Source organism: Streptomyces lacaronensis (genome assembly GCF_047337785.1).
Lineage (GTDB): Bacteria > Actinomycetota > Actinomycetes > Streptomycetales > Streptomycetaceae > Streptomyces > Streptomyces lycopersici.
The window spans coordinates 3,929,075-3,985,713 of record NZ_JBLHDK010000003.1; the positions used below are offsets into that span (position 1 = coordinate 3,929,075).

Below are 56,639 nucleotides of genomic sequence, written 5' to 3' on the forward strand. Positions count from 1 at the left end.
GCGCCGGGCGACCGGGCGCGGCCCGCCCGGCTGGGCCTCGGCGGCCCGGAGAGCCCCTGCGTGCGGGAGGCGGCCGCAGACGCGGACTTCACGGTGGTGACCGCCTTCGAGCCGCTGTGCGCTCTGAGCGCGGGAAGCCCCGGTGCGACGGTGTCCGCCGCCGCGTCCACGCTCGCGGCCGCCGCGGCCGGCACCGAGCGCGGCGGGGCCGTGGTGCTCGCCGGATGGGGCCCGCCGGAGCGCTGCGCCACCTCCGGGGTGCTGTGGGTGGGCGCCCGGCTCGCCGACCCCATGGGTGCCCCCGGCCACCGCCGCGAGGTGCCCCCTCCCGAGCGCTGGCAGCTGTGCGGCCGGGACGACCTGGAGGAGATGGCCGCGCGGGCGGGCCTGCGGCCCGACGGCTCGGGCCGGGTGGCCTGCCCGTTCGGGTACGCCGACATGGACAGCGCGGTGCGCGGACTGCTGTCGACCGGGCTGTTCGACGCGGCGGAACGGGCCACGGATCCGACGCAGGTCCGTAAGGAGATCACCGAGGCGCTGCATCCGCATCAGCGGGCGGACGGCACGGTGTGGATGCCGAACGTCTTCCGCTATCTGATCTGCCGCGTCTGAACGGGCCATCACGTAAGGCCCCTGACGGTGTGCGCAGGGGCCTTACGGTGCGTTCGTTCGTACGGGGCTCGGGAGCCGGGGCGGCTCAGCCCATGAACTTCTTGAACTCGTCGGGGAGTTCGAAGTCCTGACCGCCCTGGTCGCCGTTGGGCAGCCCGAACGCGCCGCCCTGCTCGCGGCGCGCCGCGGCGGCCTGCTCCTCGGCCTTGCGCTTCATGGGGTTGCCCGAGCGCTGCTTGCCCTTGGCCTTCTTCTGCTGCTTGCCCTTGCGCTTGTTGCCGCCACCCATGCCCGGCATGCCCGGCATCCCGGGCATCCCCGGCATGCCTCCCCCCTGGGCCATCTTCGACATCATCTTGCGCGCGTCGAAGAACCGCTCCACCAGGTTCTTGACCGCGCTCACCTCGACGCCGGAACCGCGGGCGATACGGGCGCGGCGCGAGCCGTTGATGATCGTGGGGTCCTGGCGCTCGCCAGGGGTCATCGACTTGATGATGGCGGCGGTGCGGTCCACATCCCGCTCGTCCAGGTTGTTGATCTGGTCCTTCATCTGGCCCATGCCCGGCAGCATGCCGAGCAGCTTGGAGATGGAGCCCATCTTGCGGACCTGCTCCATCTGCGCCAGGAAGTCGTCGAGCGTGAACTCCTTGGGGCCCTTCGCCAGCTTGGCCGCCATCTTCTCGGCCTCTTGCTGGCTGAAGGTCTGCTCGGCCTTCTCGATCAGGCTGAGCATGTCGCCCATGCCGAGGATGCGGGACGCCATGCGGTCCGGGTGGAACGCGTCGAAGTCGTCCAGCTTCTCGCCGTTGGAGGCGAACATGATCTGGCGGCCGGTGACATGCGCGATGGACAGCGCGGCACCGCCGCGCGCGTCGCCGTCCAGCTTGGAGAGCACCACACCGTCGAAGCCGACGCCGTCGCGGAACGCCTCCGCGGTGTTCACCGCGTCCTGGCCGATCATCGCGTCGACGACGAAGAGAACCTCGTCCGGGCGGACCGCGTCGCGGATGTCGGCGGCCTGCCGCATCAGCTCCTCGTCGATACCGAGGCGGCCCGCGGTGTCGACGATCACGACGTCATGCTGCTTGGTGCGGGCGAACTCGATCGAATCCTGTGCCACCTTGACCGGGTCGCCGACGCCGTTGCCCGGTTCGGGGGCGAAGACGGCCACTCCGGCCCGCTCCGCGACCACCGAGAGCTGGTTGACCGCGTTGGGGCGCTGGAGGTCACAGGCGACGAGCAGCGGGGTGTGGCCCTGGGCGTTCAGCCAGCGGCCGAGCTTTCCGGCGAGCGTGGTCTTACCAGCGCCCTGCAGACCCGCAAGCATGATCACGGTCGGCGGCTGCTTGGCGAAGCGGAGGCGCCGGGCGTCGCCACCGAGGATGCCGATGAGCTCCTCGTTGACGATCTTGATGACCTGCTGGGCGGGGTTGAGCGCCTGGGAGACCTCCGCGCCGAGGCTGCGCTCCTTGACCTGCTTGATGAACGCCCGGACGACGGGCAGCGCCACGTCGGCTTCGAGCAGGGCGATCCGGATCTCGCGTGCCGTGGCGTCGATGTCCGCCTCGCTGAGGCGTCCCTTGCCCCGGAGGTTCTTGAAAGTCGCTGCGAGGCGATCGGAGAGGGTATCGAACACGGTGGTCGCGAATCCTTCGGTCGGATGTCGGGTCGGTGGTCGGCCTCCAAGGGTATCCGCCCGCCGCGTGAACGGTCTGCCCCCGGGTTTGCGACGCGGCTGTTGTTCCGGGGCCTCCGCCCCCGTGCCCCCGCCGGGGCTCCGCCCCGGACCCCGCTCCTCAAGCGCCGGAGGGGCTGGGAAGTGGGGCGATCCGCCCCCTCCGGCGCCGGTGGCCTGAGCGAGGCTCAGCCCCTCCCGGCCCGCTCCTCAAGCGCCGGAGGGGCTGAACACGGGCCCCGCTCCCCAAGCTCCGGTCGAGCTGAATCGTGCTCTCAAGCATCAGGTGGGCTGGTCAGCGCCCGCTCGACTTCCTGGGCCACCTCGGCCGCGTGCATGGGCTTCAGCGGGGCACCGGAGTCGTCTGTGACATAGAACGCGTCCACCGCGTTGGCGCCGAGGGTGGAGACGTGGGCGCTGCGGACCGCGACGCCGGCGTGTTCCAGGGCGCGGCCGATGCGGTGCAGCAGGCCGGGGGCGTCCTGGGCGCGGACCTCGATCACGGTGGCGAGCTGGGAGCTGCCGGGGGCGACCGTGACCCGGGGTGGTGGGGCGTGCACCCCGCGGCGGCGGGGGTACTTGCGGTAGGCGGCCTCGCGCTCGGCGAGGCGGGCGACGATGTCGAGCGAGCCGTCCAAGGCGCGGAGCAGGTCGTTCCGGAGCCGGGCGGCCTGGGGCAGCGAGCCGTACTCGGCCGCCACCCGCCAGCTCAGCAGCAGCACCCCGCCCGCTGCGCCCGTCGCGTCCAGCTCCGACGGCAGCTCGACGGTGCGCAGGTCCGCCGCGCGCACCGTAAGGCGGTGCAGGGCCAGGACGCCGGCCGCCGTGGCGAGGACGCCGGACTGGTCGGGGACGGCGATGAGGAGTTCCACGCCGATCGGCTCGGGGCCGGTGGGCCCCTCCTCCGGCGGCCCTTCGGTGACCTCCGTGGTGACCTCCGTAAGGAGGCCCGTTTCGCCCGGCGGCAGCGCCTCGGAGCGTGCGTGCAGGGCCAGCACCGGGCCGCCGGTGCGCCATGCCTCGACCGCGAGGCGTTCCTGCTCGGCCGTGGTGTGCTGCGGGGTGGACCAGTCGTCCGCGGGTTCGCCGGCGAGCACCGCCGAGACCCGTTTGACCAAGTCGGCCACGAGGGAGCCGCGCCAGGCGCTCCAGGCCGCGGGGCCGGTGGCGAGGGCGTCGGCCTCCGTGAGGGCGTGCAGCAGTTCCAGGGTGGTGGCGCTGCCGACGGCCTCGGCGACCGAGCGCACCGTGGCCGGGTCGTCCAGGTCGCGGCGGGTGGCGGTCTCGACGAGCAGCAGATGGTGGCGTACGAGGGTGGCGAGGACCGCGACGTCCGTGCGGTCGAAGCCGATACGGGCGGCGACGTCGCGGGCGATGGTCTCCCCGGCCACCGAGTGGTCGCCGGGCCAGCCCTTGCCGATGTCGTGCAGCAGCGCGGCGATCAGCAGCAGATCGGGGCGGCCGACCCGGCGGCTGAGGGCGCTGGCCCGGACCGCGGTCTCGACCAGGTGCCGGTCCACGGTCCAGCGGTGGACGGGGTTGCGCTGCGGACGGCAGCGCACCCGCTCCCAGTCCGGCAGCAGCCGGGTGATCAGTCCCTCGGCTTCCAGGGCCTCCCACACTCCGACAGTGGACTCGCCCGCGCCCAGCAGCGTGATCAGCTGCTCCCTGGCCTCGGGCGGCCACGGCACGGGCAGCGGCCGGGCGGCGGCGGTCAGCCGCCGTACGGCGTGCGGGGACAGCGGTAGTCCGGCCTGGGCGGCGGCCGCGGCGGCCCGCAGGGGGAGCACGGGGTCGCGGTCGGGGCGCGCGGCGCGGGCCAGCACCACCTCGCCGTCCTGCTCCACCACGCCCTCGGCGAGCGGGCTGCGCTCCCCCGCGTCCGCGCCGCTTCCGGCGCCCCCGCGCCCGCCGCGGGCGCCGAGGAGGGCGCGCAGCCGGGGCCGGGCGGCCGAGCGGGCACGCAGCACCCGTTCGACCTCGCGCCAGGTGACATCGGAGGCGTAGGAGATGATCCGGGCGGATTCGTAGATCTGACGCAGCAGGGCGTCGGCGTCCAGCAGCCCGAGGGCGCCCGCGACCTGGTCCTGCTCCTGGAGCGCGAGGCGGTCGGTGGCGCGGCCGGTGGACAGATGGAGCGCGTCGCGGGCGTCCAGCAGCCGCCGCCGCGCGTCGTCGAGGCCTTCGCGCGGGGCGTCGGCGAGCCAGGAGGCGGCGATGGCGCGCAGCGCGGTGGCGTCGCGGAGCCCGCCGCGGGCCTCCTTCAGATCGGGTTCGAGCAGGAACTGCAGCTCTCCGTGGCGCTCGGCGCGCTCCTGGCACAGCGCGTGGAGCTCGGGCAGCCGCCGCGGGGCCTGGGCGCGCCAGTCGGAGAGGACGGTGGTGCGCAGATCGGCGGTGAGCGCGGCGTCGCCCGCGATGTGGCGGGCGTCGAGCAGGCCGAGCTGGACCTTCAGATCCTCAGCCGCGGTTCCGCGGGCCTCGTCGGGGGTGCGCACGGAGTGGTCGAGGGCGAGGCCCATGTCCCAGACGGGGTACCAGATGTGGTCGGCGAGCGCGGCGAGGGCCGAACGGTCGGCGGAGCCGTCGTGCAGCAGCAGCACATCGAGGTCGCTGCGCGGGGAGAGTTCGCCGCGTCCGTAGCCGCCGACGGCCACCAGGGCGACGCCCCGGTCGATCCCGGCGGTCTCCGCGCCGCCGGTGAGCAGGGCGGCCAGCCACTGGTCGGTGAGGTCGGCCAGGGCGGTGCGGCGCGGTGGCCCGGACCGCGCCCCCTCCTGGAGGAGTCGCAGCCGCGCCGCCGCGTAGCCGCCGGGCCCCGAGTCGGTGGTGTGGGTCGTGGTCTCGAGGCTGTCCGTCAACTCGGCTCCCTGTCCGCGTGCCACTGGTGGTCCGGAGGGGTCAGAGGGCGTCCGGGCCGCGCTCCCCGGTGCGGACGCGGACCGCGGTCTCCACGGGGACGCTCCAGACCTTGCCGTCCCCGATCTTTCCGGTGCGGGCGGCCTTGACCACGATGTCGACGAGGTCATCGGCGTCCTCGTCCTCGACCAGGACCTCTATGCGCACCTTGGGCACCAGGTCGACGGTGTACTCCGCGCCCCGGTAGACCTCGGTGTGGCCGCGCTGGCGGCCGTAGCCGCTGGCCTCGGTGACGGTCAGACCCTGGACGCCGAACGCCTGCAGCGCTTCCTTGATCTCGTCGAGCCGGTGCGGCTTCACTACTGCGGTGATGAGCTTCACGCGTCCACCTTCTTGTTGTGCGTCTTCTGCGGCGCGGACGCGCCGGCCTGGCCCGCGTCGGGCACCGTACTACGCGGGGATCCGCCGACCGCGCTGAAGTCGTAGGCGGTCTCTGCGTGGAACGCCTGGTCGACGCCGCCGAGTTCGTCGTCCTCATTGGCCCGGAAGCCGATGGTGACGTGGATGATCTTGGCCAGGATCCAGGAGACGGCGAAGGAGTAGAGCAGCACCGTGAAGGCGCCGAGTGCCTGCTTGCCCAGCTGGGTCACGCCGCCGACGCCGTCGGTGGCCAGGACGCCGACCAGGAGGGTGCCGATGAGACCGCCGACCAGGTGCACTCCGACCACGTCGAGCGAGTCGTCGTAGCCCAGCTTGTACTTGAGGCTGACGGCCCAGGAGCAGACGACTCCGGCCACCAGGCCGATGACGATGGCGCCCCAGGCGTTGACCGCCGCGCCGGAGGGGGTGATGGCGACCAGGCCCGCGACCGCGCCGGAGGCGGCGCCCAGAGTGGTGAACGCGCCGTGCCGGATCCGCTCGTAGGCGAGCCAGCCGAGCATGGCGACGCCGGTGGCGATCTGGGTGTTGAAGGCCATGTTGGCGGCGGTTCCGTTGGCGGCGAGGGCGGAACCGGCGTTGAAGCCGAACCAGCCGAACCACAGCAGACCGGAGCCGAGCATCACCAGCGGCAGGTTGTGCGGGCGCATCGGGTCCTTCTTGAAGCCGATGCGCTTGCCGAGCACCAGGGCCACGGCGAGGCCCGCGGCGCCCGCGTTGATGTGGACCGCCGTGCCGCCCGCGAAGTCGATGACCTCCTTCTTGAACAGCCAGCCGTCGGCCTGCCAGACCCAGTGCGCGACCGGGAAGTAGACGACCGTGGACCACACGGTGATGAAGAGCGTCCAGGCGCCGAACTTGACGCGGTCGGCGACGGCTCCGCTGATCAGCGCGGGGGTGATCACCGCGAACATCAGCTGGAAGAGCGCGAAGGCCAGGACCGGGACCGCGTCCGGCTTCTCGCCCCACAGCGAGGTCGGGTCGATGCCCTTGAACCCGATGTGGTCGAGATTGCCCAGCAGCCCGCCGCCGACGTCATCGCCGAAGGTGAGCGAGTAGCCGAACAGCACCCACAGCAGCGAGACGACGCCGAGCGAGATGAAGGACATCATCAGCATGTTCAGGGCGCTCTTCACCCGCACCATGCCGCCGTAGAAGAAGGCCAGGCCGGGGGTCATCAGCATCACTAGCGCGGCGCTGATCAAGACGAACGCTGTATTTGCGCCATTCAATGTGGACGTCTCCTCGAAGCGACGGCCCGTGCGGGCAGGACATCGGTGGGCCGGTATTCGCCTTGAGGTTGGCGCAGCGCCGTTTCAGCCAATGCCGCCCGATGTTTCACCGCAGTGACGAAGGACGCGCGAGTGTTACGTGGCGGTGAACCGCGGTGGGCGTGCCGGAGCCCTCCGTTACGGTGTCGCGATCACCGCCGGGGCCGCTCAGACGGCCTGGCCGGGACCCGTCGTCTCGGGGGTGTCGGGCATCAGGGTGGCCAGTCGCTCACTGAGATCGGTGATCTCCGGCACGTCGCCGAACTGGCGCACCGCCGTGTCCACGGTCTTGCGCAGCCGGTTGTTGACCCGCTCCGAGCGCACCCGCTTGGCGAGCGGCAGCGCCTCCCGGGCGACGGCCGCGGCCTGCTCGGGTTGCTTCTGCAGGAGGTGGACGGTGGCCATGCCGATCAGGTTGAGCGCATACGAACGCTGGGGGCCGGACTCCTTCTCGGTCTCCTGGCCGAAGAGCTGCACGGCCTTGCGCATCACCGGGTCGGCCATCTTGGCGTAGGTGGGGCTGCGGCCGGCCACATAGGCGAGATCGCGGTAGGAGTGGGCGTTCTCCGCGTTGAGCTCGGCCTCGGAGAAGAAGCGGATCCAGTCCGGGTCGCCGTCGCCCCCGGCGCAATCGGCGAAGGTGTCCTCGGCCATCTTCACCGCGCGGTGGCACTTGCTGGGCTGGCCCATATTGGCGTAGGCGCGGGCCTCCATCGCATACAGCATGGCCTGGGTGCGCGGCGTGGCGTTCTCCCGGCTGCCGTACTGCGCGAGGTGGATCAGCTCCAGCGCGTCGTCGGGCCGCCCGACGTGGATCATCTGGCGGCTCATGCTGGAGAGGACGTACGAGCCGAGGGGGCGGTCGCCGGACTCCTTGGCGGCGTGGAGGGCGAGCACGAAGTACTTCTGCGCGGTGGGCTGGAGTCCGATGTCATAGCTCATCCACCCGGCCAGCTGGGCGAGCTCGCCCGCGACCTTGAACAGCCGCCGGGAGACGGCGTCCGGATGCGGCTCCTGGAGCAGGTCGGTGACCTCGTGCAGCTGGCCGACCACCGCCTTGCGGCGCAGCCCGCCCCCGCACTGGGCGTCCCAGGCGCGGAACATCACGATGGTGGACTCCAGCAGCTCCAGCTCGGGCTCGGAGAGCCGCGAGATCCGTCGCGCGCGCCCGCCGTCGGCCGCCCTGGCGCCGCCGGACTGTCCGCTCGTCGAGGGCACCAGCCAGCGCTGCATGGGCTCGATGAGGGCGGGGCCCGCGGACAGCGAGAGCGAGGTGCCGAGGAAGCCGCGGCGGGCCAGCATCAGATCGCTGCGGGAGAACTCGCCGATCAGCGCGACGGTTTCGGGCCCGGCCCAGGGCAGGTCCACTCCGGACACGGACGGTGACCGGTGGACGGCGCGCAGCCCGAGGTCCTCGATGCCGACCACACAGCCGAAGCGCTCGGAGAACAGCTCGGAGAGGATCTGCGGAATCGGCTCGCGGGGCTGCTCGCCGTCCAGCCAGCGGCGCACCCGCGAGGTGTCCGTGCTGATGTGATGGGCACCTAACTGCCGCGCTCTGCGGTTGACTTGGCGCGCCAGCTCCCCCTTCGACCAGCCGCTGCGCACGAACCACGACCCCAATTGCGCATTGGGGCGCTTCCCAGCACCGCCGCCGCCGTCGTCCACCCGGAACGCCCCCATCCCACGAATTTTCCCGGACCGCCACCAGAATGCCTTCTGTCACGGTCAGTTGTCCCCGGGATGCGGCGCATCAACCGTCCGGAGAGGGAACCGCCTCATGCCAGTGGCATGTACCGATCCGTACTCCGCCCGTCGTCAGCTCGCATTCGAGCGAGCGCCACTTCCAGGGACTGTGCACTGAAAGTAATCCTACGATCACGCCTCCGGCGAGGCGGTTCCCGAAAACGCCACCATTCGCCACCCCTTCGAATGAACCCGGTTGCCGTTTCCCACGATTCACTTGACACCGAGGCGACGGGAAGAGGTGAAGGGGTGCACGTGGGGGCGCGCGGGTCGCGTCTCACCACCTCCGTCACATCGGAGCGCACGGCGCCGCACCTCATCGGCGACGGAGCGTCATCGCGGCGCTCCGACTCGTAACCATCGAGAGCGGGACCCGTTGGAGGGGGCATGGGCTTCACGATCGGCGGCATCCGGGACATGCGGTCCGGCTCGCGGCGCCGCGGCCGTACGTCCGAGTCCACGACGGTGGCGGAGTACACCGGACTGTGGGGCTGGGACGTGGTGCCGGGCGCACGGGCGGCACGGGGCTCGGGGGGCGGCAGAAACGAATGTTCATGCGGTGACCGGGACTGTCACTCCCCCGGTGCGCATCCGCTCGCCTTCGCCCCCGGCGTCCCGGCGGGCGCCACCCTGGACGCCGCCGCGGCCGCGTGGGAGCGGGTCCCCGGGGCGGCCGTATTGCTGCCCGTGGGCCGCTCGTTCGACGTCCTGGAGGTCTCGGAGTACGCGGGCGGACACGCGCTGGTCCGGCTGGAGCGGATGGGGCTGCCCCTCGGCCCGGTGGCCGCCACCCCGCACGGGCGCGCCCAGTTCTTCGTCGCCCCCGGCGCCGCCGCCGAACTTCCCGAGCTGCTGTACCGCATGGGGTGGGACGACGCCGACCTCGATCTGCACTGCCTGGGCGCGGGCGACCACATCACCGCCCCGCCCTCGGACCTCGGCGGGCTCGGACCGGTCCGCTGGCTGCGCCCGCCGACCCTCGACACCGCGGGCCGCCCGCCGCACGCCCGGCTGGTGCTGGGGACTCTGGCCTATGTGAGCCATCGGGCCGGAGGCTGAAGGCGGCTCGCTCCTCGCGTGCGAACGCCGGACGGGCCGGGAGTTCCTCCCCGGCCCGTCCGGCGCGATACGGGTGATCCCCCACCACCGGCCTCAGCCGCCGATCAGCGCGTCGACGAACGCCTCCGGCTCGAACGGCGCGAGATCGTCCGCGCCCTCGCCCAGGCCCACCAGCTTGACCGGGACGTTCAGCTCACGCTGGACCGCCACCACGATGCCGCCCTTGGCGGTGCCGTCCAGCTTCGTCAGCACGATGCCGGTGATGTCCACCACCTCGGCGAACACCCGCGCCTGCACCAGGCCGTTCTGCCCGGTCGTGGCGTCCAGGACCAGCAGCACCTCGTCCACCGCGCCGTGCTTCTCCACGACCCGTTTGACCTTGCCCAGCTCGTCCATCAGACCGGTCTTGGTGTGCAGCCGCCCGGCGGTGTCGATCAGGACGACATCCGCGCTCTCGGCGATGCCCTCCTTCACCGCGTCGAAGGCCACCGACGCCGGATCGCCGGCCTCCGGTCCCCGGACCGTACGGGCACCGACCCGCTCGCCCCAGGTCTGCAGCTGATCGGCGGCCGCGGCGCGGAAGGTGTCGGCCGCGCCGAGCACGACCGACTTGCCGTCGGCCACGAGCACCCGGGCCAGCTTGCCGGTCGTGGTCGTCTTACCGGTGCCATTGACGCCGACGACCATGACGACACCGGGCTTCTCCTCACCGTTCGCGCCCACACCGCTCTCGGTGTGCACCGAACGGTCGGCCTCGGTGCCGATGAGGTGCAGCAGCTCCTCGCGCAGCAGACCGCGCAGCTCGTCGGGCGTACGGGTGCCGAGCACCTTCACGCGCTCCCGCAGCCGCTCGACCAGCTCCTGGGTCGGCGCCACACCGACGTCCGCGGTCAGCAGCGTGTCCTCGACCTCCTCCCAGGTCTCGTCGTCGAGGTGCTCCCGGGACAGCAGCGTCAGCAGCCCCTTGCCCAGAGTGTTCTGGGAGCGGGACAGCCGGGCGCGCAGCCGGACCAGCCGACCTGCGGTCGGCTCCGGGACCTCGATCGGCGGGGCCTCGGGCGCGGGTGCCTCCGCGGTCGCGGCCGGGGACTCGGCTCCCGGAAGATCCACCTCCTCGATGGTTCTGCGTGGTTCCTCACGCGGGGTTTCGGCCTCCTCACCGACGTGCGGTTCGGCGGGCGGCGCGGTGACGGTGGGGCTGCTCGGCGGGGGCGGGGGCAGCCGCTTCTTCTTGCGGCCGCTGATCACGAGCCCGCTGATCGCGGCGACCGCGACCACAGCGATGACTACGGCAAGGATGAGGTATTCCATAACGCCCCCCAGTATCAGCCACGAGGGGGAGCGAGTCATTCGCCTCCCAGTCCGGCCTGCCGGGCGCGCACAATCGCCTGGGCGCGGTCGCGCACCTGGAGCTTGGCGAAGATCGATCCGACGTGATTGCGCACCGTCTTGTCCGTCACCACCAGCCGCTGGGCGATCTGGCGATAGCCGAGCCCGGCCGCGAGCAGATCCAGCACCTCCAGCTCCCGGGCGGTCAGCGTCGGGAAGGCCTCCTTCGCGGACGCCGAACCCGACGCGCCGACCAGCGCCCCGAGCCGCTCGGCCATCCGCGGGCTGAAGACCGCGCCGCCGCGCGCCACGGTGTGCAGCGCCCGCAGGATCTCGTCCCGGCCCGCGCCCTTGAGCAGATAGCCGCGGGCCCCGGCGCGCAGGGCGGCCAGCAGACTGTCGTCGTCCTCCGACATCGTCATGACCAGCACCCGGACCTCGGGGTGATCACACAGGATCCGCCGGGTCGCCTCCAGCCCGGACCGGCCCGGCAGCGCGAGATCCATCATCACCAGATCCGGGCCGGTGCGCACGGCCTCGGCCATCGCCCCGTCCGCGCAGGCCGCCTGGCCGACGACGGTGAACGCGTCATCGAGATTGACGGCGGCGGCCAGACCCTCCCGAAAGAGGGGATGATCGTCCACCAGCAGCACTCTCCATTGCGACACGCTTCGCTCGCACCTTTCTCTTCGAGGCTCGGTTCTCCCCCAGCTACCGCTGGGAGGTGGCCCCGCCGGGGCGCAAAAGCCTTACGGCGCCCGGCTCATCGGTCTGTTCGTCTTGAGGAGGGCCCGGCAGGCCTCGTGCCCAGTCGGCTTCCGGTGCTCCTCCGGGTTGCCGTGTTCGCCCGGTCCGGCGAGGGGCAGCACCGCGTGGACCACCGTGCCGGTCGCCGCTCCGGTCACCGAACAGGAGCCGCCGATCTCCTCGGCCCGTTCGGTGACCGAGGCGAGGCCGACGCCGGGCACCGCGGTCTCGCGCAGGCCGCTGCCGTCGTCGGTGACCTTGACCTCGAGGGTGTCCGGGCCCGCGGTCAGCTCGACGCTCACCTGGCGCGCCCGGGCGTGCCGTACGGCGTTGGTCAGCGACTCAGCGGCGATCCGGTACGCGGCCGTCTCCACGCCCGGCGACAGCGGGGGCAGTGCGGCGGGGCGGCTGGCCACGCCGACCCGCAGGCCGCCGACGCCCAGCCGGTGCGCGAGGTCGCGGACCGCACCGGCCAGTCCACGCTCGGCCAGCGCGGCCGGGGCGAGGCCCGCGGTGATCCGGCGCACCTCGACCAGGGCCTCGGCGAGCGTCTCGGCGGCCTCGCACAGCTGCGGGGTGGCGGGGTGGCCGGGCGGGCAGGAGGTCTGGGCGATGTCCAGGCGCAGCCTTACGGCGGCCAGTTGGGGGCCGAGTCCGTCGTGGATCTCCCGGCGCAGCCGGCGGCGCTCCTGTTCGCGGGCGAGCACCAGGCACTCGCGGGCGGCCTGGGCCTCCTCGGCCAGGCGCAGCGCGGCAAGCGCGGGGGCGGCCTGGTCGGCGAGGACGGAGAGCAGTCCGCTGTCGCGTTCAGCGGGGGTGCCGGAGCCGTCGCGAGAGACCTCCAACCGGCCGACGGTACGGCCGTGGTGGCGCAGCAGGAACGTCTGGACCGGGCCGGTCAGCGGGGCCCCCGCGGAGGCCAGCCGCCGGGGCCCGGCGCGGGTGTCGACGCTGACGGCGGCACCCGAGACGCCGAGGTCCTCCACCGCGCTGCGGCAGATCTGCTGGGGCACCTCACCGGGGTGCGGGGCCTGTTGGAGCCGTGCGGCGAGGGCGCTCACGGCTTCGTGCGGGCGGGCCCGGGGCCCGTAGAAGACGCGCTCGACGCAGAGAGTGAGCTTGCGGGCGCTGGGCCGCAACCCCCAGCCCAGCACCAGGGCGCATCCGGCGGTGATGGTCGTGGCCCCGCTGCGTACGGAGGGGAGCCCGGCCTGGACGGCGACGACCGCGCAGACCACCACGGCGGCCAGGGAGGTGAGCACGAAGGCGCGGGCGAGGCGGTGGCTGGTGGAGCGGTCCAGCCGCCATATGCCGGTGCGGGCGACGCCGAGGCAGATCGCGGCGGCCCATACGGCGCTGCCGACCGTACGGGCCACGATGGTGGCCACGCCCTCGCCCCACTGGGACAACAGGAGCGAGACGCAGGCGGGGTAGGCGGCGGCCAGCAGCGCCCAGTCGCGCCGCTCGGCGCCGCGCGAGCCGGCGGCGCGGCAGCACAGGGCGGCGGTCACGGCCGCGGCGACGCTGCGCAGCACCCAGGGTTCGGCCTCGGCGTAGGCGTCGAGGTGGTCGAAGGCCCACTGGCCGCTCTCGGTGGAGAACGCCGGGTTGGCCACGGAGCCCACCCGGGGCTCACTGATCAGCCACAGCCCCGCGTACCCCAGCCAGTAGCCGGACGCGCCCAGGCTGATCACCCACCACTGCCACCGTCGGCGCCTGCCCCGGGGGAACAGCCACAGCGGCAGCAGCAGTACGGTCAGCGGGCGGCAGGCCATCTTGGCGGCGGCGAGCAGCAGGGACAGCACGGCGCCCGTGGTGCCCAGGTCGGCCAGGCCCAGCAGCCCGGCGGCGGCGGAGGGCAGCAGCCACAGACCGCCGGCCACCAGCAGGACGCCGCCGTAGCGCCGGGCCGAGCGCTCGGCGAGCAGCAGCACGCCGACGCCCAGCACCGGGACGCCCACGGCGACCCTGGTCAGCACGGTGGCGCCCCGGGGGTGGGGGTAGGCGAGCGCGAGCCACTCGTCGTTGACCCGCAGCAGCCCGGCCACCCATCCGGCCAGGACCACCACGATCAGTGCCGATACCCCGCCCGCGGCGCGCACGGCGCGGTCCTTCGGCAGTGCGGCCTGTCGCATCTCAACCGGCGGTCGGCCCGGCGGTCAGGGCGCGCGCCGCGCCGGAGCCGCCGCCTCTGGCCCACAGCGTGACGTAGTTGTCGTTGCGGCCGGGGCGGCATTTGTACTCCGCCCACTTGTGCCGTTCGACACCGGCCTTGCCCGCGCGCTTGCAGGCCGCGGTGGTGTCGTAGTGCCCCGCCTCCCGCCAGTCGGTGTCGGCGGTCGTGACGGCGTCGGAGGAGGCGGTGGCGGGGGAGGCGGCCGCGGTCCACATGACGGCCCCGGCGCTCAGGCCGAGGGCGATCGCCGTGCGGATTCGGGTAGGGCGCATGGTCGTTCTCCTTGTGTCTCGCCCCGAGCACTACCCGCCACCGCCGCCGTGAAGTGCGCGGATGCCCCGGCCCACCCGAACCGGTGACCTCCTAGCACCCCCGTTTCCATAGCCGGCGCCGGTCTCCGGTGCTCACCCCACGAGCAGCAGTACTGCCACCGCGATCGTCTCCGCCTCTCCGTAAGGCAGTCCGAAGCGCATCAGGGCGAGCATGATGGGCTGCGCGGCCCAGACCTCCAGCGTGTCGAGGAAGTTCGCGAGCCGGTGGGCGTAGCGGCGCACCATGGCGGTCTCGCGGGGGCTGAGCCGGCTGAGCAGCTTGGCCAGCAGAGCGCCCCCGTGGCGGAGGGCGGTCACCAGCAGCCGCTGCCGGATGATCCGCGCCGCTTCGGGGTCGGGACCGGTACCGGCGCCGTCGCCGTCGCCGTCGCCGGAGAACAGCGTGGCCTTGGCGGATTCCAGGGGCCCGGGGTCGCCGGCGGTCTGCCGGACCCGGGTGATGAGGTCGTCGATGTCGGCCGCGGTGATGAGCGATTCCCCCGTGCTGATCGTCACGCGCCCCTCCTCAGTTGGTGTGTGCGGGCTGTGGCCCATGGGGCGGGCCGACCCTCACCTTCGGCCGCCCCGCGTCCCAGGCACATGAGTCATCCGCCCCGGCCGTGCCCGTGCGGTGGGCCGAACGAGCCATGACGGTGGCAATTTGACGGTCCGTCAGATACGGTCCCGGCTGCCGCGCCCCATGACGAAGGAGGACATCCGCATGCCCGTCACGGTCGTACGCCTCAACCTCGTCGATCCCGACGCGACCCCGAGCGGCCTGTCCGAGCGGTACCGCGCCGCGCTGGAGATGGCGGCCTTCGCCGATGAGCGGGGCGTCTCCACCCTCCAGACCGAGGAACACCACGGGTCCCCCGACAACTGGCTGCCCGCCCCGCTGGCCTTCGCGGGCACGCTGCTGGGCGCCACCCGCCGGATCACCGTCACCGTCTCGGCGCTGATCGCGCCGCTGTACGACCCGCTGCGGCTCGCCGAGGACCTCGCCGTGCTGGATCTGGCCAGTGGCGGGCGGCTGATCACGGTGGCGGGGATCGGTTACCGGCCGGAGGAGTACGCGGCCCTGGGCACGGACTGGAAGCGGCGCGGCGCGCTCCAGGACGAGGCGCTGGAGACGCTGCTCGCGGCCTGGACGGGCGAGCCCTTCGAGCACCGGGGCCGCACCGTCCGGATCACCCCGCGCCCGTACACCCGGCCGCATCCGCCGCTGCTGATCGGCGGCAGTTCCCAGGCGGCGGCCCGCCGCGCGGCGCGCCTGGGCCTGCCGTTCTTCCCCAGCGCGCATCTGCCGGAGCTGGAGGCGTACTACCACGCGCGGCGGGAGGAGTACGGCACCGAGGGCTGGTGTCTCATGCCCCCGGCGGCCACCCCGCTACTGCATCTGTCCGAGGACCCGGACCGGGCCTGGGAGGAGTACGGCACCCATCTGCTGTACGAGGCGCGCAGGTACGCGTCCTGGCAGCAGGGCACGGTGCGCTCGGCGGTGCGTTCACGGGCCGAGGACGTGGCGGCGCTGCGCCAGGAGGGCGTCTACCGCATCGTCACCCCGGAGGAGTGCGTGGCGCTGGCGGAGGAGGGCGGCGAGATGGCGAGTCTGGTGCTCCATCCGCTGTGCGGCGGGATGCCGGTCGAGGAGGGCTGGCGGTCCCTGCGGCTGTTCGCGGAACGAGTGCTGCCCCGCCTCAAGAGCTGAGGCGGGGCAGTTCTCCTGTTGCGAGGAGTGGGCGGCGGGGGGGTTAGCCCATCTCCTCCAACGCCTTGCCCTTGGTCTCCGGCACCCACTTGAGGATGAACGGAATCGAGAGCAGGGCGAAGGCCGTGTACATGATGTACGTACCCGACAGGTTCCAGTCCGACAGGCTCGGGAAACTGGCGGTGATGGCCCAGTTGGCGATCCACTGGGCGGAGGCGGCGACGCCGAGGGCGGCGGCGCGGATCTTGTTCGGGAACATCTCGCCGAGCAGGACCCAGACCACCACACCCCACGAGAGGGCGAAGAAGAGCACGAAGGCGTGGGCCGCGATCAGCGCCAGGACACCCTCCGCGTGCGGCAGCTTGCCGTCCACCAGGTGCGCCGAGAAGGCCCAGGCCACCAGGCCGAGCGAGACGGCCATGCCCACGGAACCGATGAGCGCGAGCGGCTTGCGGCCGACCCGGTCGACGAAGATCATCGCAATCACGGTGCCGAGGATGTTGATGATCGACGTGGTGAAGGAGTAGAAGAACGAGCTGCTCGGGTCGACGCCGACGGACTGCCACAGCGTCGAGGAGTAGTAGAACGCCACGTTGATGCCGACGAGCTGCTGGAAGACCGAGAGCCCGATGCCGATCCAGACGATGGGCAGCAGCCCGAACCGGCCGCCGAGGAGGTCCTTGAAGGTCGACTTCTCCTCGCTGCGCATGGCGTGGTCGATCTCGGCGACCCGCACATCGAGGTCCACGGTCTTGCCCTCGACCTCCTCCAGGACCTGCTTGGCCTGGGCGGTCCGGCCGACGGAGATCAGGAAGCGGGGCGACTCGGGGATGGCGAAGGACAGCAGCCCGTAGAGGACGGCCGGGATGATCATGACGCCGAGCATCCACTGCCATGCCTCCAGGCCGGCGATCTGCCCGCGCTGGTCGCCGTCGGCGAGGTTGAGGATGCCCCAGTTGACGAGCTGGGAGATGGCGATGCCGACGACGATCGCGGCCTGCTGGAACGAGGCCAGCCGGCCGCGGTAGGCGGGCGGGGCGACCTCGGCGATGTAGGCCGGGCCGATCACCGAGGCCATGCCGATGCCGACGCCGCCGAGCACCCGCCAGAAGGCCAGGTCCCACAGCGAGAAGGGCAGCGCCGAGCCGACCGCGCTGATCGTGAAGAGGGCGGCGGCGATCTGCATGACGCGGATCCGGCCGATCCGGTCGGCTATCCGGCCCGCGGTGGCGGCGCCGATGGCCGAGCCGATCAGGGCGATGGCCACGACCTGGGCGAGGGCCGCGGAGCCGATGTCGTACTTGCCGCGGATGGCTTCGACCGCTCCGTTGATCACCGAGCTGTCGTAGCCGAAGAGAAAGCCGCCCATCGCGGCGGCTGCGGTGATGAAGATGACATGGCCGAGGTGCTCCGGCTGGGCCTTGCGGCCCTCGGCTCCCTGTGCCTGCACGGTGGTGGACAACGTGAACTCCTGACGCCCGCCCGGCAACGGCGCCGGACGTGGGGGGACGGCTGACCCTTCCAGCGGTCGCTGCTGAGGCGTCGACCACCACTTGAAGGTAAAAGCAACGTTGCAGAGACTATTCCTTCAAGTTTCGAAGTCAATAGGGTGTGACGAAGAAATCGCCCCAGCATGCCGACACGCAGGAGCAAGTCTTGACTTCAAGTATTGAAACGGTCACCGCAGGCGCTGGCTGATGACCTTCGAGACACCGTCGCCTTGCATGGAGACGCCGTACAGCGCGTCGGCGACCTCCATCGTCCGCTTCTGGTGGGTGATCACGATCAGCTGGGAAGCCTCCTGGAGCTCCTGCATGATCCGGATCAGCCGCTGCAGATTGGTGTCGTCGAGCGCCGCCTCGACCTCGTCCATCACATAGAACGGGCTCGGCCGCGCCTTGAAGATCGACACCAGCAGGGCCACGGCGGTCAGCGAGCGCTCACCGCCCGAGAGCAGCGACAGCCGCTTGACCTTCTTGCCCGGCGGCCGGGCCTCCACATCCACGCCCGTGGTCAGCATGTTCTCGGGGTCGGTCAGCACCAGCCGCCCCTCCCCGCCCGGGAACAGCCGCGAGAAGACGCCCTCGAACTCGCGCGCGGTGTCCCGGTAAGCCTCCGTGAAGACCTGCTCGACCCGCTCGTCGACCTCCTTGACCACCTGGAGGAGATCGGCCCGGGTCTTCTTGAGATCCTCCAGCTGCTCGCTCAGGAACTGATGCCGCTCCTCCAGCGCCGCGAACTCCTCGAGCGCCAGCGGATTGACCTTGCCGAGCTGCTGATACGCGCGCTCCGCGGCCTTCAGCCGCTTCTCCTGCTGCGCCCTTACGTACCGCCCCGGCTGGTTGCGCGGATGGTCCGGAGCCTCCGGCAGCACCTCGCCCTCGGCGGGCGGGGACGGCGGGACGAGCTGGTCGGGGCCGTATTCGGCGATCAGCCCGGCCGGTTCGACACCCAGCTCCTCCAGCGCCTTGGTCTCCAGTTGCTCGATCCGCATCCGCTTCTCGGCGCCCAGCACCTCGCCCCGGTGCACCGAGTCGGTCAGCTTGTCCAGCTCGCCCTTGAGATCACGCCCCTGGCCGCGGGCGGCGTCCAGCTCCCGCTCCCGCTCGGCCTTGGCGCGCTCCGCGGCGTCCCGCTCCTGCTCGGCCCGTACCAGCGACACCTCGACATGCGCCAGCAGCTGGCGGGCGCCGGAGGCCACGGCCGACGCCACCTCGGCCTCATGGCGCAGCCGGGCGCGCCGCTGCTCGGCGCGTGCCCGGACCTCGCGCTCGGCGCGCGCGCCCCGGTCGAGCGCGTCGGCCCGCCCCGCGAGCCCCTTGACGCGCTCCTCATGCGTACGAACCTGGAGCCGCGCCTCCATCTCGGTCTGCCGGGCGTTGGCGCCGTCGGCCGCCAGCCGGTCCCGTACGGAGGTGTCGGGCTCCTCCTCGCCCGGCTCCTCCTCCGCCACGGCCAGCCGTTCGGCGAGCTCCTCGGCCTCCTCGGTGGCCCGCTCCAGCGCCTCCTCGGCCCTGGCGACCGCCGCGGTGCTCCGCTCGGCCTCCCCGGCGGCCCCGCGCGCCTGCCCGGCCAGCCGGCCCAGCGACTGCGCGACCCGCGACTTCTCCCGGTCCGCCGCGCTCCGGCGGCCCGCGAGCTCCTCGACGAGCGCCAGGCACTCGGCCCGCCGCTCCTGCGCCGCGCGCTGCGCCCCGGCCAGCTCCTCGCACCGTACGGCGAGCCGCTCGAGCTCGGCCGCGGCCTCGTCGACGGACGCCTGCACCTCCAGCAGCGTGGGCGCCCCGGCGGACCCGCCCTGCGCGAAATGCGCCCCGAGCAGATCGCCCTCGGCGGTCACGGCCGTCAACTCCGGCCGCCGCGCGAGGAGTTCCTCGGCCTCCTCCAGGCTCCCGACCACCACCATGCCGTCGAGCAACCGCCTTACGGCGGGCAGCAGCCCCGCGGGCCCAGCCACCAAGTCCGCCACCCGCGGCAACGCTTCGACGGCCGCGGCCCTCCCGCCCGGCTCGCCCCCGGGTCCGGCACCCGGTACGGTCGCCTCTCCCCCGGCGGGCTGCGGCACCCGGGCGGAAACGACCGCCGCGGACGCCCCACCGGCGGCTGCGACCGCGGCACCGGACTCCGAAGCGGCTGGGGCGCCGTCAGACGCCGTATGGGGATCGCGGCCCTCGTCCCCGGACGCCCCCGGCACCATGGGCCGGTCCGCGCCGGGCCCCGCGGACGCGCTCGCGGCACCCGTGTCACCCCTGCTCGCGTCGTCGGCGCCCGGCGCGTGTGTGCCCGGGACGGCACCGCCCCGCGCGTCGGGGGACGCTCCCGCGGCATCGGTGACGACCTGCGCGGACCTCGGCGCGGTACCCCAGGAGTCCGCCCCGCCGGGCCGAGAGCCGTCATCGGAGCCGGAGGACCCGGCTACCGGACCGTCCGGGGACCGCGTGCCCGGTACGGCGGCGGCACCGTCACCCACGTCCGGGGATCGACCAGCCCAGCCGTCCGGCGGGGGCGCGGCAGCCGGGGAACCCGCCCCGGCCGTGGGCGCTTCGGCATGCGCACCCGGCGCCCCGTCCGCTTCCGAACCGCCGGGCTCCGGCGCGAAGGGGGGAGCGGGGGAACCGGCCGCTGCCGGGGCCGCTGCCGATCGCGACGGGTTCAGCTGACCCGGCCCGCCCGGCGCCGTCCCTTCGGCGCGCGTCCCCGGCACCAGGGCGGCGCCGCCTGGGCCGGGCTCACCGGAGGCGGTTCGCGGTGCGCCGGAACCGCCCGGCTCCGAGGCGGCGGCCGGGGGCTCCGCGCCGTCGGGGGCGGTCGTGGTCAGCAGCAGGGCGGCGCGGCCGGCGTCGTCGGCGCGCAGGAGGCGGATCGCCTCGGCGGCCGCGTGGGGGCCGCTGACGGCGATCGCGTCGGCGGCGGCGCCCAGGGCCGTGGCGACCGGGACCTCGAAGCCCGGGGTCACGGTGAGGAGTTCGGCGGCGGGGCCCAGGAGTCCGCCGAGGCGGTCGGCGGCTGCCATAAGGGCGCCCGTGCCGTCCTTACGGCGCAAGCCGAGGGCGAGGGCGTCATGCCGGGCGGAGGTGGCCGCGCGCTCGCGTTCGGCGGCCGTCGCCGCCTCGCGGGCCGCGCTCAGCGCGGCCTCCGCCTCGGCGAGCTCCCGCTTCGCGGCCTCGTGGCGCTCCGCCAATTCCACGTCGTCCGCGTCGAGTCCGTCGACCTCCGCCTTGAGCTGCTCGTACTCCTCCTGTGCGGCGACCGCCCGGGTCTGTGCCTCGTCGCGGGAGGCGGCCAGCCGCTCGATCTCGGCGCGGGCCGAACCGGCCCGGCCGCGCGCGGCGTTCACCTGGCCCTGGAGGCGGGCGAGCCCTTCGCGGCGGTCGGCGATGGCGCGGGCCACGTCCTTGAGGCGGCGTTCCTCCTCGGCCAGGCTCCGCTCGAGCTCGGCCCGGTGCTCCACGGTGTCGTCCAGCGCCCGGCTCGCCGCCTCCAGGGCGGCCTCCAGCTCGGCCTCCTGCTCCCGGATGCGGGCCGCCTCGCGCTCCATGTCCTCGGGGTCGCGGCCGCGCCGCTCCTCCCCGGGGGCGGAGGTGGCGCTCTTGACCCGGGCGTCCGCCAGGCTGATCGTGCCGCGCACCCGCTCGGCGAGCTGCGAGAGCTCGTACCAGGTCTGCTGGGCGTCCCGGAGCCGGGGCGCGAGCCGCCGCACCTGTTCCTCCAGCGCCGCCTCGCGCTGCTGCGCGGCGCGCAGATCGGTCTCGGCCGCCTCCTTGCGCCGCTTGAGCTCGGCCTCGTCGGCGACCTCGGCGCGCAGCGCCTCGCGCAGGGTCACCAGGTCGTCGGCGAGCAACCGCAGCCGGGCGTCGCGCAGGTCGGCCTGGATGACGGCGGCCCGCCGGGCCACCGCGGCCTGCCGGCCGAGCGGTTTGAGCTGGCGGCGCAGCTCGTCGGTGAGGTCCTGGACGCGGGCGAGGTTGGCCTGCATCGCGTCCAGCTTCCGCAGCGCCTTCTCCTTGCGCTTGCGGTGTTTGAGGACGCCCGCGGCCTCCTCGATGAAGGCGCGGCGGCCGGTCGGGTCGGCGTGCAGCACCCCGTCGAGCTGGCCCTGCCCGACGATGACGTGCATCTCACGGCCGATGCCGGAGTCGGAGAGCAGTTCCTGGATGTCCAGCAGCCGGCAGGTGTCCCCGTTGAGCTGGTACTCGCTGCCGCCGTTGCGGAACATGATCCGCGTGATGGTGACTTCGGCGTAGTCGATGGGCAGCGCGCCATCGGCGTTGTCGATGGTGAGCGAGACCTCGGCGCGGCCGAGCGGGGGACGGCCGGTGGTCCCGGCGAAGATGACGTCCTCCATCTTGCCGCCGCGCAGGGACTTGGCACCCTGTTCGCCCATGACCCAGGAAAGTGCGTCCACGACATTGGACTTGCCCGAGCCATTGGGGCCGACGACGCAGGTGATGCCCGGCTCGAACCGGAGCGTCGTGGCGGAAGCGAAGGATTTGAACCCTCGCAGGGTCAGGCTCTTGAGATGCACGCCTTTGGACTCTACCCGCCGCGCTTCCTCCCGTACCGTCCCATGACGGTGGCGCGGCGCACCCGCCCCGGCTTTTTCTCCGTTTCAGCAATGATCGGTTTCACCGCTGGGAGAGAGGGGCACATCAGTCGGTAAGGGTGGCTCGGAGGCACACTGGGGATACGACGAAGGGACGCCGAAGCGTCCCTTGAAGATTCTCAAGCGGCTGACGATGCAGCCCGACCGGCCCTGGGGCTGGGTCAGGCGAGCGCAGGCTCCGCCTGGGATACGTCGATGCTTTCGAGCAGCGAGTCGCCGTGACGAGCGGCGGCGGACAGCGCGTCGTTCTCGGCCTGAATCCGGACGATCTCGGATTCAAGGTCCTGAACGCGCTGCTGAAGCCGTCGCATCTCGGCGAGGACTCGGGGGTCGGAACCGCCGACGTAACCGAGAAGCGCCTTTGCCATGATGGATGGTCCTCCACACTGAGTGACCGACCGAAGCGGTGTGGGTCGTGAGGGATTTGCACCCGCGATGCCTGCCAAATTACTACCGTGCTGCGCGGCAAACAGTTAAGGTGCGCGGGGCTTCCAGCGTCTCACCAATTGGTTTGAGGGTCAACACGATCACACGCCGACGGGCCCGCAGGGGCCGAGAGCACACTGACGGCGGACGGTCCCGCCCCTCTCCAGATGACCCATCGCGGTCGGGGATCTTTCGTGACTCCGCAGCCTTCCATGGCGCGGCCCCGTTGGCAACCATCAGCCGATTTCTGCTCACCGTGCGCAGGGAAGGCGTGGTCAGAGGGGGGCGCGAAGGGCGTCTCCGGTGAGTTGATCAACGGATCTCGAAGGCGTCGTAGCCGCCGCGAGGTGTGTCCCAGATCTCGGTGATTCCCTCGACTTTCCCGGGCGTGTCGCCATCCCGGAGCCATTCGAGCAGCTGTTCGCATTCCGCACGCGGGCCCTCCGCGACCACCTGCACCCGCCCATCGGCGAGGTTGGACGCAAAGCCGACGAGGCCCCCGATGCGCAGCGCGTTGGCCCGGGTGTACCAGCGGAAGCCGACGCCCTGGACGCGGCCGCGGACCCACACGGTGAGGCGGACTCTTTCGTTCATATGCGCACGCTAACCCCCCGTCCGAGCAGCCGCTAAACCATCGAATTGCCCAGTAGGCAGGCGCGTTGGGGCCCGAATGGCGTACAGTCCCGGCTCAACAGGACTCACCCACACGAGTGATACATGGCTCGCGCACACGAGTGACACATTTCGAGCGACATTTGACGCCGAGCACACAAGGAAGGCAGGAGATGGGCCGCCATCGACGATCTGCCCCCGGTACCCCGGCGCAGGTGGCCGCCGCAGGCCGCCACCGGGGACCGCACCGGAGCCCCCTCGCTCCGGTCCGGACCGGACTGTTGGGCGTGTCCGCCGCTGTCGCGGTCGGCGCCGTGGCGATGGCCTCCGGACTCGGTCCGAACGGCTACGAACTCGGCGGGGGCAACGACTCCGCCGGACAGGTCCAGGCGGGCGGTCCCCCGGACTCCGGCCTGGAGACACAGGGCTCGCAGTCCGCGGCCCCCACCGATCGCGGCACGGTGCCGCCCAGCCGTGGTGACGATCGCCCTCACGCACCCTCCACAACTCCCTCCAAGACCCCCGCCAAGCCCTCCGAGACGCCCTCCACCACCCCGCCGGAGCAGCCGGGGCCCTCCCAGCCCTCCGGGAACGACCGGCCCGGCGGAAACGGCAAGGGCAAGGGAAGCGACAACAGCAACGGCAAGGGCGGCGCGAACGGCGGCGGGCACGGCAAGCCGTCGCAGACGCCCTCGACGGAGCCGACCGCACCCGAACCCCCGGCGGAGTCGGCCGGACCCGAGACCGCCTCGGAGGCCGAAGTCCTCACCCTCGTCAACAAAGAGCGCAAGAAGGTCGGCTGCGACCCCGTGACGGCCGACTCCAAACTCGCCCAGCTGGCCGAGGACTTCAGCGAGGACATGTCCCTGCGACAGTTCTTCGACCACATCAACCCCGACGGCGACAGCCCCTGGGAGCGCGCCGAGGGCGCGGGCATCCTGGACCTGGGCGGGGAGAACATCGCCCGCGGCCAGTCGGACGCACAGTCCGTGATGGACTCCTGGATGAACAGCTCCGGCCATCGCGCCAACATCCTCAACTGCTCGTTCAAGCGACTGGGTGTCGGCGCGCACTTCGGCGACGGCGGCCCCTGGTGGACCCAGGACTTCGGCTACTGAGCCACCGAGGGGAGCCCCCGAGCGGGCCTCCGCATCCGGCCAGGTAGGAAAGCCCGGGGCGCACGAAGGCGCCCCGGGCCTCCACATGCCCGTACGAGCAGCACACTCACCAGCCGAAAGCGCGACCCTGGAGTCAGCGCTGAGTGCGCGTATGGTGTGGGTATGGACAGTGAACGCACTGGCGGGGCGTCCACCACGGTGGACGCGGAGAACCTGGCCTTCGACGTGTTCGCCCGCGCCTGCCCCTCACGCGGCACGCTGGAGCACGTCACCGGCAAATGGGGCGGCCTTATCCTGGGCGCGCTCCACGACAGCACCTTCCGCTTCAACGAACTGCGGCGGCGGGTCGACGGCGTCAGCGAGAAGATGCTGTCCCAGACGCTGCACGCACTGGAGCGCGACGGTCTGGTGCACCGCGAGGCGCAGCCGACCAACCCGCCCCGGGTGGACTACCGGCTGACCCCACTGGGCAGCGCGGTCGCCGAGCGGCTGCTGGCCCTGATCCATCTGGTCGAGGACCGGATGCCCGAGGTGCTGACGGCCCGGGAGCGCTACGACACCACGCGCGCCGGGAGGGGCGAGGCGGCGGCCGTGCCGGACGCCGGACGGGCCCCCGTGGTGGTCGGGCGCGGCGGGCGCTGACAGCGCGGGCAGAAGTAGCTGGAGCGGTTCATCCAGGGGCGGCGGCGCATCGCGGTGCCGCAGCGGCGGCAGGGCTCGTCCTCCCGGCCGTAGGCGTCCAGGGAGCGCTCGAAGTACCCCGACTCGCCGTTCACATTCACATAAAGGCTGTCGAAGCTGGTGCCGCCGACGGCGAGCGCGGCGGTCATCACCTCGCGCACATGGTCCAGGAGTTCGGCGGCGCGCGGCCGGGCGAGGGTGGCCGTGGGCCGGTCGTAGTGCAGCCTGGCGCGCCACAGCGCCTCGTCGGCGTAGATGTTGCCGACCCCGCTGATCAGCGACTGGTCCAGCAGCGCGCGCTTGATCGTGGTGCGGCGGCGGCGCAGCGCGAGATGGAACGCGGCCTCGTCGAAGGCGGGGTCCAGCGGGTCGCGGGCGATGTGCGCGATGGCGTCCGGCAGCCCCTCCGGATCGCCGGGGACGGTGTCGTGCAGCGAGAGCCCGCCGAAGGTGCGCTGGTCGACGAAACGCAGCTCGGTGCCCGCGTCGTCGGCGAAGCGGACCCGGATGCGCAGATGCTTCTCGTCGGGCGCCTCGGCCGGCTGGACCAGCAGCTGCCCGCTCATCCCGAGGTGGGCCAGGACGGACTCGGCGGGCGCGTCGTCGTCGAACGGCAGCCACAGGTACTTGCCGCGGCGCCGGACGGTCCCGGCGCGGCGGCCCCGGAGGCGGGCCGCGAAGTCCTCCGCGCCGCCGAGGTGGCGGCGGACCGCGCGCGGGTGCAGGACCTGGACCTCGGCGACCGTACGGCCGCTGACCCAGCGCTCCAGTCCGCGGCGGACCACCTCGACCTCGGGCAGCTCGGGCAACGGGGGCCTCCTCAAGCCTTCGAGCCCTCACCGCCCCCGGGCGGAACGACCCGGGCGGGCCGTCCGCCGCGGGGGCGGTGAGAGGCGTTACGGACGTGATGGACGGTGCGGGTCGGGGAAGGCCGATCAGCGTGCCGGGGAGGCCGTGTCGGCGGCGGCTCCGCCGTCCACCGCCGTGCCCGCGGTTCCGGCGTCGGCCGCCTTGGCCTTCGCCTGGGCCTCGTCGGCAGCCGCGCGGATGGCGCGCCAGGCGGCCTCGGCCGCCTGCTGCTCGGCTTCCTTCTTGCTGCGGCCGGTGCCGGTGCCGTACGCGACACCACCGACGCGGGCGGCAGCCGTGAAGGTCTTCTCGTGGTCGGGACCGGTCTCGGAGACCAGGTATTCCGGGACCCCGAGGCCCTCGGTGGCGGTCAGCTCCTGGAGGCTGGTCTTCCAGTCCAGGCCTGCGCCGAGGTTCGAGGACTTCTCGATCAGCGGGTCGAAGAGCCGGTGGACCAGCTCCGCGGCGGCGTCGAGCCCCTGGTCGAGATAGACCGCGCCGATCACCGCTTCAAGGGTGTCGGCGAGGATGGAAGCCTTGTCCCTGCCGCCGGTGCCCTCTTCGCCCCGGCCGAGCCGGATGAAGGCGCCGAGGTCGAGGCCGCGGCCCACCTCCGCGAGCGCGCGCGAGTTGACCACCGCGGCCCGCAGCTTGGCCAGCTGGCCCTCGGGCAGGTCGGGGTGGATGCGGTACAGCGTGTCGGTGACCACCAGGCCGAGCACCGAATCCCCGAGGAATTCCAGCCGCTCGTTGGTGGGCAGCCCGCCGTTCTCGTACGCGAAGGAGCGGTGGGTCAGCGCACGCACCAGAAGGGCGGACTCGAGCTGGTACCCGAGCCGCCCTTCCAGGATCGTGTGAGACGAGGCCGTGTCCGCCTGGGCCGCTTCACCGCGCTTGCGCGGGGGCGTGGTGGCGTCCGACATAGAGCCTGTCACCCGCCGATCAGACCTCGAGGACCTGGCGGCGGTTGTAGGTGCCGCAGCTCGGGCACGCGATGTGCTGCTGCTTCGGCTCGTGGCAGCGCTCGCACGCCACCAGGTTGGGGACCGCAGCCTTCCACTGCGACCGGCGGTGGCGCGTGTTGCTGCGCGACATCTTCCGCTTCGGAACAGCCACGGCTACTTCTCCTGTGAGTCATCCCCGCGCTCGCGGGGTGCGTTGTCCTTCTCGCCGTCCCTCATGGTCTCGGCGAGTCCCTGCAGTGCCGCCCAACGGATGTCGGCGGACTCGTGGTGGTGGCCGGGGTCGTCCGCGAGCCGGGCGCCGCAATCGGCGCACAGCCCCGGGCAGTCCTCCCGGCACACCGGCTGCAACGGCAGTGCGAGCACCACCGCGTCGCGCAGCACGGGCTCGAGGTCGAACAGGTCGGCCTCGAGGAAGAGCATGTCCTCCTCCTCGGCGTCGTCGCCGGTATCCGCTTCGCGGCTCCGGTCGTCGGCGTCGGGGTAGGAGTACATCTCCTGGAAGTCCACTTCGAGCTCTCGCTCCAGCGGCTCCAGACACCTTACGCACTCCCCCGTGAGCGGCGCACGGGCGGTGCCTGTGACAAGCACCCCTTCCATGACCGACTCCAGGCGGAGGTCCAGCTCGATCGTCGCGCCCTCCCGCACCCCGATGACCTCGATGCCGAGGCCCTTGGGCGCCACCACGGAGCGGGAGACCCTTTTGAGCGCACCAGGACGACGGCCCAGCTCACGCGTGTCGAACACGAGAGGGGCGCGGTGGTCGAGGCGGGCGTTCAGGGCTTCCTGCTTTCTACGCTGCGGCGGGCCACCCGATCCATTACGAAACAGGCAGCCGAGATCGCGGACGTACGCGCGACCGAAGGGCCAGGATACTGGACGGGCCGCCGTAGACCCAATCCGCCCGGTGGGGAAGGGGTTCTGGCGGCCGGTGGCGAGCGGGCGGGGAACAGCCCGCCACAGGCGTCAAGACCCGTCGGACACCGCTAGCGGCCCTGCTCGTACTGGCGGAGCTGATCGAGGTCGATCATGCTCGTGTCGAACAGGCTGGTCTCGTCGAGCGCGGCGCCCGGCTGCTGCTGATGGTGCTGGGGCGGCTGCTGGGGCTGCTGGGGCACGTAGGCCGCGTTCGGGTCGTAGCCCTGGGCCTGGGCCTGCTGCTGCCAGCCATAGGCGTCCTGCTGATAGCCGCCCTGCGCGGCGTACGGGTCCTGCTGGACGTACGCCTGCTGGTAGCCGTACGCATCCTGCTGCTGGTAGTTCGCGGTGGCGGCGTAGTACGCGGCGTCGGCGGCCGCCTGGTCGGGCGGGGCGACGGGCTGGACGAGGTCCGCCTGGGACTGGGCCAGATCCGCCAGATAGTCGTCGTCGGTGGTCCGCAGGGCCATCCCGGCCTCGTCCTGGGCCGCCATATGGGCGCCGAGCTCATCGGCGGGCCGGGCCCCGAGCAGCTTCTGGCGGCCCCGGCCGACCGCCTCCAGGGTCTTGGCGAGGACCGCCGAGACGGCCCCCAGCTTGGTGTCCACGTACTCGTCCGCACGGTGCCGCAGAGTGGCCGGGTCGGCGCTGCGCTCCGGGCCCTCCTCGGGCTGCCCGAGACCGTCCTCGGCGCCGGGGGCGCGGCCGAGCAGCTTCTCCCGGCCGCGGTCGACCGAGCCGATGGTCTTGGTGAGCACGACCTCGAAGTTGGCCAGCTTGCTGTCCACGTAGTCGTCGGCCTCGACGCGGATCTCCTCGGCCTCCCGGCGGGCCTCGGTGAGGATCCGGTCGGCCTCCTCCTGGGACTTCCGCACCAGCTCGGTGTCCGAGATCAGCGAGGCGCGCTGGGCGTGCGCGGACTCGATGATCCGCTCGGCCTCCCGGTGGGCCTCCTCGACCATCTGGTCCCGGCCGCCGATCAGCTCCTGGGCGTGGGCCAGGGAGTCCGGCAGCGCCGCGCGCACCTCTTCGAGCATGGCGAGCAGCTCGGCGCGGTTGATCACGCACGAGGCCGACATGGGCATGGACCGGGCGCCGCCGACGGTATCGACGATCTCGTCGAGCTTCTTCTGCACGTCCACTGTGGGTGCTCGCAGACTGTCTGGATGCGGATGGGGACGGGACACGAACGGGACGACTGTACGGCCAGCGGGCGCCTCCCGGACAGCCACTGACGCCCCGTCAGCCGCTACTTCCGGCCGAGCCGCTCGGCGAGCGCCTCCAGGACCAACGGGGGCACCAGGTGGGAGACGTCGCCGCCCCACGCCGCGACCTCCTTGACCAGGCTGGAGGAGAGGAAGCTGTAGGTGGGGTTGGTGGGCACGAACAGCGTCTCCACACCGGAGAGGCCGTTGTTCATCTGGGCCATCTGCAACTCGTAGTCGAAGTCGCTGACGGCCCGCAGCCCCTTGACGATCGCGGGGATGTCCCGCTGCTTGCAGAAGTCCACCAGGAGGCCGTGGAACGCCTCCACCTGAACGTTTCCGTACTCCTCCGTGGTCTGGCGGAGGAGATCGATCCGCTCATCCACTGTGAACAGGCCCTGCTTCGACTTGTTGATCATCACGGCGACGTGCACGACGTCATAGAGCTTGGAGGCACGGGCGATGATGTCGAGGTGTCCATTGGTGACGGGGTCGAACGACCCCGGACAGACTGCGCGGCGCAACGGAAGTTCCTCGCTCTCGGGTCCGGTCATGACGCGTCCTCGCACGTCGAGGCGGCGCGACCGTACCAAAGCGTGCCCTCCCCGTAGCGACGGGCCCTGAGCCCCTCGAATCCGGCAGGCCACACGAACTCCCCACCTCGTGTGCTCCGCTCAACGGTGGCCAGCGCGCCGGGCGCGAGCCAGCCCTTCCCCAGGAGTGTGAGGAGTATCTCGCGGAGTTGGCCGTCGGTGACCGCGTAGGGCGGATCCAGGAAAACGACGTCGTACGGGCCGGTGTCGGGGGCCTGTCCGGCGATGGTCTGTTCGGCCTTGCCGGTGCGCAGCTCCGCGCCGGGCAGACCGAGGGTGCGGACGTTCTGGCGGATCGTGCGGGCCGCCCGCGGGTCGGACTCGACCAGCAGCGTGTGGACGGCGCCGCGGGACAGCGCCTCCAGGCCGACCGCGCCGGAGCCGCCGTACAGGTCCAGGACGCGGACCCCGTCCAGCGAGCCGAGCAGCGACTCCCAGGTGGAGAACAGGCCCTCGCGCGCCCGGTCCGAGGTGGGTCGGGTGCCGTTTCCCGGCGGCACGGCCAGGCGGCGGCCGCCGGCCGCTCCGGCGATCACGCGGGTCATGGGTGGGGGCCGTCCTTCGCGGTGGTCGGGGCAGCGGCGCCGGGTGCCCGTCCGGGCGGGGCCGCCGCATCTCCACGATATGGCGTACGGGGGCGGTCGGGGGCCGGGCGCTCCCCGCCGGCTCAGCTCAGCCCTTGTCGAGGAACTCCGCGCGCTCCTTGTCCAGCAGGGCGTCCAGCGCGGTGCGCAGCTGCGGGTATCCGGCCAGCTCCGGGTCGGCGGCCACGATCGTGGCCGCCTCCTCCCGGGCCGCCGCGATGACCTCCTCGTCGTCGATGACGGCGAGCACCCGCAGCGAGGAGCGGACCCCGGACTGGGCCTGGCCGAGCACATCGCCCTCCCGGCGCTGCTCCAGGTCGATCCGGGACAGCTCGAAGCCGTCGAGCGTGGCCGCGACCGCGCCCAGCCGGGCCCGGGCGGGGCTGCCCTCGGGCATGTCGGTCACCAGCAGGCACAGCCCGGCGGCCGAGCCCCGGCCGACGCGGCCGCGCAGCTGGTGCAGCTGGGAGACGCCGAACCGGTCGGCGTCCATGATCACCATGGCGGTGGCGTTGGGCACGTTCACACCGACCTCGATGACGGTCGTGGCGACCAGGACGTCCACCTCGCCCGCGGCGAAGCGGCGCATCACCTCGTCCTTGGCCTCGGGCTGCATCCGCCCGTGCAGCACCTCCACCCGCAGATCACTCAGCGGGCCCTTGACGAGCTGCTCGGCGACGTCGACGACGGCCAGCGGCGGGCGCTTCTCGGCCTCGTCCTCGGCGGACTTCTCCTTCGCCGCCTTGGACTCGTCCTCCTCGTCCCCGATCCGCGGGCACACCACATAGCCCTGGTGGCCGGCGGCCACCTCCTCGCGCACCCGCTCCCAGGCGCGGGTCAGGAAGTGCGGCTTGTCCCTGGCGGGCACCACATGGGAGGCGATCGGGGAGCGGCCCGAGGGCAGCTGGTCCAGGACGGAGGTCTCCAGGTCGCCGAAGACGGTCATGGCGACGGTGCGCGGGATCGGCGTGGCCGTCATCACCAGCAGATGCGGGGGCTGCTTGCCCTTGGAGCGCAGGGCGTCGCGCTGCTCGACCCCGAAGCGGTGCTGCTCGTCCACGACCACCAGGCCGAGATCGTGGAACTGGACCTTGTCCTCGATCAGGGCATGGGTGCCGATCACGATCCCGGCCTCGCCGGTGACCAGGTCCAGCAGGGCCTGACGGCGGGCCGCGGCGCCCATGGAGCCGGTGAGCAGCACCACCTTCGTCCCCCGCTCGGCGCCGCCGAGCATCCCGCCCTCCCGTCGCCCACCACCGCCCTTCTGCGGAGGCGCTTCGCGCCACAGCCCCCAACTGGCCAGCTCCCCCATCATCTCGGTGATCGAGCGGTGGTGCTGCTGGGCGAGCACCTCCGTGGGCGCGAGCATCGCCGCCTGGCCCCCGGCGTCCACGACGCCGAGCATCGCGCGCAGCGCGACCATGGTCTTGCCCGAGCCGACCTCGCCCTGGAGCAGGCGGTGCATGGGATGGTCGGTGGCGAGGTCGGCGAAGATCTCCTCGCTGACCTTGCGCTGGCCCTCGGTGAGGGTGAACGGCAGCCGGGCGTCGAAGGCGGTCAGCAGCCCGTCCGGCGCGGGCTTGCGGGGCGCGGCGGGCAGCTGGGCGTCGGCCTGCCGCCGCCGGGCGAGCGCCACCTGAAGGACGAACGCCTCGTCCCACTTCAGCCGGTCCCGGGCCGTCGCGATATCGGCCTTGGTGCCCGGCCGGTGGATCTTGCGCAGCGCCTCGGGGAGCGTGGCCAGCCCCCGGCCCTCGCGCAGGCTCTCGGGCAGCGGGTCGATCAGCCCGGCCAGCGCGGACTCCTCATGACCGGCCGGGCCGAGCACGGTGTCGACGGCCTGCTGGATCTGCCAGGACTCCATCTGCTTGCACGCCGGGTACAGCGGCAGCAGCTGATTGGCGAACGCCTCCACGGTCTCCGCGCCGCTCCCCGCACCCAGCGTCTTGAACTCCGGGTGGGCCAGCTGCCGCTTGCGGTTGAAGACCGAGACCTTCCCGGCGAACATCGCGCGGGTGCCGGGCTGGAGCTCGGTACGCGGCTTGTGGACGCCCTTGCCGAAGAAGACCAGCTGGAGACGGCCGCTGCCGTCGGTGATGGTGACCTCCAGCCGTCGGCCCCGGCCGCCGTTGAACGTGTGCACCCGGGCGTCGGCGACCTGCGCCACCACGGTCACATGCTCGTCCAGGGGCAGGTCGGACAGCCGGGTCAGCTCACCGCGCTCCGCGTACCGCCGCGGGTAGTGGTGCAGCAGGTCGCCGACGGTGTGCAGGTCGAGATGGTCGGCCATCACCTTCGCGGTGTTGCCGCCCAGGACCTTCTTCAGGGATTCATCCAGCACGGGCACTCGTCCATTGCACACCACGGGGGTGACAATCGGGATGACGAGCGGGGTGATTCCGGCGGGGCGGCTCAGGGATCGGCCGCCGGGCTCATTCGATGCCTATGATCAGCGGCGCGGTGGGCTGACCGCCGCGGTAGACGACCGTGTCGACGGCGAAGTGCCCCTCCCGCACATGCCGCTCCAGCAGTTCGGCGACCTCGTCCGGAAGGTCCGCGCCGAGTACCAGCGTGACCATCTCACCGCCCGACGCCAGCATCCGGTCCAGCACCGTCTCGGCGGTCGCGGCCAGCTCCGAGCCGATCACCGCCACATCGCCGTCGATCATGCCCAGGACGTCCCCGGCCTGGCACACCCCGGCCGTGGTCCAGGACTGGCGCTCGGCGACGGCCAGTTCCGCGTAGCGGGTGGCGCCCGCGGCCGAGGTCATGGCGACCACGTCCTCGTCGAAGCTGCGGCCCGGCTCGTGGACGGCGAGCGCGGCGATGCCCTGGACGGCGGAGCGGGTGGGGATCACCGCGACCCGTACGCCCTCGGCGCGGGCCTGGGCCGCGGCCGCGGCCGCCGTGTGGTGCAGCTCGGCGTCGTTCGGCAGCAGCACGACCTCCCGGGCGTGGGCCCGGCGGACGGCGTCCACCAGCTCACCGCCGGCGGGCGGCTCCCCGGGGCGGGTGGCGACCGCGGTCGCGCCCGCCTCCGCGCACAGCGCGGCCAGTCCGTCGCCGGGGACGACGGCGACCACGGCCCGGGGCGCGCGCTCGGCGCGCGGGCCGCCCGTGGGGGCCTGGGCACCGGACTGATCCGGCAGCACGATGGCCGGGCCCGGCCGGTCCGGACCGCCCGAGCCCGCCTTACGGACGGCGGCGCCGTCGAAGTGGGTGATCCGGATGCGGTACGGGCGCCCGGCCTGGATGCCCGCCTCCACGGCCGCCCCCGCGTCGTCCACATGGACGTGGACGTTCCACAGGCCGTCGCCGCCGACGACCACCAGGGAGTCGCCGAGGGCGTCCAGCCGCTCCCTCAGGGCGGTCACGGCCGTCTCGTCGGCCTCCAGGAGGTAGATCACCTCGAAGGCGGGCCCGCCGCCCGGGGTGCCGTCAGCGGAACAGCCCGCCGGATCCTGCCCGCCGGTCCCGGTGGGCGCCAGGGCGTCACGGCCGGGGCGGGCGGGGGCGGGCGCCGCGGGGGCCTCGCCCGACAGGGCCTGGGCGAGCCCGCCCAGGACCGTCACCAGGCCGTAGCCGCCCGCGTCGACCACCCCCGCGCGGGCGAGGACGTCGAGCTGTCCGGGGGTGGCCTGGAGCGCCGTACGGGCGCCCTCGTACGCGGCGCGGGCCACCCTGGCGACGTCGCCCGTGGCGCGCTCCGCGCTCTCCGCGGCGGCCACGGCGACCGTAAGGACGGTGCCTTCGACGGGGTGCGCGACGGCCAGGTAGGCGAGGTCGACCGCGCGCCGCAGCGCCCGCCGCAGCCCGTCCGCCTCGCCCGCGCCCGGGTTTCCGCCCGGCGTGCCGTCGGCCAGGACGTCCGCCATACCGCGCAGCAGCTGCGCCAGGATCGTGCCGGAGTTGCCCCGCGCGCCGATCAGCGCGCCATGGGCCATGGCGCGCACCACATCGGCGAGGGTGGGACGGGACACGGCGGCCGAGTTCGCGTGGCCGTCGAAGGCGGCGTCCACGGCCCGGGCGGCGGACTCGACGGTCAGATACAGATTGGTGCCGGTGTCCCCGTCCGCGACCGGATAGACATTGATCGCGTCGATGTCCGCACGGGCCCGGCCCAGCGCGTCGAGGGCGAGCCCGCACCAGGTCCGTACCGCATCGGCATCGAGCGTGTGCGGCACGAAAGATCCTCCTCGGAGGCTGCTGGGGCGGGGTGGGCATCGCGTCATCGCAGGGTAGCCGCCGCCCTCGGCGGGTGCCGGGGCAGCCATGATAGTTTCGTTGTACGGGAGTGGCCGTTGTATGCTGCTCCGGTTGCCCGATGCGAATCGGGCTATTCCCCCCAGGCGCCGCCGATCCTCCACGATCCAGGCAACGTCCGGGGCATCCGTTCAGTGTCCTGTCTCCTCGCGAGAAGCGAGGGCGACCCGTCTTTGGAGTAACCCGTGGCTGCCAACTGCGACGTCTGCGGCAAGGGGCCGGGCTTCGGCAACAACATCTCGCACTCGCACCGCCGCACCCGCCGTCGTTGGAACCCCAACATCCAGACGGTGCGCGCTGTGGTCGGTCGCACCCCGAAGCGGCTCAACGTCTGCACCTCGTGCATCAAGGCCGGCAAGGTTTCGCGCTAGTCGTCTAGTCGCACGGCCTCCCCGCGCAAGCGGGATACCGGTACGCCAGGCCGGTCCACCACTGGAGTGGACCGGCTCTTTATTTTGTGGGCTCGGTTCGCCTCCGGGGCGCAGAAGTCTCCCCCAGCTACCGCTGGGAGGTGCCCCCGGCCGGAAGACCCGAGCACCCCTCAGCCGGTCCCCTCCGACAGCCACCCGTGGTCGACCGGGCCGATGCCCGTGCCCAGGGGGAAGCCCGCCGCGATGGCGCCCGTGACGTAGTCCTTGGCCGCCGTGACGGCCTCAGGGACCTCGTAGCCGCCCGCCAGATACGTGGCGATGGCCGCGGCCAGGGTGCACCCCGTGCCGTGCGTATGGCGGTTGTCCTGGCGCGGCGCGCGCAGCCAGTGCTCCTCGGTGCCGTCGGTGAGCAGATCCACCGCGTCGCCGCCGGGCAGATGGCCACCCTTGATCAGCGCCCACCGCGGACCGTGGCCCAGCACCGCCCCGGCCGCCCGCCGCTGGTCGTCCTCCGACGCCACCCGGACGCCGGTGAGCTGGGCCACCTCGTCCAGGTTGGGCGTGGCGACGGTCGCGGTCGGCAGCAGCTTCGTACGGACCGCGTCGAGGGCCTCGGCGGCCAGCAGCGGGTCACCGTGCTTGGAGACGCCGACCGGATCGACGACCACCGGGGCGGTGACGTCCGCGAGCAGCGCGGCGACGGTCTCGACCAGTTCGGCGGTCGCCAGCATGCCGGTCTTGACCGCCTGGACGCCGATGTCGTCGGCCACACTGCGGAACTGGGCCCGTACGGCCTCGGCGGGCAGCTCCCAGGCGCCCTGGACGCCCAGGGAGTTCTGCGCCGTCACCGCGGTGATCACGCTCATGCCGTGGGCGCCCAGGGCCAGCATGGTCTTCAGGTCGGCCTGGATGCCCGCGCCGCCGCCGGAGTCCGATCCGGCGACGGTGAGGACGCGCACGGGCGCCGTGCCGTCATGGGCGGGGCGGGGGACGCGGGGAGGTAGAGCCATGGCCCCGAATCTACTCGGCGCCCCGGCACCCCCGGACGTCCCCCAGGGCGCCCTTACGGTCGCTCGGCGCCCTTACGTCCACACATCACCGTCACTCGGCGCCCTTACCGTCGCCGAAGTGGTCCCAGCCCCCGTGTGCCCAGGGAGCTCCGTCCACCGTCACCTGGGGCAGCGCCGAGGGGTTGAGCACCTCGCCGATCACCTTCCAGCGGGCCGGCAGCTTGGCGTCGGGCGGGAAAGTGGCCACGATCGCGTGGTCCTCTCCCCCGCTGAGCACCCACTGGAGCGGATCGACGCCCACCGCCTGCCCGATGTCCGACATCTGCGAGGGGACGTCGATGTCCGCCGAGCGCAGATCGATGCGGACCTTGCTGGCCTCCGCGATATGCCCGAGGTCGGCCACCAGCCCGTCGCTCACATCGGTCATCGCGGTCGCGCCCAGCCCGGCGGCGGCGGGACCGGCGTGGTACGGCGGCTCCGGCCGCCGGTGCGCCTCGACGAAGGCCCGCGGCGAGCGGAAGCCGCGCGAGAGCACCGCGTGTCCGGCCGCCGACCAGCCCAGCCACCCGGTGACGGCGACGACGTCGCCGGGCTGGGCACCGGATCGGGTGACCGGATCGTGGTTGCGCAGATCGCCCAGTGCGGTGATGGAGACGGTGATGGTGTCCCCGCGCACGACGTCACCGCCCACCACGGCCGCGCCCGCGACCTGGCATTCGTCGCGGATGCCGTCCATCAGCTCGGCCGGCCAGGTCACCGGCAGATCGGCGGGGACCACCAGGCCGAGCAGCAGGGCCGTCGGCACGGCGCCCATGGCCGCGATGTCGGCCAGGTTCTGGGCCGCGGCCTTACGGCCGACGTCATAGGCGGTGGACCAGTCCCGGCGGAAGTGCCTGCCCTCCAGCAGGATGTCCGTACTGGCCACGACCCTCCGGTCGGGCGCGGCCACGACCGCGGCATCGTCACCGGGCCCCAGCCTCACCGCCGGGGTGGTGGTGAGCCGGGATGTGAGTTCTCTGATGAGCCCGAACTCCCCCAACTCGCCCACGGTGCCCTTCATCCCATCGCCCCTTCGTACTCGTGACCACTTTCCGCCGCGCCGCGCTCCCCGCGCGGGTCTCCCCGCGCCGCATGGCGACGCGGTACCGTGGCGTCCCTTCTTTCCACATGATCCTCGTAGCCGCCCTGGAGGTTCCGTGGTACAGGCGTACATCCTGATCCAGACCGAGGTCGGCAGGGCCTCGACCGTGGCCGACGTCATCGCCAAGCTCCCCGGGGTGATACAGGCGGAGGACGTGACGGGCCCCTACGACGTGATCGTGCGGGCCCAGGCCGACACGGTCGATGAGCTCGGCCGCATGGTGGTCGCGAAAGTCCAGCAAGTGGAAGGGATCACCCGTACCCTGACCTGCCCCGTCGTCCATCTCTAGCTCCCCCGTATGATCGGCCGGTGAATTCCGCACACCGTAGTCTCACCCGACGGCTCGTTCCGCTGTCCGCCGCGGTGGCCCTGGCCCTGGTGCCGGTAGCCGGTTGCTCCTTCACCGGGGATTCCGACGACACCAAGGCGCCCGCGGTTCCCACGCCGGCCCCACAGGCGGCCGCCATATGCCGGGCGCTGCACAAGGAACTGCCCGATGCCGTGGACGGGCTGAAGCGGGGCACCGCCGAGCCCGCCTCGGACTACACAGCCGTGTGGGGGGACCCCGCCGTGCAGCTGCGCTGCGGGGTCCCCCGGCCGGAGGCGATGGGCTCCAAGACCGATTCGGCCGAGGTGAACGGCGTCGAGTGGCTCCCGGAGAAGCGACAGGACGGCTACCGCTTCACCACCGTACTGCGCCGGGCCTATGTCGAGGTGACCGTGCCCGGGAAGTACTCCCCCGAGATCAACCCCCTGCTCGATCTCGCCCGCGCCGTCAAGAAGGCGGTTCCGAAGGGCGTGGCCTAGCCCGGCCCCGTGCGACTGCGCGGCCGGTCGGCTAGCGCAGCCCCGTCGAGCGGCGGAGCGCGGCCTCCAGCAGCCGGTCCACCAGCTCGGGGTAGCTCACGCCGCTCTCCTGCCACATGCGCGGGTACATCGAGATGGGGGTGAAGCCGGGCATGGTGTTGATCTCGTTGATCACGAACTCACCGCTGTCCAGCAGGAAGAAGTCGGCCCGCACCAGCCCCTCGCAGGACGCCGCCTCGAAGGCGGCCACCGCGAGCTCCTGGACCCGGCGGGTCTGCTCCTCGGTGAGCGGCGCGGGCACGATGCCGTCCGCCGCGTCGATGTACTTCGCCTCAAAGTCGTAGAAGGCGTGGGAGGAGACCGGCGGAATCTCGGCGGGCACGCTGGCGCGCGGCCCGTCCTCGTACTCCAGCACCCCGCACTCGATCTCGCGGCCGCGCAGCAGCGCCTCCACGATGACCTTCGGGTCGTGGCGCCTGGCCTCCTCGACGGCCGCGTCCAGGTCCGCCGGGCCCTCGACCTTGCTGATGCCGAAGGACGAGCCGGCGCGCGCGGGCTTCACGAAGAGCGGCCAGCCGTGCTCCTCGGCGAACTCCACGATCCGTTGGCGGGCGGCGGAAGGTTCCTGCTCCCAGGCCCGGGGTCGGATCACCTCGTACGGGCCGACGGGCAGCCCGAAGGAGACGAACACCCGCTTCATGTACTCCTTGTCCATGCCCACGGCGGAGGCGAGCACCCCTGCGCCCACATACGGCACCCCGGACAGCTCCAGCAGCCCCTGGAGGGTGCCGTCCTCGCCGTACGGACCGTGCAGCATGGGGAAGACGACGTCGACGTCGCCCAGCGCCTTGGGCACCGCCCCCGGCTCGCTGTAGACGACCTCGCGGCTCCCCGGGTCGACCGGGAGGACGACCGAGCCCTCGCTGGACTCGGCGAGCCGTTCGACGCTGGGCAGCTCGCGGTTGGCGATGGCCATCCGCTCGGGCTCGTCGGCGGTCAGCGCCCAACGGCCGTCCGTGGTGATGCCGATCGGCAGCACGTCGTACTTCTCGCGGTCGATGGCGCGCAGCACGGCGCCCGCGGTGACCACCGAGATGGCGTGCTCGGAACTGCGGCCGCCGAAGACGACGGCGACGCGCGGCTTGTGCCGCTCGCCTCCGGAGGAAGCCGGAACAGGGCCTGGGGAAGGGGTCTGGCTGCTCATATCGCGTTGAGGTTACCTTGCGGTCCGCGTGGCGTCAGTGCCGCTCGGCCTTGGCGCTGCGGGACATCAGCTCTTTGAGTGCGACAAGGGGCTGTTTGCCGTCGTGCACGATCTCGACGACGGTTTCGGTGATGGGCATGTCGACGTCGTGGCGGCGGGCGAGATCCAGCACCGACTCGCACGACTTGACGCCCTCCGCGGTCTGCTTGGTGACCGCGATGGTCTCCTCCAGTGTCATCCCGCGGCCCAGGTTGGTGCCGAAGGTGTGGTTGCGGGAGAGCGGGGAGGAGCAGGTGGCGACGAGGTCGCCCATGCCCGCCAGGCCCGCGAAGGTGTGCGCGTCGGCGCCCATCGCCAGCCCCAGCCGGGTCGTTTCGGCGAGGCCGCGGGTGATGAGCGACGCCTTGGTGTTGTCGCCGAGGCCCATGCCGTCGGCGATGCCCACGGCCAGCGCGATGACGTTCTTCACCGCGCCGCCCAGCTCGCAGCCGACCACGTCGGTGTTGGTGTACGGGCGGAAGTACGCGGTGTGGCAGGCGGTCTGGAGACGGCGGGCCACGCTCTCGTCGGGGCAGGCCACCACGGCGGCGGCGGGCTGCCGGGCGGCGATCTCCTTGGCGAGGTTGGGTCCGGTGAGCACCGCGACGCGCTCCGCGGGCGCCTTGGCGACCTCCTGGACGACCTCGCTCATCCGCTTGGCCGTGCCGAGTTCGACGCCCTTCATCAGGGAGACCAACACGGTGTCGGCGGCCAGCAGCGGGGCCCAGTCGGAGAGGTTGCCGCGCAGCGTCTGGGAGGGCACGGAGAAGACGGTGAACTCCGCGCCTGCCGCGGCCTCGGCCGGGTCGGTGGTGGCGCGCACACCGTCGGGGAGCCGCACCCCGGGGAAGTAGTCGGGATTGCCGCGGCCGGTGTTGATGGCCTCGACGACACCGGGCCGGCGCCCCCACAGCGTCACCTCGCACCCCGCGTCGGCGAGCACCATCGCGAAGGCGGTGCCCCAGGAGCCGGTGCCGAAGACGGCGCAGCGCGTCACGTGCTCTCCTCATCGGCCAGCGGGAGCGGCGGGCCGTCGGTGCCGGCCCCGGTGGGCCGGTCGTACCTCTGAACGGGCGCCGGCTCGCCGCGCACCTCGGAGAGGAGCTCGGTGATGGCGTCCATGATGGTGTCGGTGGCCGCCCTGAGGACCTCGGCGGTGGGCTCCTGGCCGTAGAACTCGGACAGGTCCACCGGCGGCCCGGCGTGCACCTTGAGCGTCTTACGGGGGAAGAGGCGGACCCGCCTCTCCTTGGCGTAGGGCGGCACGGCCTCGTTGGCGCCCCACTGGGCGACGGGGATGACCGGGGCCTTGGTGAGCAGCGCGACCCGCGCGGCGCCGGTCTTTCCGCGCATGGGCCACATCTCCGGGTCGCGGGTGAGGGTGCCCTCGGGGTAGAAGGCCACGCACTCCCCCTTGTTGATGGCGTCCACGGCGGACCGGAAGGCGTTGGCGGCGTCGGCGGACTCGCGGTAGACGGGGATCTGGCCGGTGCCGCGGAGCATGGTGCCCACGAAGCCGCCTCTGAAGAGGGCGGCCTTGGCGAGGAAGCGCGGCACCCTTCCGGTGTTGTACTGGAAGTGCGCGTAGGAGAGCGGGTCGAGATACGAGTTGTGATTGATCGCGGTGATAAATCCACCGTCGGCCGGAATGTGCTCCATTCCGTGCCAGTCCCGCTTGAACAGAACCACCAGCGGCGGTTTGCACAAGACCGCTGCCATGCGGTACCAGAAGCCGATTCTGCGGCCGGACACTCGGAACATCCTCTCTTGGACCCTGCTGACCTGCTGGCTTGCTGCCGCCCGGGCAGCCGCACAAGTGTCGCTCCGGGCACCCTGTCTGTCGAGGACACCGTAACCCCGCACGTCTTCGGCGAGCCGGGCAGCAGGTCAGAATGAGGCCGTGGGAAGAAACGGAGCCCCTGTGACCTGGACCCTCGTGGTGCCGCTGAAGCCCTTGACGCGGGCCAAGACCAGGCTCTCCGACGCCGCGGGGGACGGTCCCCGGGCCTCGCTCGCCCTCGCGTTCGCCCAGGACACGGTGGGCGCGGCGCTGGCGAGCCGATGGGTGCGGGGGGTGACCGTCGTCACCGACGACCCGCTCGCCGGGCGTGAGCTGTCGGCCCTCGGCGCCCGGATCCTGCCCGACTCCCCGGGGCGCGGGCTGAACGCGGCGCTGGCGCACGGCGCCCGTGCGGTCCGCGGGGAGCGCCCCGAGGCCGCCGTGGCGGCGCTCAACGCCGATCTCCCGGCGCTGCGGACGGTGGAGCTCGACCTGGTGCTCGAGGCCGCGTCCGGCTTCTCACGCGCCTTCCTGGCGGACGCCGCGGGGGTGGGCACCACGCTGCTCTCGGCGGCGCCCGGCGCCGAGCTGGCGCCCGCCTTCGGGGGCCCGTCGCGGGACCGGCACCGGGCGTCGGGGGCGCGGGAGATCGAACTGGCGGGGGTCGACTCGGTGCGGCGCGACGTGGACACGGCCGGGGATCTGCGCGCGGCGGTGGCCCTGGGCGTGGGTGCCCACACCAGGGCTAGGCTGGCGGACATGCAGGGAACCGCCTATACGTACGACCCCGAGACCCGCGCCGGCAGCGTGCTGCTGGACGACGGCACGCCGCTGCCGTTCGACACCGCGGCCTTCGACGCCGGGGGGCTGCGGATGCTGCGCCCGGGGCAGCGGGTGCGGATCGAGGTGGAGGGCGAGGGCGAGCAGCGCCGGGTCGTCTTCGTCACGCTGCAGACATTCTGAGCGCCGTAAGGCTCCGGGCCCGGCGGACGAATACGAGCGCCACGGAGGTTTCCGGGCACGGGCCCCTGGGACACCGGGCGCCGACAGCACCGCGGGCCGGGCTCCCTCGGGGAGCCCGGCCCGGCGCGGATGCGGTGGGGCGCCTGAGCGCCACCGGCTAGCGCTTCCTGGCGGTGGTCTTCTTCGCGGTGGTCTTACGGGCACTCGTCTTGCGCGCCGGGGCCTTCTTCGCGGTGGCCTTGGCGGGGGCCTTCTTGGCCGTGGTCTTCTTGGCGGGGGCCTTCTTGGCCGTGGTCTTCGTCGCGGGGGCCTTCTTGGCCGCCGCCTTCTTCGCGGGAGCCTTCTTCGCAGGAGCCTTCTTGGCGGTCGCCTTCTTGGCCGCGGCCTTCTTCGCCGCCGCCTGGAGACTGCCCTTGGGGGCCTTCTTCACGGCGACCTCGCCGCCGCGCGGAAGCTTCTTGGAGCCGCTCACCAGATCCTTGAAGCCCTGGCCGGGACGGAAGCGGGGCACCGAGGTCTTCTTGACCCGCACGCGCTCCCCGGTCTGGGGGTTACGGGCGTACCGGGCGGGTCGCTCCACCTTCTCGAACGAACCGAATCCAGTGACCGAAACTCGCTCCCCGGTGACGACCGCCCGGACGATGGCGTCCAGGACGGCGTCTACGGCATCGGCGGCCTGCTGACGGCCGCCGACCTTGTCGGCAATCGCTTCTACGAGCTGCGCCTTGTTCACGTCTTCCCCTTCGGAGACATTGCCGGAATCAATGTGTTCAAGCCTTTTCGCACGTTAGGCAGATATATACCGCAAATCAAACACGAAACGGGCTAATCACCCTTGTGCCGCAACGCACTCGATCGTCACGGACTTCTGTCGGTGTCGGGATCTTGAGGGAAACGCCCCTCGTCGAGGTCGTTCATCAACCGCTCCAGGCGCTTTGCCGCGTCTGCGAGATCGTGTTTCGCCGCTGAGGTGATGACCAGCAGCTTCCGGGACAGCGCCATCCGTACGCCCTCCGGGACTTGCAGTGCGCGCACCTTTGCGTGCGCTTCCTTGAGCCGGTCGGCGACGATGCCGTAGAGCTCGAGTTGGCCGTCGCGTTCCATGCACTGATTGTGCCATCTGAGGCGAGTTGTCGCTTCACGGGGCCTCAACGTGCCGATGCGCCGCCGGTCCGAGGACCGGCGGCGCATCTTGCCAAACCCGCTCTGTACAGGGAGAACCGGGGGTCAGACCTCCACGGTGCGGGGCTTGAAGGAGGGGCGACGCGCCTCGTACGAAGCGATCGAATCCTCCTCCCTGAGGGTGAGGCTGATGTCGTCCAGACCCTCCAGGAGTCGCCACCGGGCATTCTCGTCAAGCTCAAAATCAGCCGTGATGCCCTCGGCCCGGACCTGGCGCTCGACGAGGTCCACGGTGACTTCCGCGGTGGGGTCCGCCTCGACCAGCTTCCACAGCCGGTCCACGGTCTCCTGCGGCAGGACGACGGTCAGCAACCCGTTCTTGAGGGAGTTGCCCCGGAAGATGTCGGCGAAGCGGGCCGAGACGACGGCCTTGAAGCCGTAGTTCTGCAGCGCCCACACCGCGTGCTCGCGCGAGGAGCCGGTGCCGAAGTCGGGGCCGGCCACCAGAACCGTTCCACCCTTGTACTCGGCCTTGTTGAGCACGAACTCCGGGTCCTTGCGCCACGCCTCGAAAAGGCCGTCCTCGAAGCCGTCGCGGGTGACCTTCTTGAGCCAGTGCGCCGGGATGATCTGGTCCGTGTCCACATTGCTGCGGCGCAGCGGGACGGCCCGGCCGGTGTGCGTGGTGAATGCTTCCATGACTGCTCAGGCCCCCACGGGAGTCGATACGGCGGCGTCGGACAGGTCGGCGGGCGAGGCCAGGTGGCCCAGCACCGCGGTGGCGGCGGCGACCTGCGGCGAGACCAGGTGGGTCCGACCGCCCTTGCCCTGCCGGCCCTCGAAGTTGCGGTTGGACGTGGACGCCGACCGCTCACCGGGCGCGAGCTGGTCGGGGTTCATGCCCAGGCACATCGAGCAGCCCGCGTGCCGCCATTCGGCCCCCGCGGCGGTGAACACCTTGTCCAGCCCCTCCTCGACGGCCTGGAGGGCGACCCGCACCGAACCGGGGACCACCAACATCCGTACGCCGTCGGCCACCGCACGTCCGGACAGCACCGAGGCGGCGGAGCGCAGGTCCTCGATGCGCCCGTTGGTGCAGGAGCCGACGAAGACCGTGTCCACCCTGATGTCGCGCAGCGGCTGACCCGCCGTCAGGCCCATGTACTCCAGGGCCTTCTCGGCGGCGTAGCTCTCGCTGGCGTCCTCGAAGGAGGCCGGGTCCGGGACCGACTCCGACAGCGGCGCGCCCTGGCCCGGGTTGGTGCCCCAGGTGACGAACGGGGCGAGTTCGGAGGCGTCGATGACGACCTCATGGTCGAAGACCGCGTCGTCGTCACTGCGCAGGGTGCGCCAGTACGCGAGCGCCGCGTCCCAGTCGGCGCCCTGGGGGGCGTGCGGGCGGCCCTCCAGATAGGCGAAGGTCGTCTCGTCCGGGGCGATCATGCCCGCACGGGCGCCCGCCTCGATGGACATGTTGCACACGGTCATCCGGGCCTCCATCGAGAGCTTCTCGATGGCCGGGCCGCGGTACTCGATCACATAGCCCTGGCCGCCGCCGGTGCCGATCTTCGCGATGATCGCCAGGATCAGGTCCTTGGCGGTGACGCTCTCGGGCAGCTCACCCTCGACGGTGATCGCCATGGTCCTGAACGGCGCGAGCGGCAGCGTCTGCGTCGCCAGCACATGCTCGACCTGGCTGGTGCCGATGCCGAACGCGAGCGCGCCGAAGGCGCCGTGGGTGGAGGTGTGGCTGTCACCGCAGACCACGGTCGTCCCCGGCTGGGTCAGTCCCAGCTGCGGTCCCACCACGTGGACGACGCCCTGCTCGACATCGCCGAGCGGGTGCAGCCGGACGCCGAACTCCGCGCAGTTCTTGCGCAGCGTCTCCAACTGGGCGCGCGAGACGGGGTCCGCGATCGGCTTGTCGATGTCGAGGGTGGGGGTGTTGTGGTCCTCGGTCGCGAGAGTGAGATCAGTACGACGGACCGTGCGGCCGGACTTGCGCAGGCCGTCGAACGCCTGCGGGCTGGTCACCTCGTGCAGCAGATGCAGATCGATGAAAAGCAGGTCAGGCTCGCCTTCGGCGCGCCGGACGACATGGTCGTCCCAGACCTTCTCCGCCAGTGTCCGTCCCATCGCTGTCCCTCCGGCCGGCGCCAGCGCCGGCCCAAACTCGAGTCGAGTGCGTGCCCTGGTCCGCGGGCCCGCCATTTACAGGGTGGCGGGTATCCCCGGAAATTGAACTTGCGTTTCACACTGTGAGACGTGAGTATCGTCCCATGGACAACACTAGCGGTGTCGGCGTTCTCGACAAGGCGGCTCTGGTTCTGAGCGCCCTGGAGTCCGGTCCGGCCACCCTCGCCGGGCTGGTCGGGGCGACCGGCCTCGCCCGCCCGACGGCACACCGACTGGCGGTGGCACTCGAGCACCACCGGATGGTGGCACGGGACATGCAGGGGCGCTTCATTCTGGGCCCCCGCCTGGCCGAGCTGGCGGCGGCCGCGGGCGAGGACCGGCTGCTCGCCACGGCCGGGCCCGTACTCACCCATCTCCGGGACGTGACCGGCGAGAGCGCGCAGCTCTACCGGCGCCAGGGAGACATGCGCATCTGTGTCGCCGCGGCCGAGCGGCTGTCCGGACTGCGGGACACCGTGCCGGTCGGCTCCACGCTCCCCATGAAGGCCGGCTCGGCCGCCCAGGTGCTGATGGCCTGGGAGGAGCCCGAGCGGCTGCACCGTGGACTCCAGGGGGCCCGCTTCACCGCCACGGCCCTGTCGGGCGTACGGCGGCGGGGCTGGGCCCAGTCGATCGGCGAGCGGGAGCCCGGCGTGGCGTCCGTCTCCGCGCCCGTGCGCGGCCCGTCCAACCGCGTGGTCGCCGCCGTCTCGGTCTCCGGACCGATCGAGCGGCTGACCCGCCACCCGGGCCGTATGCACGCCCAGGCGGTCATCGACGCGGCGGCACGCCTGACGGACGCCCTCCGCAGGGGCAACTAATGACCGCCTTACGGCGCCCATGGCTCCCTATTACACCTTGTTCAAGCTCAGCCGGTCGGCCGCACGCTCCCCGCGGCGGCCGACCGGGACGACTCCGGTGGCCTTGCCCAGACCGAACGCCGGCATGTTGTAGTAGATCGCCTCATGCGCCCCCGCAGGGACCACATAGGTCTCGTGCCAGAGGCCGACCTTGCCCTTGCCCTCGCGCATCCGCCGGTTGAACGCCGCCCAGGCCGGACGGTGCTCCCCGTCCTGATCCGCGGCGTACTCCAGCAGTTTCTCGTGCGAGCTCCAGTACTGGACGACGTACAACACCCGGGGCGGACCGAACAGCAGCTGGTAGCCCAGCAACCCGCTCTCCGCATCCCGTGACAGTTCACGCAGCATCCGCGGCATCGCCGTGAAAGTCGGCCACCAGCTGCGCGGCGCACGGAAACGGTTGACCCGCATGCCGATCAGGAAGACGGTCACCTCCCCCTCGGCCTCGGCGGTCATACGGCCCGCGATCGGCCTGGTACGCATGGCGATCCCCTCGCTTCAGATCTTGGCGATACTATTGGATAGTCAAGCTACCCAACTCTTGGATAGTGCCACTCTCCCATGGAAGGTGCAAGAGGGATGCGACTGGCGGAGCTGAGCGAGCGCAGCGGGGTGTCCACCGCCACGATCAAGTACTACCTGCGCGAACGGCTGCTGCCGCAGGGCGAGCGGATCACCGCCACCCAGTCCGACTACGGCGAGGAACACCTGCGCAGACTTCGGTTGGTGCGGGCACTGATCCAAGTGGGCCGCATGCCGGTGGCCACCGCGCGCGAGGTGCTGCAGGCCGCCGAGGACGAGTCGCTGAGCGAGCACCTGCGGATGGGGGCCGCCGTCTGGGCGCTGCCGCACGGCCCGGAGCCCGAGGCGGAGACACCGGAGACGGTGCGCGCCCGCGATCAGGTGGACGCCCTGCTGGAGCGGCTCGACTGGGGCTACAGCCAGGAACTCGGCGACACTTCCCCGGCGTACCGGACCCTGGTCGAGTCCGTGGTCTCGCTGGCCCGCCTCGGATACCCGCACGACACCGACCACTTGCTGCCGTACGCCCGACTGGCGTCCCAACTGGCCGTCGAGGAGCTGAACGCCGTGGAGGAGTACGACACCCTCTCCGAACGGATCGAGGCGGCGGTGGCGCTGACCGTGCTGTACGAGCCGGTACTGCTCAGCCTGCGGCGTCTGGCCCAGGCCGAGGAATCCGGCCGCCGCTTCAAGGAGTGATCAGAGACAAGGGCGCGTACGGGACACGAAAAAGCCCCCCGCTGTCGCGGAGGGCTTTTCGCTGGTACCCCCGACCGGATTCGAACCGGCGCTACCGCCTTGAGAGGGCGGCGTGCTAGGCCGCTACACAACGGGGGCCTGAATCAGCACAGGTGCTGCGCTGGGCTACCAGGACTCGAACCTAGACTAAATGAACCAGAATCACTCGTGCTGCCAATTACACCATAGCCCATGGTATAGACCAGTACCCCCGACCGGATTCGAACCGGCGCTACCGCCTTGAGAGGGCGGCGTGCTAGGCCGCTACACAACGGGGGCCCTAGCGATCTCCGTCTTGCGAAGAGATCCGTACCCCCGACCGGATTCGAACCGGCGCTACTGCCTTGAGAGGGCAGCGTGCTAGGCCGCTACACAACGGGGGCTTGGTCCTGCTTTGATCAAGAAATCCACCAGACATCCGGGAGATCTCTTGCTGGGGTACCAGGACTCGAACCTAGACTAAGTGAACCAGAATCACTCGTGCTGCCAATTACACCATACCCCACCAAAACGCCACCCTCGTAAGGGGTTTTGTTTGGTTTGCGTCTCCGGTCCGACCTCTCGGCGGCCCGTCCGGCGCAGGAAGAACATTACCCGATGGTGGACGGGCCACCAAAACGAGTATCACCGCGAGTGGCGCCGCCTCGCGGGCGCGGGCGGCGCCTCACGCCGCCTATCCGGCCAGCTTCGCCAGCGCCGCTTCGACCCGGGCCAGCGTGCGCTCGCGGCCCAGGACCTCCAGGGACTCGAACAGCGGGAGTCCGACCGTGCGACCGGTGACCGCGACCCGCAGCGGCGCCTGGGCCTTGCCCAGCTTCAGGCCGTGCTCCTCACCGGCCGCGAGGACCGCGGCCTTCAGGGTCTCGGCGTCCCAGTCCGCCTCGGCGAGCCGGGTGCGGACCGAGGCCAGGAGCGCGTCCGCGCCCGGCTTCATCGCCTTGGCCCAGGACGCCTCGTCGGCCACCGGCTCGTCGAGGAAGAGGAAGTCCACGTTCGCGGTGATGTCGGACAGAACGGTCAGCCGGGTCTGGGCCAGCGGGGCCAGCGCCTCGAAGGCGGCCGCGTCGAAGGCCTCCGGGGCCCACGGCGCGTGCGGGGCCCTCAGCCAGGGCTCGCAGGCCTCGATGAACGCCTTCACGTCCAGCAGCCGGATGTGGTCCGCGTTGATCGCCTCGGCCTTCTTGAGGTCGAAGCGCGCCGGGTTGGCGTTCACCGCCGAGATGTCGAACGCCTCGACCATCTCCTCCAGCGAGAAGACGTCCCGGTCGGAGGAGAGCGACCAGCCCAGCAGGGAGAGGTAGTTGAGCAGCCCCTCGGGGAGGAAGCCGCGCTCCCGGTAGAGGTTCAGCGAGGCCTGCGGATCGCGCTTGGAGAGCTTCTTGTTGCCCTCGCCCATGACGTACGGGAGGTGCCCGAAGGCGGGCACCGCGCCGCCGCCCGCACCGATCTCGGCGAGCGCGCGGTAGAGCGCGATCTGCCGCGGGGTGGAGGAGAGCAGGTCCTCGCCGCGCAGTACGTGCGTGATCTCCATCAGCGCGTCGTCGACGGGGTTGACGAGCGTGTAGAGGGGCGCGCCGTTGGCCCGCACGATCCCGTAGTCCGTGACGTTCTCGGGGGCGAAGGTCAGCTCACCGCGCACCAGGTCGGTGAAGGTGATCGGCTCGTCCGGCATCCGGAAGCGCACGATCGAGGCGCGCCCCTCGGCCTCGTACGCCGCGATCCGCTCGGCGGTCAGAGTGCGGCACTTCCCGTCGTAGCCGGAGGGCCGACCGGCCTTGCGGGCCGCCTCGCGGCGCTCCTCCAGCTCCTCGGCGGTGCAGTAGCAGCGGTAGGCGTGGCCCGCCTCCAGCAGCTTCTCCGCGACCTCGCGGTAGAGGTCCATCCGCTGCGACTGGCGGTAGGGCGCGTGCGGACCGCCGATCTCGGGGCCCTCGTCCCAGTCGAAGCCCAGCCAGCGCATGACGTCCAGCAGCTGGGTGTAGGACTCCTCGGAGTCGCGCGCGGCGTCGGTGTCCTCGATGCGGAACACCAGGGTGCCGCCGTGGTGACGGGCGAAGGCCCAGTTGAACAGGGCCGTGCGGACCAGGCCGACATGGGGGTTGCCGGTCGGCGAGGGACAGAAACGAACCCGCACGGGGGCGGAGGAGGGTGCGCTAGCCACGCTTGATCACCTTGTTGGTGAGAGTGCCGATGCCTTCGATGGTGACGGCGACCTCGTCGCCGACGGAGAGCGGGCCGACGCCCGCCGGGGTGCCGGTGAGCACGACGTCGCCGGGGAGCAGCGTCATCGCCTCGGTGATGTGCACGATCAGATCCTCGATCGGGCGCACCATCTCGCTCGTACGGCCGAGCTGACGCTGCTCACCGTTGACGGTGCACATGATGCCGAGGTCGCCGGCGCGCGTCAGGTCGATATCGGTCTCCACCCAGGGGCCCAGCGGGCAGGAGGTGTCGAAGCCCTTGGCCCGCGCCCACTGCTTCTCGCGTCGCTGGGCGTCGCGGGCCGTGATGTCGTTGCCGCAGGTGTAGCCGAGGATGACGTCCTGGACGCGGTCACGCGGAACCTCGCGGCACATCCGTCCGATGACCACGGCCAGCTCGGCCTCGTAGTGGACCTCGGAGGAGAAGGAGGGGTACGCGACGGGGTCGCCGGGGCCGACCACGGAGGTGGACGGCTTGAAGAAGACGACCGGGACGTCGGGGACCTCGTTGCCCAGCTCCGCCGCGTGCTCGGCGTAGTTGCGCCCGATTCCGACGACCTTGTTCGGCAGGACGGGCGGCAGCAGCCGGACCTTGCTCAGGGGGACCTTCTGGCCCGAGCGCTCGAATTCGGCGAAGGGGTGGCCCTTGATGATGTCGATGACGGGGCCGTCCGGATCGGACGGTTCACCCTCCACCACGCCGAAGGCGACGTTGCCGTCGATGGAGAATCTGGCGATGCGCACGGGAAGCCTTGGCTCCTGACTGAACTCGCTGGAGACTGACGCTCCAGGCTATCGCTCCGCGTCCCGCGCGCCGCCGTCCCGCCTGCCGCCGATGGTGGTGCCCACCACGGCCCCGGGGTCAGTTGCCCGGGGTCTCGGTCAGCACGGTGCGCTTGGGGTTCGCGGTCCGGTGGGGCAGATCGACGCGCTGCTCCGGCTGCTCCTCGGACGCGCCGGTGTCCTCGTTGTCCGTGGCGATGTCCTTGGCGTCCTTGAGCTCTTGGACGTCCTTGACATGGGCCAGGGTGGTGCGCCGCGGGTTGGCTATGGAGTGGAACATCATCGTCGTCTTCACTGGGGTGTACGCCTCGCTCTTGTCGTTCGTTCCGGCTGTGTAAAGCGTCAGGCTAGAGGCGGCCTTGCCCATCGATTCGCAGGAAAAGTCGCCGCCAGCATGTGATATTGCTCACGAATGATCAGGCAAATGCGACATAGAAGACAGTTGCCCAATCACGCTAAACGGACATCGCATACCCGAACCTGACGTTCCGCTCTTGATCATCGCTAGCCGGACACTCGATTGCGGCCTTCGATTCGTACGCGAAAGTCCGTTATCACCGACATGGCTTTCTACGTCCCGTAATAAGGTCCGTACTGAGCGTCACGCGCATCACAGCCTTACCCATTGCCCTTGTTGCAGCATCCGGCACTGTGCTGGAATTCCCGGGACCGCCGCGGGAATCACCGGCGCGCACGGGGGCGCAACGTCAGAGGCGCCGAGCGGCGGGGGGCTCCTCTTGTCGACACGAAAGGATGCGCGCCGGTCACTCACGACCGACAGGGGGGATCGCGGTCCCCCACGACTCGACACCGCTCCGCCGCTTAAGCCGGTGGGGCGCCTGGTCCAGAGGTTGCGACGCTAGTGCAGGGACGTTTCAAGAGGGATGGTATGGGGGCTCCCCAGGCCCGCCAGGGCCGAGGGGAAGCTTCGGCGGACCCGGAGCCGCGTGGCGCGGCCGACCGCGGCTCCTCGCCCCAGCGCGCCCAGGGAAGCAACGGCAGGACGCTGAGCGATCAGAGCCCCGATGCCGGTGCGCAGAGCGCCACCCGGGTCAGTGCGCCCAGCGGCGGTGGCGGCGGAGACGCCACGGAGCCGCCGGCCAAGACGAAGCCCTCCGGCCCCACCGGGCCCGGCAGTCGCATGGCCCTGCGCAACTGGCGCATCAGCACCCGACTGGTCTCCCTGCTCGCGCTCCCGGTGGTCGCCGCGACCACGCTGGGCGCGCTGCGCATCGAGGGCTCGCTGGACAACATCCAGCAGCTGGACCAGATGAAGCTGCTCACCGAGATGACGCAGCAGGCCACCCAGCTGGCCAGCGCGCTCCAGGAGGAGCGCGACAAGTCGGCCGGTCCGCTGGCGGGCAAGGGCAACGACAAGGACGACCGGGTCGTCTCCACCCGCGAGGACACCAACCGCGCGATCGCGGCGTTCCGCGATGCCACCCACCAGATCGACCCCGGTGACCAGTCGCTGGCCGGTGTGCAGTCCACGCTCGTCAACATCGACCGCCAGCTCGGCAAGATCAACGAGGTCCGGGACACGGCCTACGACAACAGCCAGTACTACTCGCTGACGGTCCAGAACTACAACGAGCTGATCAACTCGTTGCTGTCGCTCTCCCAGGACATGGCGCAGGCGACCAGCAATCGCGCGATGATCAACAACACCCGCGCGCTCGCCACCTTCTCCTCCGCGAAGGAGTACGCCTCCATCCAGCGCGCGCTCATCAGCGCCGCTCTCGCCGACCCCAAGGGCGCCGACTTCTCCGCCAACGACCGCCGCTTCGCGAGGACCGCGGTGGACAAGGAGAACGAGGCGCTCGGCCGCTTCAAGCAGATCCGCCAGGGCAACTCCGAGGACCTGCTCGAACCGCTGGACAGCCGCCCCGACATCAAGGCGGCGACCATGTACGCCGACCGCGCGGTGCGCGACCCCGAGGGGCTCAAGGCGGAGAAGCGGACCGATCTTGACTGGTACGACCAGGACAGTATCAAGATCGAAGAGATGGGCAAGATCGAGGAGACGCTGCTCAGCGAGATGCAGCAGAAGGCTCGTGAGCTCCGCGACTCCGCCCAGCAGGACGCGATCCTCAACGGTGCGCTGATCCTGCTGGTCCTCGGCGTCTCCCTGGTCGGCGCCTTCGTCGTCGCCCGCTCCATGGTCCGTTCGCTGCGCCGTCTCCAGGACACCGCGCAGGAGGTCTCCCAGAAGCGGCTGCCCGAACTGGTCAAGCAGCTCTCCGAGTCCGATCCGCAGGATGTGGACACCTCCGTCGAGTCCGTCGGCGTGCACAGCCGGGACGAGATCGGAAAGGTGGCCGCGGCCTTCGACGACGTGCACCGCGAGGCGGTCCGGCTCGCCGCCGAGCAGGCGCTGCTGCGGGGCAACGTCAACGCGATGTTCACCAACCTCTCGCGCCGCAGCCAGGGCCTCATCCAGCGCCAGCTCTCGCTCATCTCCGAGCTGGAGAGCCGCGAGGCCGACCCGGACCAGCTCTCCTCGCTGTTCAAGCTGGACCACCTCGCCACCCGTATGCGCCGTAACGGCGAGAACCTCCTGGTGCTCGCGGGCGAGGAGCCGGGCCGCCGGTGGACCCGCCCGGTGCCGCTGGTGGACGTGCTCCGCGCGGCCGCCTCCGAGGTGGAGCAGTACGAGCGCATCGAACTCAGCTCGGTCCCGGCGACCGAGGTCGCGGGCCGGGTCGTCAACGACCTCGTCCACCTGCTCGCCGAGCTGCTGGAGAACGCCACCTCCTTCTCCTCGCCGCAGACCAAGGTCAAGGTCACCGGTCACGCGCTGCCCGACGGGCGGGTGCTGGTCGAGATCCACGACACCGGTATCGGGCTCTCGCCCGAGGATCTGGCGGCGATCAACGAGCGGCTGGCCTCCCCGCCCACCGTCGATGTGTCGGTCTCCCGGCGCATGGGCCTGTTCGTGGTCGGCCGCCTCTCGCTGCGCCACGGCATCCGCATCCAGCTCCGGCCGTCCGACTCGGGCGGTACGACGGCGCTGGTCATGCTGCCGGTCGATGTCGCCCAGGGCGGAAGGAAGCAGGCCCCGCAGGCCGCCGGCGGCCAGGGCGGACCGGGCGCCGGCAACGGCGGCGCCCAGGGCGGCGGCGCGGGACTGCTCGGCTCGGCGCCCTCGCGGCGCCAGGTCCCGGGCTCCGGTTCGCGCGCCGCGCTGCCGGGCAACGGCGGCGGCAGCGGACTGCCGACCCGGCCGGTCGGCGCGGGTGCGCCCTCGGGCGGCGCCCCGTCCGGCGGCACCAACTTCTTCGAGGGCGGACGGCCTCCCGGCCCCCGGACCAACGCCCCCTCCGGTCCCGGCGGTCAACAGGGCGGTCCCGGCGCCCCCTCCGGCCGTCCCCCGCTGCCGACGCGCGGCGAGAACCCGACCGTCGCCCCGCCGACCGGCGCCCCGGCCCGGGCCGACGCGGGCGACCAGGGCGGCCGCCCGCAGCTGCCCACCCGCGGCCCCGCGCCCGAACTTCCGGCCCCCGCGCAGCCCGGCACCAGCTGGGGCGCGCGCCGCGCGTCCGGCGAGGACGACTGGCCGGGCACTCCGCGCGACGCCGGGGACACCCCGCGCGGGCACGAGGAGTACGAATCCACCGGCCAGTTCGCCCGTCCGGAGCTCGGCGGCCCGTCGGAGCGGCGCGATCCGTTCGGCAACCGCGGCCCCGGCGACACCGGCGAGCTGCCGCAGCTGACCGACGGCCCCAGCATGTTCGAGCCGCGCCGCGCGCCCGGCGGGCCACAGGCCGGGCAGGGGCTGTCCGACACCGGCCAGTTCAACCGCCCCGACTACGGCCGCGGCCCGGGGGACACCGGTGAGTACGCCCGTCCGGAGCTCGGCCAGGGCCCGGGCGACACCGGCGAGTACGCCCAGCCCCGGTTCGAGGACGCCGCCCCGCGCGGCGGCCGCGGCCCCGGCGACACGGGCGAGTTCCCACGTCCGGACATCGGCGGCCCGGGCGACACAGGCGAGTTCCCGCGTCCGGACATGAGCGGCCCCGGCGACACAGGCGAATTCCGCCGCCCGAACGTGGGCGGCCCCGGCGACACCGGCGAATTCCCGCGTCCGGACATGAGCGGCACCGGCGAGTACGCGCTGCCCCAGGACTCCCAGGGCGGCGAGCCCGAGCGGCGCACGAACGACCCGCTGCCGCCCGCCGCCGGTCCCGGCGACGGCCGTACGCCCATCTTCGACACCATCGAGTCGACCTGGCACCACCCCCAGGTCGTGGACCCGGGCAACTCGGGCCCGCAGGACGGGGGCCGGTCGTTCCCGTCCGCGCCCTCCGCGCCCGAGCCAACCCCCGGCCGGCCCGCCTCGGCCGTACCGCCCCCCTCGCCCCGTGAGCCGCAGCCGGCGTCCCAGGGCATGGGGGACTTCGCCGGATCGGGCGCCTCGGCGGGCCAGGGCGGCGCCGGTCGGGGCAGTCGGACCACGGGTTCCCACTGGCGTACGTCGCCCCACAACGACGAGCGCTGGCGCCGCGCCGAGCAGATCCGCGAACCCGCGGCCGGCGGTATCACGTCGTCCGGGTTGCCACGGCGGGTGCCGCGCGCAAACCTCGTGGAGGGCGCCGCGCACCAGCAGCCGCAGCAGCCCGAACGGACTGGGCCGCAGGTGTCTCGCGCGCCCGATGATGTACGCGGAAGGCTGACCAACCTCCGCCGTGGGATCCAGCAGGGTCGCCGGGCCGGTACCGGACTCGACGACAACCATGATCGCGGCATTGGCCCGACTTACCAGCAGGAGCGTTAGTTGAGCCCGATGAGCCAGGCGGCGCAGAATCTGAACTGGTTGATCACGAACTTCGTGGACAACACCCCCGGGGTGTCCCACACGGTGGTGGTCTCCGCCGACGGACTCCTTCTGGCGATGTCCGAAGGCTTCCCCCGTGACCGAGCCGATCAACTGGCGGCGGTGGCCTCCGGCCTGACCTCGCTCACCTCCGGAGCCTCCCGCATCTTCGAAGGCGGCGTGGTCAACCAGACCGTCGTCGAAATGGAACGAGGCTTCCTCTTCATCATGTCGATCTCCGACGGATCCTCCCTCGCCGTGCTCGCCCACCCCGAGTGCGACATCGGCCTCGTCGGCTACGAGATGGCCCTGCTGGTCGATCGCGCGGGCAACGTCCTCACACCGGACCTGCGCGCCGAACTTCAGGGCAGCCTGTTGAACTGATCCAACGACCATCCGACGCCCGCCCGCCCGGCCATACGGCCGGGCGGCCCCCCCACCGGCACCGACCGACGGCACCACCGTCACCTTGTTGTCCGACCGGAGGATCCATGACCCCGCCCCCCGCCTCGCCCGGCCCGTACGGCGGCCATCACCAATCGCCGTACGGGGGTGAAGGCGACCAGCCATTGGTGCGCCCCTATGCCATGACCGGTGGCCGGACCCGGCCCCGCTACCAGCTCGCCATCGAGGCACTGGTCAGCACGACGGCCGACCCCGTGCATCTCCAGGGGCTCCTTCCCGAGCACCAGCGGATCTGCCACCTGTGCCAGGAGGTCAAGTCGGTCGCCGAGGTCTCGGCGCTGCTGAACATCCCCCTCGGTGTGGCACGCATCCTGGTGGCGGACCTGGCGGAGGCCGGCATGGTGGCGATCCACCAGCCCGGGGGCGGTTCGGAAGCGGGCGGGACTCCGGATGTGACACTGCTCGAAAGGGTGCTCAGTGGACTTCGCAAGCTCTAGCGGTGCTCCCCCCTCCCGCGCGACCACCTCGGCGAAGATCGTGGTGGCGGGCGGCTTCGGCGTGGGCAAGACCACGTTCGTCGGCGCGGTCTCGGAGATCAATCCGCTGCGCACCGAAGCCGTGATGACGTCGGCCTCGGCGGGGATCGACGATCTGAGCCACGTCCAGGACAAGACCACGACGACCGTGGCGATGGACTTCGGCCGCATCACGCTCGATGACGACCTGATCCTGTACCTGTTCGGCACGCCCGGCCAGGACCGCTTCTGGTTCATGTGGGACGACTTGGTGCGCGGCGCCATCGGCGCCGTGGTCCTGGTGGACACCCGCCGCCTCGCCGACTGCTTCCCGGCGGTCGACTACTTCGAGAACTCCGGCCTGCCCTTCGTCATCGCCCTCAACGGCTTCGACGGCCAGCAGCCCTACAACCCCGAAGAGGTCCGCGAGGCCCTCCAGATCGGCCCGGACACTCCCATCATCACCACCGACGCGCGCCATCGCAGCGAGGCGAAGAGCGCGCTCATCACGCTGGTCGAGCATGCGCTGATGGCCCGACTCAAGTAGGGGCCACTGTCCGGAAGTTGTCGGAAAACCGACGCAGGGCGGGCTGTGTCGAACGACACGGCCCGCTCGTCATTCATAACGTTTCGACAGAGATATGCACCGGCAGTCGGCACAGAGCGCGATCGCGCAGCTCCGGTGCGCACTCAAAATAGTTCGGTATTCGACATGTCTCGGCCGTAACGCCCCTTTTTTCTCTGGTCCAGACAACGCACTGACCGCTTTGCGCACTGTTTGGAAAGCACCCGCGCGGCGTGCTGGAATTCGCTGAACTGGGCAGTCAGGGCTCAGCTGGGAACGGCACGAATCAGGTGCCGATGCCGAGAGGTTGTTGGTCGAGTGAGGCGAAGCAAGCCGGACCCCGCGCAAGAGGCGCGAGGGAACTTCACCCCGCCGCCGCG

The 56,639-nt window shown here is 71.8% G+C and carries 50 protein-coding genes, 5 tRNA genes and 2 pseudogenes (2 of these 57 running past the window's edge); 16 read left to right on the forward strand and 41 right to left on the reverse strand.

Going from position 1 to position 56,639, the window contains the following annotated elements:
- On the forward strand, positions 1-612 hold the 3' portion of the coding sequence (locus ACMTAK_RS16500) for a methyltransferase domain-containing protein (protein WP_413806937.1). Its footprint begins 291 nt before the window's first position; only the last 612 of its 903 coding nucleotides appear in the window; its start codon lies beyond the left edge, outside the window; its stop codon occupies positions 610-612.
- A gap of 85 nt (positions 613-697) precedes the next feature.
- On the opposite strand, the gene ffh is transcribed toward ACMTAK_RS16500, so the two are convergent.
- The 5 genes from ffh to nsdA form a co-directional block, all read right to left on the reverse strand.
- Complete coding sequence (gene ffh / locus ACMTAK_RS16505) at positions 698-2,248, reverse strand: signal recognition particle protein (RefSeq protein WP_413806938.1); 1,551 nt, start codon at positions 2,246-2,248, stop codon at positions 698-700.
- A gap of 314 nt (positions 2,249-2,562) precedes the next feature.
- Positions 2,563-5,148 carry a [protein-PII] uridylyltransferase gene (locus ACMTAK_RS16510; RefSeq protein ID WP_413806939.1) on the reverse strand — a complete coding sequence of 862 codons (2,586 nt, stop codon included), beginning with the start codon at positions 5,146-5,148 and terminating at the stop codon, positions 2,563-2,565.
- Positions 5,149-5,188: 40 nt separating this feature from the next.
- Positions 5,189-5,527, reverse strand: coding sequence for a P-II family nitrogen regulator (locus ACMTAK_RS16515; RefSeq protein WP_413806940.1), 339 nt, complete (start codon positions 5,525-5,527; stop codon positions 5,189-5,191).
- A complete protein-coding gene (locus tag ACMTAK_RS16520) occupies positions 5,524-6,816 on the reverse strand; it encodes an ammonium transporter (RefSeq protein ID WP_413806941.1) in 1,293 nt (430 codons plus the stop codon). Before ACMTAK_RS16520 ends, ACMTAK_RS16515 begins: the two co-directional genes overlap by 4 nt.
- Positions 6,817-7,023: 207 nt before the next feature.
- Positions 7,024-8,538: a transcriptional repressor NsdA gene (gene nsdA, locus ACMTAK_RS16525; RefSeq protein WP_413806942.1), complete on the reverse strand. Its 1,515-nt coding sequence runs from the start codon at positions 8,536-8,538 to the stop codon at positions 7,024-7,026.
- Positions 8,539-8,988: 450 nt separating this feature from the next.
- Here nsdA and ACMTAK_RS16530 point away from each other — a divergent pair, with 450 nt between their 5' ends.
- Positions 8,989-9,660, forward strand: a complete 672-nt coding sequence (locus ACMTAK_RS16530) for a bifunctional DNA primase/polymerase (protein ID WP_413806943.1) — start codon at positions 8,989-8,991, stop codon at positions 9,658-9,660.
- A 93-nt stretch (positions 9,661-9,753) separates the two neighbouring features.
- On the opposite strand, the gene ftsY is transcribed toward ACMTAK_RS16530, so the two are convergent.
- The 5 genes from ftsY to ACMTAK_RS16555 all read right to left on the reverse strand — a co-directional run bounded on the left by ftsY (position 9,754) and on the right by ACMTAK_RS16555 (position 14,739).
- Complete coding sequence (gene ftsY, locus ACMTAK_RS16535; RefSeq protein ID WP_413806944.1) at positions 9,754-10,971, reverse strand: signal recognition particle-docking protein FtsY; 1,218 nt, start codon at positions 10,969-10,971, stop codon at positions 9,754-9,756.
- Between the two features lie 35 nt (positions 10,972-11,006).
- The gene (locus tag ACMTAK_RS16540; RefSeq protein ID WP_413103462.1) at positions 11,007-11,657 is read right to left on the reverse strand and encodes a response regulator; all 651 of its coding nucleotides are present in this window, start codon (positions 11,655-11,657) and stop codon (positions 11,007-11,009) included.
- 81 nt (positions 11,658-11,738) lie between these two features.
- The gene (locus tag ACMTAK_RS16545) at positions 11,739-13,871 is read right to left on the reverse strand and encodes a sensor histidine kinase (RefSeq protein ID WP_413806945.1); all 2,133 of its coding nucleotides are present in this window, start codon (positions 13,869-13,871) and stop codon (positions 11,739-11,741) included.
- A 1-nt stretch (position 13,872) separates the two neighbouring features.
- Positions 13,873-14,184 (reverse strand): hypothetical protein, encoded by a 312-nt coding sequence (locus ACMTAK_RS16550; RefSeq protein ID WP_413806946.1) that lies wholly within the window; start codon positions 14,182-14,184, stop codon positions 13,873-13,875.
- Between the two features lie 132 nt (positions 14,185-14,316).
- Positions 14,317-14,739, reverse strand: coding sequence for a hypothetical protein (locus tag ACMTAK_RS16555; RefSeq protein ID WP_413806947.1), 423 nt, complete (start codon positions 14,737-14,739; stop codon positions 14,317-14,319).
- Positions 14,740-14,944: 205 nt separating this feature from the next.
- Here ACMTAK_RS16555 and ACMTAK_RS16560 point away from each other — a divergent pair, with 205 nt between their 5' ends.
- On the forward strand, positions 14,945-15,931 hold the full coding sequence (locus ACMTAK_RS16560; protein WP_413806948.1) for an LLM class flavin-dependent oxidoreductase: 987 nt from the start codon (positions 14,945-14,947) through the stop codon (positions 15,929-15,931).
- A gap of 43 nt (positions 15,932-15,974) precedes the next feature.
- Here the strand turns inward: ACMTAK_RS16560 and ACMTAK_RS16565 are convergent, their stop codons facing one another.
- The 4 genes from ACMTAK_RS16565 to ACMTAK_RS16580 all read right to left on the reverse strand — a co-directional run bounded on the left by ACMTAK_RS16565 (position 15,975) and on the right by ACMTAK_RS16580 (position 23,054).
- A complete protein-coding gene (locus ACMTAK_RS16565) occupies positions 15,975-17,393 on the reverse strand; it encodes a sugar porter family MFS transporter (RefSeq protein WP_413806949.1) in 1,419 nt (472 codons plus the stop codon).
- Between the two features lie 216 nt (positions 17,394-17,609).
- On the reverse strand, positions 17,610-21,956 hold the full coding sequence (locus ACMTAK_RS16570) for an AAA family ATPase (protein WP_413806950.1): 4,347 nt from the start codon (positions 21,954-21,956) through the stop codon (positions 17,610-17,612).
- 239 nt (positions 21,957-22,195) lie between these two features.
- Positions 22,196-22,402, reverse strand: coding sequence for a hypothetical protein (locus ACMTAK_RS16575; RefSeq protein ID WP_037948583.1), 207 nt, complete (start codon positions 22,400-22,402; stop codon positions 22,196-22,198).
- A 370-nt stretch (positions 22,403-22,772) separates the two neighbouring features.
- Complete coding sequence (locus ACMTAK_RS16580; protein ID WP_201850889.1) at positions 22,773-23,054, reverse strand: acylphosphatase; 282 nt, start codon at positions 23,052-23,054, stop codon at positions 22,773-22,775.
- Positions 23,055-23,245: 191 nt separating this feature from the next.
- Between ACMTAK_RS16580 and ACMTAK_RS16585 the strand changes: the two genes are divergently transcribed.
- Positions 23,246-24,190 carry a CAP domain-containing protein gene (locus tag ACMTAK_RS16585; RefSeq protein WP_413806951.1) on the forward strand — a complete coding sequence of 315 codons (945 nt, stop codon included), beginning with the start codon at positions 23,246-23,248 and terminating at the stop codon, positions 24,188-24,190.
- 162 nt (positions 24,191-24,352) lie between these two features.
- Positions 24,353-24,832, forward strand: coding sequence for a winged helix-turn-helix transcriptional regulator (locus ACMTAK_RS16590; protein WP_413806952.1), 480 nt, complete (start codon positions 24,353-24,355; stop codon positions 24,830-24,832).
- Here ACMTAK_RS16590 and mutM read toward each other — a convergent pair.
- From mutM to ACMTAK_RS16635, 9 genes are all read right to left on the reverse strand, one after another.
- Positions 24,742-25,680, reverse strand: a complete 939-nt coding sequence (gene mutM, locus ACMTAK_RS16595) for a bifunctional DNA-formamidopyrimidine glycosylase/DNA-(apurinic or apyrimidinic site) lyase (protein WP_413806953.1) — start codon at positions 25,678-25,680, stop codon at positions 24,742-24,744. The genes ACMTAK_RS16590 and mutM overlap by 91 nt on opposite strands.
- Positions 25,681-25,806: 126 nt before the next feature.
- On the reverse strand, positions 25,807-26,643 hold the full coding sequence (gene rnc, locus ACMTAK_RS16600) for a ribonuclease III (RefSeq protein ID WP_413812911.1): 837 nt from the start codon (positions 26,641-26,643) through the stop codon (positions 25,807-25,809).
- Positions 26,644-26,662: 19 nt separating this feature from the next.
- Positions 26,663-26,836: a 50S ribosomal protein L32 gene (gene rpmF, locus ACMTAK_RS16605; protein WP_037948573.1), complete on the reverse strand. Its 174-nt coding sequence runs from the start codon at positions 26,834-26,836 to the stop codon at positions 26,663-26,665.
- 2 nt (positions 26,837-26,838) lie between these two features.
- The gene (locus ACMTAK_RS16610) at positions 26,839-27,429 is read right to left on the reverse strand and encodes a YceD family protein (RefSeq protein WP_413806954.1); all 591 of its coding nucleotides are present in this window, start codon (positions 27,427-27,429) and stop codon (positions 26,839-26,841) included.
- A gap of 239 nt (positions 27,430-27,668) precedes the next feature.
- Complete coding sequence (locus ACMTAK_RS16615; RefSeq protein ID WP_413806955.1) at positions 27,669-28,742, reverse strand: cell division initiation protein; 1,074 nt, start codon at positions 28,740-28,742, stop codon at positions 27,669-27,671.
- A gap of 107 nt (positions 28,743-28,849) precedes the next feature.
- A complete protein-coding gene (gene coaD, locus ACMTAK_RS16620; protein ID WP_086885393.1) occupies positions 28,850-29,359 on the reverse strand; it encodes a pantetheine-phosphate adenylyltransferase in 510 nt (169 codons plus the stop codon).
- Positions 29,356-29,943, reverse strand: a complete 588-nt coding sequence (gene rsmD / locus ACMTAK_RS16625) for a 16S rRNA (guanine(966)-N(2))-methyltransferase RsmD (protein ID WP_413806956.1) — start codon at positions 29,941-29,943, stop codon at positions 29,356-29,358. The genes coaD and rsmD overlap by 4 nt, the downstream gene beginning before the upstream one ends.
- A 127-nt stretch (positions 29,944-30,070) precedes the next feature.
- On the reverse strand, positions 30,071-32,272 hold the full coding sequence (recG, locus tag ACMTAK_RS16630; protein WP_413812912.1) for an ATP-dependent DNA helicase RecG: 2,202 nt from the start codon (positions 32,270-32,272) through the stop codon (positions 30,071-30,073).
- A gap of 142 nt (positions 32,273-32,414) precedes the next feature.
- Complete coding sequence (locus tag ACMTAK_RS16635) at positions 32,415-34,214, reverse strand: DAK2 domain-containing protein (RefSeq protein ID WP_413812913.1); 1,800 nt, start codon at positions 34,212-34,214, stop codon at positions 32,415-32,417.
- Between the two features lie 216 nt (positions 34,215-34,430).
- Between ACMTAK_RS16635 and rpmB the strand changes: the two are divergent.
- A pseudogene (gene rpmB / locus ACMTAK_RS52670) lies at positions 34,431-34,541 on the forward strand (50S ribosomal protein L28); the annotation flags it as partial.
- Between the two features lie 245 nt (positions 34,542-34,786).
- Here the strand turns inward: rpmB and thiD are convergent.
- The gene (gene thiD, locus ACMTAK_RS16645; protein ID WP_413806957.1) at positions 34,787-35,626 is read right to left on the reverse strand and encodes a bifunctional hydroxymethylpyrimidine kinase/phosphomethylpyrimidine kinase; all 840 of its coding nucleotides are present in this window, start codon (positions 35,624-35,626) and stop codon (positions 34,787-34,789) included.
- 91 nt (positions 35,627-35,717) lie between these two features.
- Positions 35,718-36,686: a thiamine-phosphate kinase gene (locus ACMTAK_RS16650; protein ID WP_020868182.1), complete on the reverse strand. Its 969-nt coding sequence runs from the start codon at positions 36,684-36,686 to the stop codon at positions 35,718-35,720.
- A 136-nt stretch (positions 36,687-36,822) separates the two neighbouring features.
- Between ACMTAK_RS16650 and ACMTAK_RS16655 the strand changes: the two genes are divergently transcribed.
- Both ACMTAK_RS16655 and ACMTAK_RS16660 read left to right on the forward strand, forming a co-directional pair.
- A complete protein-coding gene (locus ACMTAK_RS16655; protein WP_037948554.1) occupies positions 36,823-37,056 on the forward strand; it encodes an Lrp/AsnC family transcriptional regulator in 234 nt (77 codons plus the stop codon).
- A gap of 20 nt (positions 37,057-37,076) precedes the next feature.
- Positions 37,077-37,574 carry a DUF3515 domain-containing protein gene (locus ACMTAK_RS16660; RefSeq protein ID WP_413806958.1) on the forward strand — a complete coding sequence of 166 codons (498 nt, stop codon included), beginning with the start codon at positions 37,077-37,079 and terminating at the stop codon, positions 37,572-37,574.
- A gap of 31 nt (positions 37,575-37,605) precedes the next feature.
- Here the strand turns inward: ACMTAK_RS16660 and ACMTAK_RS16665 are convergent, their stop codons facing one another.
- From ACMTAK_RS16665 to ACMTAK_RS16675, 3 genes are read right to left on the reverse strand one after another with little or no spacing between them, the layout of a single operon-like run.
- Entirely contained in the window at positions 37,606-38,778 is a 1,173-nt protein-coding gene (locus tag ACMTAK_RS16665; protein ID WP_413806959.1) for a D-alanine--D-alanine ligase family protein, read from the reverse strand.
- A 34-nt stretch (positions 38,779-38,812) separates the two neighbouring features.
- Positions 38,813-39,814: an NAD(P)H-dependent glycerol-3-phosphate dehydrogenase gene (locus tag ACMTAK_RS16670; protein WP_413806960.1), complete on the reverse strand. Its 1,002-nt coding sequence runs from the start codon at positions 39,812-39,814 to the stop codon at positions 38,813-38,815.
- Entirely contained in the window at positions 39,811-40,569 is a 759-nt protein-coding gene (locus ACMTAK_RS16675) for a lysophospholipid acyltransferase family protein (RefSeq protein ID WP_413806961.1), read from the reverse strand. The genes ACMTAK_RS16670 and ACMTAK_RS16675 overlap by 4 nt, the downstream gene beginning before the upstream one ends.
- Before the next feature lie 169 nt (positions 40,570-40,738).
- Here ACMTAK_RS16675 and cofC point away from each other — a divergent pair.
- Positions 40,739-41,353: pseudogene (gene cofC / locus ACMTAK_RS16680) on the forward strand (2-phospho-L-lactate guanylyltransferase); the annotation flags it as partial.
- A 364-nt stretch (positions 41,354-41,717) separates the two neighbouring features.
- On the opposite strand, the gene ACMTAK_RS16685 reads toward cofC, so the two are convergent.
- From ACMTAK_RS16685 to leuC, 4 genes are all read right to left on the reverse strand, one after another.
- Entirely contained in the window at positions 41,718-42,293 is a 576-nt protein-coding gene (locus tag ACMTAK_RS16685; RefSeq protein WP_413806962.1) for an HU family DNA-binding protein, read from the reverse strand.
- 125 nt (positions 42,294-42,418) lie between these two features.
- Positions 42,419-42,664, reverse strand: a complete 246-nt coding sequence (locus tag ACMTAK_RS16690) for an SCO5555 family protein (RefSeq protein ID WP_413806963.1) — start codon at positions 42,662-42,664, stop codon at positions 42,419-42,421.
- 123 nt (positions 42,665-42,787) lie between these two features.
- A complete protein-coding gene (leuD, locus tag ACMTAK_RS16695; protein ID WP_413806964.1) occupies positions 42,788-43,381 on the reverse strand; it encodes a 3-isopropylmalate dehydratase small subunit in 594 nt (197 codons plus the stop codon).
- A gap of 6 nt (positions 43,382-43,387) precedes the next feature.
- Positions 43,388-44,818, reverse strand: a complete 1,431-nt coding sequence (gene leuC / locus ACMTAK_RS16700) for a 3-isopropylmalate dehydratase large subunit (protein WP_413806965.1) — start codon at positions 44,816-44,818, stop codon at positions 43,388-43,390.
- 143 nt (positions 44,819-44,961) lie between these two features.
- Between leuC and ndgR the strand changes: the two genes are divergently transcribed.
- On the forward strand, positions 44,962-45,678 hold the full coding sequence (ndgR, locus tag ACMTAK_RS16705; protein ID WP_030834082.1) for an IclR family transcriptional regulator NdgR: 717 nt from the start codon (positions 44,962-44,964) through the stop codon (positions 45,676-45,678).
- A 30-nt stretch (positions 45,679-45,708) separates the two neighbouring features.
- Here ndgR and ACMTAK_RS16710 read toward each other — a convergent pair whose 3' ends face one another.
- A complete protein-coding gene (locus ACMTAK_RS16710; RefSeq protein ID WP_413806966.1) occupies positions 45,709-46,200 on the reverse strand; it encodes a DUF4188 domain-containing protein in 492 nt (163 codons plus the stop codon).
- Positions 46,201-46,296: 96 nt separating this feature from the next.
- Here ACMTAK_RS16710 and ACMTAK_RS16715 point away from each other — a divergent pair, with 96 nt between their 5' ends.
- Complete coding sequence (locus ACMTAK_RS16715) at positions 46,297-46,938, forward strand: MerR family transcriptional regulator (protein ID WP_413806967.1); 642 nt, start codon at positions 46,297-46,299, stop codon at positions 46,936-46,938.
- 62 nt (positions 46,939-47,000) lie between these two features.
- Here ACMTAK_RS16715 and ACMTAK_RS16720 read toward each other — a convergent pair.
- The 8 genes from ACMTAK_RS16720 to ACMTAK_RS16755 all read right to left on the reverse strand — a co-directional run bounded on the left by ACMTAK_RS16720 (position 47,001) and on the right by ACMTAK_RS16755 (position 50,256).
- Positions 47,001-47,076 (reverse strand) — tRNA-Glu (locus ACMTAK_RS16720).
- Positions 47,077-47,098: 22 nt separating this feature from the next.
- Positions 47,099-47,170: transfer RNA gene (locus ACMTAK_RS16725), tRNA-Gln, on the reverse strand.
- 13 nt (positions 47,171-47,183) lie between these two features.
- Positions 47,184-47,256, reverse strand: a tRNA-Glu gene (locus tag ACMTAK_RS16730).
- A 31-nt stretch (positions 47,257-47,287) separates the two neighbouring features.
- Positions 47,288-47,360, reverse strand: a tRNA-Glu gene (locus ACMTAK_RS16735).
- A 50-nt stretch (positions 47,361-47,410) separates the two neighbouring features.
- Positions 47,411-47,482, reverse strand: a tRNA-Gln gene (locus ACMTAK_RS16740).
- A gap of 168 nt (positions 47,483-47,650) precedes the next feature.
- The gene (gene gltX, locus ACMTAK_RS16745; RefSeq protein ID WP_413806968.1) at positions 47,651-49,138 is read right to left on the reverse strand and encodes a glutamate--tRNA ligase; all 1,488 of its coding nucleotides are present in this window, start codon (positions 49,136-49,138) and stop codon (positions 47,651-47,653) included.
- Positions 49,131-49,922 (reverse strand): fumarylacetoacetate hydrolase family protein, encoded by a 792-nt coding sequence (locus ACMTAK_RS16750; protein WP_020868197.1) that lies wholly within the window; start codon positions 49,920-49,922, stop codon positions 49,131-49,133. Before ACMTAK_RS16750 ends, gltX begins: the two co-directional genes overlap by 8 nt.
- Positions 49,923-50,040: 118 nt before the next feature.
- Positions 50,041-50,256, reverse strand: coding sequence for a hypothetical protein (locus ACMTAK_RS16755; RefSeq protein ID WP_413806969.1), 216 nt, complete (start codon positions 50,254-50,256; stop codon positions 50,041-50,043).
- A gap of 594 nt (positions 50,257-50,850) precedes the next feature.
- On the opposite strand from ACMTAK_RS16755, the gene ACMTAK_RS16760 reads away from it, so the two are divergent.
- The 5 genes from ACMTAK_RS16760 to ACMTAK_RS16780 form a co-directional block, all read left to right on the forward strand.
- Positions 50,851-54,735 (forward strand): sensor histidine kinase, encoded by a 3,885-nt coding sequence (locus tag ACMTAK_RS16760; protein ID WP_413806970.1) that lies wholly within the window; start codon positions 50,851-50,853, stop codon positions 54,733-54,735.
- A 9-nt stretch (positions 54,736-54,744) separates the two neighbouring features.
- Positions 54,745-55,158, forward strand: coding sequence for a roadblock/LC7 domain-containing protein (locus ACMTAK_RS16765; protein WP_020868201.1), 414 nt, complete (start codon positions 54,745-54,747; stop codon positions 55,156-55,158).
- Positions 55,159-55,265: 107 nt separating this feature from the next.
- Positions 55,266-55,676: a DUF742 domain-containing protein gene (locus ACMTAK_RS16770; RefSeq protein ID WP_014055140.1), complete on the forward strand. Its 411-nt coding sequence runs from the start codon at positions 55,266-55,268 to the stop codon at positions 55,674-55,676.
- Entirely contained in the window at positions 55,657-56,241 is a 585-nt protein-coding gene (locus ACMTAK_RS16775; protein WP_078956609.1) for a GTP-binding protein, read from the forward strand. Before ACMTAK_RS16770 ends, ACMTAK_RS16775 begins: the two co-directional genes overlap by 20 nt.
- Before the next feature lie 336 nt (positions 56,242-56,577).
- Positions 56,578-56,639 carry the start of a sensor histidine kinase gene (locus tag ACMTAK_RS16780; protein WP_413806971.1) on the forward strand. 2,977 nt of this gene lie beyond the right edge of the window, so only the first 62 of its 3,039 coding nucleotides appear in the window; its start codon is at positions 56,578-56,580; its stop codon lies beyond the right edge, outside the window.

Excerpts from the sequence above, each read along its gene's own strand:
- ACMTAK_RS16710 (WP_413806966.1), bottom strand. The coding sequence starts at position 46,200 with ATGCGTACCAGGCCGATCGCGGGCCGTATGACCGCCGAGGCCGAGGGG.
- ACMTAK_RS16550 (WP_413806946.1), bottom strand. The coding sequence starts at position 14,184 with ATGCGCCCTACCCGAATCCGCACGGCGATCGCCCTCGGCCTGAGCGCC.
- ACMTAK_RS16590 (WP_413806952.1), top strand. The coding sequence starts at position 24,353 with ATGGACAGTGAACGCACTGGCGGGGCGTCCACCACGGTGGACGCGGAG.
- ACMTAK_RS16665 (WP_413806959.1), bottom strand. The coding sequence starts at position 38,778 with ATGAGCAGCCAGACCCCTTCCCCAGGCCCTGTTCCGGCTTCCTCCGGA.
- ACMTAK_RS16715 (WP_413806967.1), top strand. The coding sequence starts at position 46,297 with ATGCGACTGGCGGAGCTGAGCGAGCGCAGCGGGGTGTCCACCGCCACG.
- nsdA (WP_413806942.1), bottom strand. The coding sequence starts at position 8,538 with ATGGGGGCGTTCCGGGTGGACGACGGCGGCGGCGGTGCTGGGAAGCGC.
- ACMTAK_RS16690 (WP_413806963.1), bottom strand. The coding sequence starts at position 42,664 with ATGGAACGCGACGGCCAACTCGAGCTCTACGGCATCGTCGCCGACCGG.
- ftsY (WP_413806944.1), bottom strand. The coding sequence starts at position 10,971 with ATGGAATACCTCATCCTTGCCGTAGTCATCGCTGTGGTCGCGGTCGCC.
- thiD (WP_413806957.1), bottom strand. The coding sequence starts at position 35,626 with ATGGCTCTACCTCCCCGCGTCCCCCGCCCCGCCCATGACGGCACGGCG.
- ACMTAK_RS16650 (WP_020868182.1), bottom strand. The coding sequence starts at position 36,686 with ATGAAGGGCACCGTGGGCGAGTTGGGGGAGTTCGGGCTCATCAGAGAA.
- ACMTAK_RS16545 (WP_413806945.1), bottom strand. The coding sequence starts at position 13,871 with ATGCGACAGGCCGCACTGCCGAAGGACCGCGCCGTGCGCGCCGCGGGC.
- ACMTAK_RS16575 (WP_037948583.1), bottom strand. The coding sequence starts at position 22,402 with ATGGCAAAGGCGCTTCTCGGTTACGTCGGCGGTTCCGACCCCCGAGTC.
- coaD (WP_086885393.1), bottom strand. The coding sequence starts at position 29,359 with ATGACCGGACCCGAGAGCGAGGAACTTCCGTTGCGCCGCGCAGTCTGT.
- ACMTAK_RS16765 (WP_020868201.1), top strand. The coding sequence starts at position 54,745 with ATGAGCCAGGCGGCGCAGAATCTGAACTGGTTGATCACGAACTTCGTG.
- ACMTAK_RS16635 (WP_413812913.1), bottom strand. The coding sequence starts at position 34,214 with ATGACGCGATGCCCACCCCGCCCCAGCAGCCTCCGAGGAGGATCTTTC.
- leuC (WP_413806965.1), bottom strand. The coding sequence starts at position 44,818 with ATGGGACGGACACTGGCGGAGAAGGTCTGGGACGACCATGTCGTCCGG.
- ACMTAK_RS16585 (WP_413806951.1), top strand. The coding sequence starts at position 23,246 with ATGGGCCGCCATCGACGATCTGCCCCCGGTACCCCGGCGCAGGTGGCC.
- ACMTAK_RS16760 (WP_413806970.1), top strand. The coding sequence starts at position 50,851 with ATGGGGGCTCCCCAGGCCCGCCAGGGCCGAGGGGAAGCTTCGGCGGAC.
- leuD (WP_413806964.1), bottom strand. The coding sequence starts at position 43,381 with ATGGAAGCATTCACCACGCACACCGGCCGGGCCGTCCCGCTGCGCCGC.
- recG (WP_413812912.1), bottom strand. The coding sequence starts at position 32,272 with ATGGCCGACCATCTCGACCTGCACACCGTCGGCGACCTGCTGCACCAC.
- ACMTAK_RS16560 (WP_413806948.1), top strand. The coding sequence starts at position 14,945 with ATGCCCGTCACGGTCGTACGCCTCAACCTCGTCGATCCCGACGCGACC.
- ACMTAK_RS16770 (WP_014055140.1), top strand. The coding sequence starts at position 55,266 with ATGACCCCGCCCCCCGCCTCGCCCGGCCCGTACGGCGGCCATCACCAA.
- ACMTAK_RS16580 (WP_201850889.1), bottom strand. The coding sequence starts at position 23,054 with ATGAACGAAAGAGTCCGCCTCACCGTGTGGGTCCGCGGCCGCGTCCAG.
- ACMTAK_RS16530 (WP_413806943.1), top strand. The coding sequence starts at position 8,989 with ATGGGCTTCACGATCGGCGGCATCCGGGACATGCGGTCCGGCTCGCGG.
- rsmD (WP_413806956.1), bottom strand. The coding sequence starts at position 29,943 with ATGACCCGCGTGATCGCCGGAGCGGCCGGCGGCCGCCGCCTGGCCGTG.
- ndgR (WP_030834082.1), top strand. The coding sequence starts at position 44,962 with ATGGACAACACTAGCGGTGTCGGCGTTCTCGACAAGGCGGCTCTGGTT.
- rnc (WP_413812911.1), bottom strand. The coding sequence starts at position 26,643 with ATGTCGGACGCCACCACGCCCCCGCGCAAGCGCGGTGAAGCGGCCCAG.